The sequence below is a fragment of the Citrobacter sp. wls717 genome (assembly GCF_005280955.1).
Taxonomy (GTDB): Bacteria; Pseudomonadota; Gammaproteobacteria; order Enterobacterales; family Enterobacteriaceae; genus Citrobacter; species Citrobacter werkmanii.
Window position 1 is genome coordinate 461,373 of record NZ_SZWW01000006.1, and the last position, 45,504, is coordinate 506,876.

Annotated in this window: 44 protein-coding genes and 1 pseudogene (1 of these 45 cut by a window edge); 30 read left to right on the top strand and 15 right to left on the bottom strand. The window is 52.6% G+C overall.

What is annotated here, in order from left to right; translation table 11 throughout:
* The 3 genes and pseudogenes from clcA to erpA form a co-directional block, all read left to right on the top strand.
* Window positions 1–388: the 3' portion of a H(+)/Cl(-) exchange transporter ClcA gene (gene clcA / locus FDX09_RS04515; protein WP_038637374.1), read on the top strand. 1,034 nt of this gene lie to the left of the window's left edge; the window shows 388 of its 1,422 coding nt (coding positions 1,035–1,422); its start codon lies beyond the left edge, outside the window; its stop codon occupies window positions 386–388.
* Between the two features lie 23 nt (window positions 389–411).
* Window positions 412–477, top strand: a pseudogene (gene yadW / locus FDX09_RS23760) (small protein YadW).
* On the top strand, window positions 470–814 hold the full coding sequence (gene erpA, locus FDX09_RS04520) for an iron-sulfur cluster insertion protein ErpA (RefSeq protein WP_006686771.1): 345 nt from the start codon (window positions 470–472) through the stop codon (window positions 812–814). Before yadW ends, erpA begins: the two are co-directional and overlap by 8 nt.
* A gap of 119 nt (window positions 815–933) precedes the next feature.
* On the opposite strand, the gene FDX09_RS04525 is transcribed toward erpA, so the two are convergent.
* Genes FDX09_RS04525 through mtnN form a run of 3 tightly spaced genes read right to left on the bottom strand, consistent with a single transcriptional unit; the run spans window position 934 to window position 3,086 of the window.
* The gene (locus tag FDX09_RS04525) at window positions 934–1,557 is read right to left on the bottom strand and encodes a TRIC cation channel family protein (RefSeq protein WP_038637378.1); all 624 of its coding nucleotides are present in this window, start codon (window positions 1,555–1,557) and stop codon (window positions 934–936) included.
* Window positions 1,558–1,594: 37 nt separating this feature from the next.
* Window positions 1,595–2,395: a vitamin B12 ABC transporter substrate-binding protein BtuF gene (btuF, locus tag FDX09_RS04530; RefSeq protein WP_087857686.1), complete on the bottom strand. Its 801-nt coding sequence runs from the start codon at window positions 2,393–2,395 to the stop codon at window positions 1,595–1,597.
* On the bottom strand, window positions 2,388–3,086 hold the full coding sequence (mtnN, locus tag FDX09_RS04535) for a 5'-methylthioadenosine/S-adenosylhomocysteine nucleosidase (RefSeq protein WP_038637386.1): 699 nt from the start codon (window positions 3,084–3,086) through the stop codon (window positions 2,388–2,390). The genes btuF and mtnN overlap by 8 nt, the downstream gene beginning before the upstream one ends.
* 83 nt (window positions 3,087–3,169) lie before the next feature.
* On the opposite strand from mtnN, the gene dgt reads away from it, so the two are divergent.
* The 3 genes from dgt (at window position 3,170) to cdaR (ending at window position 7,555) form a co-directional block, all read left to right on the top strand.
* Window positions 3,170–4,687, top strand: coding sequence for a dGTPase (gene dgt, locus FDX09_RS04540; RefSeq protein ID WP_069324023.1), 1,518 nt, complete (start codon window positions 3,170–3,172; stop codon window positions 4,685–4,687).
* A 129-nt stretch (window positions 4,688–4,816) separates the two neighbouring features.
* Window positions 4,817–6,250, top strand: coding sequence for a serine endoprotease DegP (gene degP / locus FDX09_RS04545; protein WP_005132129.1), 1,434 nt, complete (start codon window positions 4,817–4,819; stop codon window positions 6,248–6,250).
* Window positions 6,251–6,397: 147 nt separating this feature from the next.
* Window positions 6,398–7,555 (top strand): DNA-binding transcriptional regulator CdaR, encoded by a 1,158-nt coding sequence (cdaR, locus tag FDX09_RS04550; protein WP_038637395.1) that lies wholly within the window; start codon window positions 6,398–6,400, stop codon window positions 7,553–7,555.
* 83 nt (window positions 7,556–7,638) lie between these two features.
* On the opposite strand, the gene FDX09_RS04555 is transcribed toward cdaR, so the two are convergent.
* From FDX09_RS04555 to map, 4 genes are all read right to left on the bottom strand, one after another.
* Window positions 7,639–8,025 (bottom strand): DUF3461 family protein, encoded by a 387-nt coding sequence (locus tag FDX09_RS04555; RefSeq protein WP_003018562.1) that lies wholly within the window; start codon window positions 8,023–8,025, stop codon window positions 7,639–7,641.
* 109 nt (window positions 8,026–8,134) lie between these two features.
* Window positions 8,135–8,959, bottom strand: coding sequence for a 2,3,4,5-tetrahydropyridine-2,6-dicarboxylate N-succinyltransferase (dapD, locus tag FDX09_RS04560; protein ID WP_006686779.1), 825 nt, complete (start codon window positions 8,957–8,959; stop codon window positions 8,135–8,137).
* Window positions 8,960–8,990: 31 nt separating this feature from the next.
* Window positions 8,991–11,663: a bifunctional uridylyltransferase/uridylyl-removing protein GlnD gene (gene glnD, locus FDX09_RS04565; RefSeq protein ID WP_085048277.1), complete on the bottom strand. Its 2,673-nt coding sequence runs from the start codon at window positions 11,661–11,663 to the stop codon at window positions 8,991–8,993.
* Between the two features lie 239 nt (window positions 11,664–11,902).
* The gene (gene map / locus FDX09_RS04575; RefSeq protein WP_038637400.1) at window positions 11,903–12,697 is read right to left on the bottom strand and encodes a type I methionyl aminopeptidase; all 795 of its coding nucleotides are present in this window, start codon (window positions 12,695–12,697) and stop codon (window positions 11,903–11,905) included.
* Between the two features lie 450 nt (window positions 12,698–13,147).
* On the opposite strand from map, the gene rpsB reads away from it, so the two are divergent.
* The 20 genes from rpsB (at window position 13,148) to tilS (ending at window position 36,602) form a co-directional block, all read left to right on the top strand.
* Entirely contained in the window at window positions 13,148–13,873 is a 726-nt protein-coding gene (gene rpsB / locus FDX09_RS04580; protein ID WP_003018553.1) for a 30S ribosomal protein S2, read from the top strand.
* A 134-nt stretch (window positions 13,874–14,007) separates the two neighbouring features.
* A complete protein-coding gene (tsf, locus tag FDX09_RS04585) occupies window positions 14,008–14,859 on the top strand; it encodes a translation elongation factor Ts (RefSeq protein ID WP_003018551.1) in 852 nt (283 codons plus the stop codon).
* A 145-nt stretch (window positions 14,860–15,004) separates the two neighbouring features.
* Entirely contained in the window at window positions 15,005–15,730 is a 726-nt protein-coding gene (gene pyrH, locus FDX09_RS04590; RefSeq protein ID WP_003018549.1) for a UMP kinase, read from the top strand.
* Window positions 15,731–15,869: 139 nt separating this feature from the next.
* On the top strand, window positions 15,870–16,427 hold the full coding sequence (frr, locus tag FDX09_RS04595) for a ribosome recycling factor (RefSeq protein WP_006686783.1): 558 nt from the start codon (window positions 15,870–15,872) through the stop codon (window positions 16,425–16,427).
* Window positions 16,428–16,525: 98 nt separating this feature from the next.
* Window positions 16,526–17,722: a 1-deoxy-D-xylulose-5-phosphate reductoisomerase gene (gene ispC / locus FDX09_RS04600; protein WP_038637403.1), complete on the top strand. Its 1,197-nt coding sequence runs from the start codon at window positions 16,526–16,528 to the stop codon at window positions 17,720–17,722.
* A gap of 187 nt (window positions 17,723–17,909) precedes the next feature.
* Window positions 17,910–18,668 (top strand): (2E,6E)-farnesyl-diphosphate-specific ditrans,polycis-undecaprenyl-diphosphate synthase, encoded by a 759-nt coding sequence (gene ispU, locus FDX09_RS04605; protein WP_032940405.1) that lies wholly within the window; start codon window positions 17,910–17,912, stop codon window positions 18,666–18,668.
* 12 nt (window positions 18,669–18,680) lie between these two features.
* A complete protein-coding gene (gene cdsA, locus FDX09_RS04610; RefSeq protein ID WP_038637406.1) occupies window positions 18,681–19,538 on the top strand; it encodes a phosphatidate cytidylyltransferase in 858 nt (285 codons plus the stop codon).
* Window positions 19,539–19,549: 11 nt separating this feature from the next.
* Window positions 19,550–20,902 (top strand): sigma E protease regulator RseP, encoded by a 1,353-nt coding sequence (gene rseP, locus FDX09_RS04615; protein ID WP_038637407.1) that lies wholly within the window; start codon window positions 19,550–19,552, stop codon window positions 20,900–20,902.
* A gap of 29 nt (window positions 20,903–20,931) precedes the next feature.
* Window positions 20,932–23,346, top strand: a complete 2,415-nt coding sequence (gene bamA / locus FDX09_RS04620) for an outer membrane protein assembly factor BamA (protein WP_038637411.1) — start codon at window positions 20,932–20,934, stop codon at window positions 23,344–23,346.
* 122 nt (window positions 23,347–23,468) lie between these two features.
* Window positions 23,469–23,954 (top strand): molecular chaperone Skp, encoded by a 486-nt coding sequence (gene skp, locus FDX09_RS04625; RefSeq protein WP_016151765.1) that lies wholly within the window; start codon window positions 23,469–23,471, stop codon window positions 23,952–23,954.
* A 3-nt stretch (window positions 23,955–23,957) separates the two neighbouring features.
* Complete coding sequence (gene lpxD, locus FDX09_RS04630) at window positions 23,958–24,983, top strand: UDP-3-O-(3-hydroxymyristoyl)glucosamine N-acyltransferase (RefSeq protein WP_038637414.1); 1,026 nt, start codon at window positions 23,958–23,960, stop codon at window positions 24,981–24,983.
* Window positions 24,984–25,086: 103 nt separating this feature from the next.
* A complete protein-coding gene (gene fabZ, locus FDX09_RS04635) occupies window positions 25,087–25,542 on the top strand; it encodes a 3-hydroxyacyl-ACP dehydratase FabZ (protein ID WP_003018528.1) in 456 nt (151 codons plus the stop codon).
* 3 nt (window positions 25,543–25,545) lie between these two features.
* Complete coding sequence (gene lpxA / locus FDX09_RS04640; protein WP_038637417.1) at window positions 25,546–26,334, top strand: acyl-ACP--UDP-N-acetylglucosamine O-acyltransferase; 789 nt, start codon at window positions 25,546–25,548, stop codon at window positions 26,332–26,334.
* Window positions 26,334–27,482, top strand: coding sequence for a lipid-A-disaccharide synthase (lpxB, locus tag FDX09_RS04645; RefSeq protein WP_121528603.1), 1,149 nt, complete (start codon window positions 26,334–26,336; stop codon window positions 27,480–27,482). The genes lpxA and lpxB overlap by 1 nt, the downstream gene beginning before the upstream one ends.
* The gene (gene rnhB, locus FDX09_RS04650; protein ID WP_038637421.1) at window positions 27,479–28,075 is read left to right on the top strand and encodes a ribonuclease HII; all 597 of its coding nucleotides are present in this window, start codon (window positions 27,479–27,481) and stop codon (window positions 28,073–28,075) included. The genes lpxB and rnhB overlap by 4 nt, the downstream gene beginning before the upstream one ends.
* A 24-nt stretch (window positions 28,076–28,099) precedes the next feature.
* On the top strand, window positions 28,100–31,582 hold the full coding sequence (dnaE, locus tag FDX09_RS04655) for a DNA polymerase III subunit alpha (RefSeq protein WP_085048274.1): 3,483 nt from the start codon (window positions 28,100–28,102) through the stop codon (window positions 31,580–31,582).
* A 12-nt stretch (window positions 31,583–31,594) separates the two neighbouring features.
* On the top strand, window positions 31,595–32,554 hold the full coding sequence (gene accA, locus FDX09_RS04660) for an acetyl-CoA carboxylase carboxyl transferase subunit alpha (RefSeq protein WP_038637427.1): 960 nt from the start codon (window positions 31,595–31,597) through the stop codon (window positions 32,552–32,554).
* 99 nt (window positions 32,555–32,653) lie between these two features.
* Window positions 32,654–34,792 (top strand): lysine decarboxylase LdcC, encoded by a 2,139-nt coding sequence (gene ldcC / locus FDX09_RS04665; RefSeq protein WP_038637430.1) that lies wholly within the window; start codon window positions 32,654–32,656, stop codon window positions 34,790–34,792.
* 66 nt (window positions 34,793–34,858) lie between these two features.
* The gene (locus FDX09_RS04670; RefSeq protein ID WP_069324020.1) at window positions 34,859–35,248 is read left to right on the top strand and encodes a VOC family protein; all 390 of its coding nucleotides are present in this window, start codon (window positions 34,859–34,861) and stop codon (window positions 35,246–35,248) included.
* A gap of 61 nt (window positions 35,249–35,309) precedes the next feature.
* A complete protein-coding gene (gene tilS / locus FDX09_RS04675; RefSeq protein ID WP_137346853.1) occupies window positions 35,310–36,602 on the top strand; it encodes a tRNA lysidine(34) synthetase TilS in 1,293 nt (430 codons plus the stop codon).
* A gap of 83 nt (window positions 36,603–36,685) precedes the next feature.
* Here the strand turns inward: tilS and rof are convergent, their stop codons facing one another.
* On the bottom strand, window positions 36,686–36,946 hold the full coding sequence (gene rof, locus FDX09_RS04680) for a Rho-binding antiterminator (RefSeq protein WP_003018503.1): 261 nt from the start codon (window positions 36,944–36,946) through the stop codon (window positions 36,686–36,688).
* Complete coding sequence (locus FDX09_RS04685) at window positions 36,933–37,133, bottom strand: YaeP family protein (RefSeq protein ID WP_024132476.1); 201 nt, start codon at window positions 37,131–37,133, stop codon at window positions 36,933–36,935. Before FDX09_RS04685 ends, rof begins: the two co-directional genes overlap by 14 nt.
* 189 nt (window positions 37,134–37,322) lie before the next feature.
* Between FDX09_RS04685 and FDX09_RS04690 the strand changes: the two genes are divergently transcribed.
* Genes FDX09_RS04690 through nlpE form a run of 3 tightly spaced genes read left to right on the top strand, consistent with a single transcriptional unit; the run spans window position 37,323 to window position 39,016 of the window.
* The gene (locus tag FDX09_RS04690; RefSeq protein WP_038637444.1) at window positions 37,323–37,868 is read left to right on the top strand and encodes a YaeQ family protein; all 546 of its coding nucleotides are present in this window, start codon (window positions 37,323–37,325) and stop codon (window positions 37,866–37,868) included.
* Window positions 37,865–38,287: an alternative ribosome rescue aminoacyl-tRNA hydrolase ArfB gene (gene arfB / locus FDX09_RS04695; protein WP_038637447.1), complete on the top strand. Its 423-nt coding sequence runs from the start codon at window positions 37,865–37,867 to the stop codon at window positions 38,285–38,287. The genes FDX09_RS04690 and arfB overlap by 4 nt, the downstream gene beginning before the upstream one ends.
* A 30-nt stretch (window positions 38,288–38,317) precedes the next feature.
* Complete coding sequence (nlpE, locus tag FDX09_RS04700; protein WP_087857695.1) at window positions 38,318–39,016, top strand: envelope stress response activation lipoprotein NlpE; 699 nt, start codon at window positions 38,318–38,320, stop codon at window positions 39,014–39,016.
* A gap of 43 nt (window positions 39,017–39,059) precedes the next feature.
* Here the strand turns inward: nlpE and proS are convergent, their stop codons facing one another.
* From proS to metN, 6 genes are all read right to left on the bottom strand, one after another.
* A complete protein-coding gene (proS, locus tag FDX09_RS04705) occupies window positions 39,060–40,778 on the bottom strand; it encodes a proline--tRNA ligase (protein WP_038637453.1) in 1,719 nt (572 codons plus the stop codon).
* 113 nt (window positions 40,779–40,891) lie between these two features.
* Window positions 40,892–41,599 carry a tRNA (N6-threonylcarbamoyladenosine(37)-N6)-methyltransferase TrmO gene (gene tsaA / locus FDX09_RS04710; RefSeq protein ID WP_087857691.1) on the bottom strand — a complete coding sequence of 236 codons (708 nt, stop codon included), beginning with the start codon at window positions 41,597–41,599 and terminating at the stop codon, window positions 40,892–40,894.
* A complete protein-coding gene (rcsF, locus tag FDX09_RS04715; protein WP_016151780.1) occupies window positions 41,596–42,000 on the bottom strand; it encodes an Rcs stress response system protein RcsF in 405 nt (134 codons plus the stop codon). The genes tsaA and rcsF overlap by 4 nt, the downstream gene beginning before the upstream one ends.
* Before the next feature lie 116 nt (window positions 42,001–42,116).
* Window positions 42,117–42,932: a methionine ABC transporter substrate-binding lipoprotein MetQ gene (gene metQ, locus FDX09_RS04720; protein WP_006686809.1), complete on the bottom strand. Its 816-nt coding sequence runs from the start codon at window positions 42,930–42,932 to the stop codon at window positions 42,117–42,119.
* Window positions 42,933–42,976: 44 nt separating this feature from the next.
* The gene (locus tag FDX09_RS04725; protein WP_006686810.1) at window positions 42,977–43,630 is read right to left on the bottom strand and encodes a methionine ABC transporter permease MetI; all 654 of its coding nucleotides are present in this window, start codon (window positions 43,628–43,630) and stop codon (window positions 42,977–42,979) included.
* Window positions 43,623–44,654: a methionine ABC transporter ATP-binding protein MetN gene (metN, locus tag FDX09_RS04730; protein ID WP_038637459.1), complete on the bottom strand. Its 1,032-nt coding sequence runs from the start codon at window positions 44,652–44,654 to the stop codon at window positions 43,623–43,625. Before metN ends, FDX09_RS04725 begins: the two co-directional genes overlap by 8 nt.
* A gap of 189 nt (window positions 44,655–44,843) precedes the next feature.
* On the opposite strand from metN, the gene gmhB reads away from it, so the two are divergent.
* Complete coding sequence (gmhB, locus tag FDX09_RS04735) at window positions 44,844–45,410, top strand: D-glycero-beta-D-manno-heptose 1,7-bisphosphate 7-phosphatase (protein WP_137346854.1); 567 nt, start codon at window positions 44,844–44,846, stop codon at window positions 45,408–45,410.
* Window positions 45,411–45,504 lie beyond the last annotated feature (94 nt).

The window sequence follows — 45,504 nt, forward strand, 5'->3', positions numbered from 1 at the left end:
GCTGTGCTTCTCGTCCGGCGCGCCTGGCGGGATTTTTGCCCCGATGCTGGCGTTGGGTACGCTGCTTGGTACCGCGTTCGGTATGGCCGCAGCGGCCTCTTTTCCGCAGTATCATCTGGAGGCCGGAACTTTTGCCATTGCCGGAATGGGGGCTTTGTTGGCGGCTTCGGTAAGGGCGCCGCTCACCGGTATTGTGCTGGTGCTGGAGATGACCGATAACTATCAGCTCATTTTGCCAATGATTATTACCTGTCTTGGCGCAACACTATTAGCCCAATTTATGGGCGGAAAGCCGCTATACTCGACTATCCTTGCCCGCACGCTGGCAAAACAGGAAGCGGAGCAGGCGGCAAAAAGTCAGGGGACTACCGCTGGCGAGAATACTTGAACGAAATACCAGGGTATTAGATAATGGCTTTAACCATTGGGTTATAATTTGCCCAATTGCCAATGTCGTTTGGAGCAAAATATGAGTGATGACGTAGCGCTGCCACTGCAATTTACTGAAGCAGCAGCCAATAAAGTAAAAAGCCTGATCGCTGATGAAGATAACCCGAATCTGAAATTACGCGTGTATATCACCGGCGGTGGTTGCAGCGGTTTCCAGTATGGTTTCACCTTTGATGATCAGGTGAACGATGGTGATATGACCATTGAGAAACAAGGTGTTGGTCTGGTGGTTGATCCGATGAGCCTGCAATATCTGGTGGGTGGTTCGGTTGACTATACCGAAGGTCTGGAAGGTTCCCGCTTCGTTGTGACTAACCCGAATGCAAAAAGCACCTGCGGGTGTGGTTCTTCTTTCAGCATCTGATTGCTGTCTGTAATACTGATGGTCTGATGTTGTAGGCCCGGTAAGCGAAGCGCCACCGGGCAATGTGCCGGATGGCGGCGTAAACGCCTTATCCGGCCTACATGTTCTGTACCGTCATATCAACGCCCGTTATCATCCAGCGCAAACGTCGGCAATTTCAAATGCCAGCGAATGGCGGCCAGTCGAATCAGCAGGGTGACAATCATCCCCATCATACTGGCGTTTTCCAGTGAAACATCAAAGGTATAAAACGCGGTCGCATGTACGATCCCGCCGATAATACAGGCTGTAGCGTAGATTTCGGTGCGCAAAATCATCGGCACTTCACGGGCTAATACGTCACGAATGATCCCACCGCCAACGCCGGTAATCACGCCCATACAAATTGCCACCAGAGGCCCTGTTCCGGCAATAAAAGCTTTGTTGACGCCAATACCCACGAATACCGCCAGACCAACGGCATCCAGCACCGGCAGGATCCACTTCGGCAACCGTCGGGGCTGACGCACCAGCAGGATCGTCAGCATGCTGGTGATCATCGCCACCACCAGATCGGTAGGATCCTTAACCCAAAAAACCGGTCCGTTATCCAGCGCCATATCGCGGATCGTGCCGCCACCGACGGCTGTTACCACGCCTAAGACCAGAACGCCGAAGGGATCCATACGCAGTTTTCCGGCAAGCAATACGCCAGAGATAGCAAATACCGCGGTACCGACAATATCCAGCCAATAGACGAGCATGTTTAAATCCTCACAACAAACCTGGTGGGGGCAGGCGCTAATTTACCTGTGAAAGCGCATTGCAGAGTTGTTTTGCGGCGAGGATAATACGCGGGCTCGCACGTTCGAACCAATCACTATTAAGGGTAATAACCGGGATTTTAAGCTGATTTCCCCAGTATTGCTCAATTTTCAGCGTTTCGCCCGAACCACCGGTGGCAACGATAGCCTGCGGCGCTCTTGCCAGGACCTGTTCACGGCTAACCTGCGGCCATGGAACCCGACTGCCGGCAAAAATGTTTTCTCCGCCGCATACCTCAAGAACCTCATGCTGAATGGAGCCTTTTCCACTGGTAAACAGAGGATTCGCCCCAAACTGCAGAAACACGCGTTTTTTCGGTTTGTTGGCATACTGAGATTTTAGTAAAGCGTATTCATCAAGCAATGTTTTTGCCGCCTGTTTGGCCTGCTCTGGCCTGGGGCTCCATGGCGCCAATTGGCGTAGCGCATCGGCGACCTGCTCAATGGTAACGGCATCCACCCAAATGACTTTAATGCCCAGCGCGGTTAGCTGATTAACCTGCCGCTCAGCATTTCCTCCGCGCCAGGCGACGACCAAATCCGGTTTCAGCGCCACAATGCGTTCCAGATTCATGCCTTGCCAGGTTGAGACCTCTTCAATTTTTTGGGCCTCGGGCGGGTAATTGGAGTAGCTGCTGACGCCAACGGGCGTAATGCCTGCGGCAAAGGCGAGTTCAGTATTGGCAGGAGAAAGCGTAACAACACGCGGTGCGGCGTAAAGGAACGCCGGAAGAGTGAAAAGCAGGGCGACCAGCGCCCTGGAGAGTAATTTAGCCATGCGCCAGTTTCTGTACCAGCGTTTCAACCATCAGGCTTGACTGCTTCGCGGCGACCACCAGGAACTCGTCAAAGCTGAGATGGGACTGCTGATCGGCGACGTCAGAAATGGCGCGAACCACGACGAACGGCACGTTAAAATTGTGGCAAACATGCGCAATCGCGGTTGCTTCCATCTCAACGGCAATCGCCTGCGGGAAGTTATGCTTAATTTTAGCCAGGCCGACAGAGCCATTAATGAAGGCATCTCCGCTGACGATAAGCCCACGGACGGCATTCAGATTCAGTTCAGCAATGCAGGCTTCTGCTGCAGCAATCAGCGCAGGATCGGCTTTGAAACCCGCCGGGCAACCCGGTAGCTGTCCAAATTCATAGCCAAATGCCGTGACGTCGGCATCGTGATAGCGCGCTTCATCAGAAACCACGATATCGCCGACTTTCAGCGTAGAGGCCAGGCCGCCCGCTGAACCGGTATTGATGATGGCGTCCGGCTTGCAGCGTTCAAGCAGCAACGTAGCGCCCAGTGCCGCAGCGACTTTACCGATGCCTGATTTCAGTAGCGCAACCTCAGTACCATTCAGTTGGCCGGTGTAAATTTCACAACCGCCGAGAGCGATGGTCTGACGGTTTTCGATTTTGTCACGCAGTAGCGTAACTTCTTCTTCCATTGCACCAATGATGCCGATTTTCATAGATTTACTCGCGATAAGCCAGATTTGAGGGCATAGTCTATCATGCGCTTACGGGGTAGCGCATTTCTCAGGCGGGAGAGGACATGGCACAGATCGATTTCCGAAAAAAAATAAACTGGCATCGTCGTTACCGTTCGCCGCAGGGCGTGAAGACTGAGCACGAGATCCTGCGTATTTTCGAAAGCGATCGTGGACGCATTATCAATTCTCCGGCAATTCGCCGACTGCAACAAAAGACCCAGGTCTTTCCGTTGGAACGTAATGCGGCGGTACGCACGCGTTTGACGCACTCAATGGAAGTTCAGCAGGTTGGTCGCTATATCGCGAAAGAGATCCTCAGCCGACTCAAAGAGCAAAAGTTGCTGGAGCAGTATGGTCTGGATGAACTGACGGGACCGTTTGAGAGTATTGTTGAAATGTCCTGCCTGATGCATGACATTGGCAATCCGCCGTTTGGTCACTTTGGTGAAGCGGCGATTAATGACTGGTTCCGCCAGCGACTGTACCCCGCAGATGCGGAAAGTCAGCCACTCAGCGATGACCGTTGCCTGGTGGCGGCATTACGTTTGCGCGAGGGCGAAGAGTCGCTGAATGATATTCGCCGTAAAGTGCGACAGGACCTGTGCCATTTTGAGGGTAATGCGCAAGGGATTCGTCTGGTACATACCCTGATGCGTATGAATCTTACCTGGGCGCAGGTTGGCGGTATTTTGAAATATACCCGCCCGGCGTGGTGGCGCGGCAATGCGCCCGCAACACACAACTATTTAATGAAGAAACCGGGCTATTATCTTTCCGAAGAATCGTATATTGAGAGATTACGTAAAGAATTATCATTAGCGCCTTACAGTCGCTTTCCATTAACCTGGATTATGGAAGCTGCTGATGATATCTCTTATTGCGTGGCCGATCTGGAAGATGCCGTTGAGAAAAGAATCTTTAGCGTCGAACAACTTTATCAGCATCTGTATGCGGCGTGGGGACACCACGAAAAAGGTTCCCTGTTCAGTCTGGTGGTAGAGAACGCCTGGGAGAAATCACGTTCAAATACATTAAGCCGGAGTACCGAAGATCAGTTCTTTATGTATTTACGCGTTAATACATTGAATAAACTGGTGCCGTACGCTGCCCAGCGATTTATCGATAACTTGCCGCAGATTTTCGAGGGATGTTTTAATCACGCGCTGTTAGAAGATGCCAGTAGCTTCAGCCAGTTGCTGGGCGTCTATAAAAATGTGGCGATAAAACATGTCTTTAGCCACCCAGACGTAGAGCAACTGGAGTTACAGGGCTATCGGGTGATAAGCGGGTTGCTGGAAATCTATCAACCGTTATTAAAAATGACTCAGTCAGATTTTACGGAACTGGTCGAAAATGAAAGAGTAAAACGTTTTCCTATCGAGTCCCGGTTATTTCAGAAGTTGTCTACTCGCCATCGCCTTGCTTATGTTGAGGCGGTCAGTAAAATATCGGCTAGTTGCGCTGAGTTTCCTGTTCTGGAATATTATTATCGCTGCCGTTTGATTCAGGATTATATCAGCGGGATGACAGATTTATATGCCTGGGATGAATATCGTCGGTTGATGGCAGTAGAACAATAAATAATCATTTGTAAAGATCGACAATAAAATTTTACTTTTTCCTTAAACTTAAATCTGGAACTTAGCGCTATAAAACGACTCTGACGTATACAGCAATTTTGCGTTACCTGTTAATCGAGAACGAAACACATGAAAAAAACCACATTAGCAATGAGTGCACTGGCTCTGAGTTTAGGTTTGGCGTTGTCCCCCTTGTCTGCAACAGCGGCTGAAACGGCGTCTTCAGCAACGACCGCCCAACAGATGCCAAGCCTGGCCCCGATGCTTGAAAAAGTGATGCCATCGGTGGTGAGTATTAACGTCGAGGGGAGCACGACGGTGAATACGCCGCGCATGCCGCGTAATTTCCAGCAGTTCTTCGGTGATAATTCCCCGTTCTGCCAGGACGGTTCTCCGTTCCAGAGTTCACCGTTCTGCCAGGGCGGCGCACCGGGCGCTGACAACGGCGGCGGCCAGCAGCAAAAATTTATGGCGCTGGGCTCCGGCGTAATTATTGATGCTGCGAAAGGGTATGTTGTGACCAACAACCACGTGGTGGATAACGCCACGGTAATTAAGGTTCAACTAAGCGATGGCCGTAAGTTTGACGCGAAGATCGTGGGTAAAGATCCGCGCTCCGATATCGCGTTGATCCAGATTCAGGATCCGAAAAACCTGACGGCAATTAAGCTGGCGGATTCCGACGCGCTGCGCGTGGGTGATTACACCGTGGCAATTGGCAACCCGTTTGGCCTCGGTGAGACCGTGACCTCCGGTATCGTTTCTGCGCTGGGTCGTAGCGGCCTGAATGCGGAAAACTACGAGAACTTTATCCAGACGGATGCTGCGATCAACCGGGGCAACTCCGGTGGCGCACTGGTCAACCTGAACGGTGAGCTGATCGGGATTAACACCGCGATCCTCGCGCCGGACGGCGGTAATATCGGGATCGGTTTTGCAATCCCAAGCAACATGGTGAAAAACCTGACCTCGCAGATGGTTGAGTTCGGCCAGGTTAAACGTGGCGAGCTGGGCATCATGGGTACCGAGCTGAGCTCTGAGCTGGCGAAAGCGATGAAAGTTGACGCCCAGCGTGGCGCATTCGTCAGCCAGGTCATGCCGAACTCTTCCGCAGCGAAAGCGGGTATTAAAGCCGGGGATGTGATTACCTCCCTGAACGGTAAACCTATCAGCAGCTTTGCCGCACTGCGTGCGCAGGTGGGAACTATGCCGGTAGGCAGCAAAATTAACCTTGGCCTGCTGCGCGACGGTAAGCCTGTTACTGTGAATCTGGAACTGCAGCAGAGCAGCCAGACCCAGGTTGATTCCAGCTCTATCTTCAAAGGCATTGAAGGTGCCGATATGAGCAACAAGGGCCAGGACAAAGGGGTCGTGGTAAGCGACGTGAAACCGAATTCTCCGGCTGCACAGATTGGCCTGAAGAAAGGGGATGTGATTATCGGTGCTAACCAGCAACCGGTGAAAAATATCGCCGAACTGCGCAAAATTCTCGACAGCAAACCCGCTGTACTGGCGCTGAACATTCAGCGTGGCGACAGCTCCATCTATCTGTTGATGCAGTAATCTCCCTCAACCCCTTCCTGCACAGGAAGGGGTTTCTTTTTGTGATACCTCCCACAACTCCATACTTCTCTCTTCCGCTTTGTGCATTTGCACAATGTTGTCGCTTGTTATCTTCCTTATGCTTGAGCTCTGCTCACAGGAGGGTTTATGGCTGGCTGGCATCTTGATACCAAAATGGCGCAGGATATCGTGGCGCGTACCATGCGCATCATTGATACCAATATCAACGTAATGGATGCCCGTGGGCGGATAATCGGCAGCGGCGATCGCGAACGAATTGGTGAATTGCACGAAGGCGCGCTGCTGGTGCTTTCTCAGGGGCGGGTGGTCGATATTGACGATGCGGTCGCACGGCATTTACACGGTGTGCGACAGGGGATCAATCTGCCGCTGCGTCTTGACGGCGAAATCGTTGGCGTTATCGGTCTTACCGGCGAACCGGAACATCTGCGCAAATACGGCGAATTGGTATGTATGACCGCCGAAATGATGCTGGAACAGTCGCGTCTGATGCATCTTTTAGCCCAGGACAGCCGTCTGCGCGAAGAATTGGTGATGAACCTGATTCAGGCGGAAGAAAATACCCCAGCGCTAATGGAATGGGCGCAGCGTTTAGGCATCGATTTGAACCAGCCGCGCGTGGTAGCGGTAGTCGAAGTCGACAGCGGTCAGCTTGGTGTTGACAGCGCGATGGCTGAATTACAGCAATTACAGAATGCGTTGACCACGCCAGAGCGTAATAATCTGATTGCGATTGTTTCCCTGACTGAGATGGTGGTGCTGAAACCCGCGCTCAATCAGTTTGGCCGCTGGGATGCCGAAGATCATCGCAAGCGCGTTGAACAGCTCATTGCCCGGATGAAAGAGAACGGACAGCTGCGTTTTCGCGTCTCGCTCGGCAACTATTTTACCGGACCTGGCAGCATTGCCCGTTCGTATCGTACGGCGCGTACCACCATGATGGTCGGTAAGCAGCGGATGCCGGAAAGCCGAAGCTATTTCTATCAGGATCTGATGCTGCCGGTACTGCTGGACAGCCTGCGCGGCGGCTGGCAGGCCAATGAGCTGGCGCGTCCGTTGGTACGGTTAAAAGCAATGGATAACAACGGCTTGCTGCGTCGGACATTAGCGGCATGGTTTCGGCATAACGTTCAGCCGCTGGCGACCTCAAAAGCCTTGTTTATTCATCGCAATACGCTGGAGTATCGCCTGAATCGTATTTCAGAACTGACCGGGCTGGATTTGGGGAATTTTGACGACAGGCTGCTGCTGTATGTGGCATTGCAGTTAGATGAGCAACATTGATTGCCTGATGGTGCGACGCTTATCAGGCAAAATGCCGGGTGGCGGCTTCGCCTTACCCGGCCTACGAATACATCCACTCGCGGTTATTTACGCGTCAGTTTTTCCAGATCGGCTTCAATTTCGCTGATCTTGTTGGTCACGACGCTTTCCAGATGACGTAAATCATCGAGGATCTTACGTTTAAGATCGACTTCGCTGCGATCGCGCTGGCAGATCTGATCCAGTTCATCGATCACATAGCGCAGGTTGGGGCTGATCTCCTGCACTTCTTTATAACCCTGGCCGACGCCATCGGCGACAACCGTTTTACGCTGGCGGGGATATTTGAACTTCACGCTCTTGGCAAAAAACTCGCCTTTATCCTTCTGGAAATAGATTTTCAGGATATCGTTGTTGGCTTCTTGCCGCAGGCTGTAACGATCGATCTCTTCAGGATTAGTAATGCCCAGACTTTTCAGATTGTCATACATAGCGGTACCCTTAAGCTCACTATAACCATTGAATAATTAACGAAAAGCCTTGTTTACGCCACTCGCAGATGTAAAAAAAGCGGGCTAAGCCCGCTTTTTCAAATTGCTGTTAGTCGATGGTGCGTAACAGTTCGTTGATTCCCACTTTGCCACGCGTTTTGGCATCAACCTTCTTCACTATCACCGCGCAGTACAGGCTGTATTTGCCATCTTTCGACGGCAGGTTGCCGGAGACGACAACGGAGCCCGCCGGAACGCGGCCATAATGTACTTCGCCCGTTTCGCGATCGTAAATACGGGTGCTCTGGCCGATGTACACGCCCATGGAGATAACGGATCCTTCTTCGACGATCACGCCTTCTACGACTTCAGAACGCGCGCCGATGAAGCAGTTGTCTTCAATGATGGTCGGGTTAGCCTGTAACGGCTCCAGTACGCCGCCAATGCCAACGCCGCCGGACAAGTGTACGTTTTTACCGATTTGCGCACAGGACCCGACTGTCGCCCAGGTATCAACCATCGTACCTTCATCAACATAAGCGCCGATGTTCACGTAAGACGGCATCAGCACGGTGTTACGGGCGATAAACGCGCCCTGACGTACTGCCGCAGGCGGCACCACGCGGAAACCTTCTTTCTGAAAACGCGCTTCGTCATAGTCGGCGAATTTCATCGGCACTTTATCGAAGTAACGGCTTTCCGCACCATCGATAACCTGATTATCGTTAATACGAAAAGAGAGCAGGACCGCTTTTTTCAGCCACTGATGCGTGACCCACTGACCCTCAATCTTTTCTGCGACGCGCAGAGCACCGGAATCCAGTAAAGAAATAACCTGATTCACCGCTTCGCGGGTTACGGTATCCACATTTGCCGGAGTAATGTCGGCACGGCGCTCGAAAGCGGATTCAATAACGTTCTGTAACTGCTGCATTGTTAAACTCTTTCCATAATAAATAAAAACATCACCCTTTATCGTTTGGATTGAGGGCCTCTGTCAACCGTTGATGCACTTCCTGCTGCAGCTCATTATTAAGGGCGCGCCGGTCGGCGGTGGCGATTATGAATAAATCTTCTACTCGCTCGCCAATTGTTGTAATTCGGGCGCCATGCAGCGAAATTCCCAGATCGGCAAAAATCTGCCCGACCCGCGCCAGCAGTCCTGGCTGGTCGAGAGCGATAAGCTCGAGGAATGATTTTCGATCGGTATGGGTCGGCAGAAAAGTCACTTCGGTATCGACGGTAAAATGGCGTAATTTTGCCGGCTGGCGACGCGGTTGCGGCGGTTGCCAGCTACGCTGAGTGATCGCCTGTTCCAGCCCAAAACGGATCGCTTCGTGTCGGTCTGACGACAGCGGGCTACCGTCCGGCTCCAGCACAATGAATGTATCCATCGCCATTCCATCGCGGGTGGTGAAAATCTGCGCATCGTGGACGCTCAGATTACGCCGGTCCAGCTCGGCGCAAACGGCGGCAAACAGATACGGGCGATCCGGACTCCAGATAAAGATTTCCGTTCCTCCACGCGTTGCCTGCGGGCTAAGCAGAATGAGCGGCTCTTTGAGGTCATGTTGTAAGAGATGACGCGCATGCCAGGCCAGTTGATTTGGACTGTGGCGCACGAAATAGTTTGCCCGACAGCGTGACCAGATATGGTGCAGCGCTTCTTCATCAATGTTATCCATCCGCAATAACGCCAGCGCCTGAAGCTGATGGTGACGCACGCGCTCGCGCATATCCGGCGTGTTTTGCATCCCACGACGTAGCTGTTTTTCCGTGGCAAAGTACAGCTCGCGCAGCAGGCTTTGCTTCCAGCTATTCCACAGCGTTTCGTTGGTGGCGCAAATATCCGCGACGGTCAGGCACACCAAAAAGCGCAGGCGGTGTTCCGTTTGCACTTCTTCGGCGAATTGCTTAATCACTTCGGGATCCTGAATATCGCGACGTTGAGCGGTTACTGACATCAGTAAATGTTGGCGCACCAGCCACACGATCAGCTGTGTTTCGCGGGAGTTCAGGCCGTGCAGTTCGGCGAATTTGAGTACGTCCTGAGCACCGAGAACTGAATGATCGCCACCGCGGCCTTTGGCGATATCATGGAACAAAGCGGCAATCAGAATCAGCTCCGGCTGCCGCAGGCGCGGCCACAGATCTACACACAGCGGATGGCGCTGGCGGGTCTCTTCGTTGGCAAAACTTTCCAGCTTGAGCATCACGCGGATGGTGTGTTCATCTACCGTATAGGCATGAAACAGGTCAAACTGCATTTGGCCGACGATATGCGACCATTGTGGCATATAGGCCCACAATACGCTGTGGCGATGCATCGGCAGCAGGCCGCGGCTCACCGCGCCCGGATGGCGTAACATGCTGAGAAACAGCGAGCGCGCTTCCGGGATGTAGCATAACGGCTGCGTTAAATGACGGCGGGCATGGCGCAGATGGCGCAGCGTGGTGGAGTAAATCCCGCTGATTGCGCTGTTACGCACCATGATGTAAAACATCCGCAATATCGCTTCGGGTTTACGGATAAACAGGTCATCGCTGCGCAGATCAATCAAGGAGCCACGCAGTTGAAAGTCGTCATCAATCGGACGCGGCTTTTCGTCGGCGGGCATAGCGAGGATCGCCTCGTCGAACAGCTGCAACAGCATGTGGTTCAGTTCGCTGACCCGTCGCGTAACGCGGAAATAGTCTTTCATCATCCGCTCGATTGGCTCGTTGCCCTCACCGCCGTAGTTTAGCCGTTGGGCTACGCTGAGCTGACGATCAAACAGCAGGCGGTTATCGTAACGACTCACGATCAGGTGCAGAGCAAAGCGTATGCGCCACAGGATATGCAAGCATTCATTCAGCTCGGCACGCTCCGCCAGCGTCAAAAAACCAAAACCAACCATTTCATCCAGCGACGTGGCGCCAAAATGGCGGCGGGCGACCCATTGTAGAGTGTGGATGTCGCGCAGGCCGCCGGGGCTGCTTTTGATATCGGGTTCCAGATTGTAGCTGGTGCCGTGATAACGCTGGTGGCGTTGATTTTGCTCTTCCACTTTGGCGGCGTAAAACTTATCGGACGGCCAGAAACCTTCGCTAAAAATATGCTTTTGTAGCTCAAGAAACAGCGCCACGTCGCCAATCAGCAGGCGTGTTTCTATCAGATTGGTGGCGACGGTTAAATCTGATAAACCTTCCAGCAGACACTCTTCCAGCGTGCGCACGCTGTGGCCCACTTCCAGCCTCACGTCCCACAACAGCGTTAACAGCTCACCGACTTTTTCGGCCTGCGCGTCAGGGAGCTTTTTACGGCTGAGGATCAACAGGTCGATATCGGAAAGCGGGTGCAGTTCGCCGCGCCCGTAACCCCCAACGGCAACCAGCGCCAGGTCGGCAATTTGGCCAAAACCGGCTTCAATCCACAGGCGCTGTAGCAACTGGTCAATAAATTCGGTACGGGCCTCAATGAGCTGTTCAGCGGAAATTCCGCTGTCGAACGCTTCGCCTAACCAGCGCTGGAACGTGTCGATATGCGCTTTAATGCCGGCGCAGTTGAGATCGTGCTGTGGCCAGGTTCCGGGGTTTTGCGGTTGGCCTGGCAGGGTGGGGAGGGCTGTATTTGCGTGCTGTTCAGGAAGAGTATTCATTATGCGCCACCCATTAAAAAGCCGGATGATGGCGTGAACGCCTTATCCGGCCTACGTATTTACTCTTCATCCTTCAAGTTGCTTCTACGTTGGCTGCGCTCGTTCACTCCAGTCACGTACTGTATGTACGCTCCTGAAGATTCACTCTCTTGCCGCCTTGAGGCAACTCGAATGATTTTGAGTAAAGGGGTAATTTGTAGGCCTGATAAGATGCGAATGCATCGCCATCAGGCAAAACATTATTCGTCGTGAGTGATGATCGCCGGGATGGTGTCATCCTTGCGTAACGTCAGGATCTCACAGCCGTTTTCCGTCACCACAATAGTATGCTCGTACTGAGCAGACAAGCTGCGGTCTTTGGTTTTCACCGTCCAGCCGTCTTTCATGGTGCGGATGCGGTAATCACCGGCATTCAGCATCGGTTCTACGGTGAAAGTCATGCCAGGCTGCAGTACCACGCCGCCGTCGTCCGCATCGTAGTGCAGAACCTGAGGCTCCTCGTGGAAGCCGCGACCGATACCGTGACCGCAGTATTCACGTACTACAGAGAAGCCTTCGCCTTCCGCGTATTTCTGAATCGCAGCGCCCAACGTGCGCAGGCGGATGCCCGGTTTAACCATCCGCAGCGCCAGATACAGGCTTTCCTGCGTTACACGGCACAGACGTTCGCCCAGAATGGTGGGTTTGCCGACGATAAACATTTTGGAGGTATCGCCGTGGAATTCGTCTTTAATCACGGTCACGTCGATGTTCACGATATCACCATCTTTCAGGTGCTTCGCGTCGTCCGGGATCCCGTGGCACACCACTTCGTTAATCGAGATACACACGGATTTAGGGTAACCGTGGTAGCCCAGGCACGCGGAAATGGCCTGCTGCTCATTAACGATATAGTCATTACAGATGCGATCCAGTTCGCCGGTGCTGACGCCCGGTTTGATAAACGGTTCGATCATCTCCAGTACTTCCGCCGCCAGACGGCCAGCGACGCGCATTTTTTCGATTTCTTCAGGGGTCTTGATTGAGATAGCCATGAATTCTGTCCATCAGTGCCGATTATTTTCGGCAATAATTGTGTAAGTGCTGACAATGGTATCAGTCAGGGGTGTACCCTGCCAAATTGAGAATCATTCTGAACTTCGCCTTTCGTGCCACAGGTGCGTTGGCTACATTTTTTACCCCAGTCACTTACTGGTCGTAGGCTCCCGGGGATTCAAAAATTTGCCGCCTGCCTGTAACACGAAATTCATCGTTCAATTCAGCACTGAGTGCCAACAATTATTGGTGTCGGTGGCGTATTTGTGGTATAAAGCGCGCCGGACTTCCGATCCATTCGAAGACTACACACGATGGACGGGAGCGACAAATCTCACTTTGTGTAACAACACACACGTATCGGCACATATTCCGGGGTGCCCTTTGGGGTCGGTAATATGGGATGCGTGGAGGCTTAACCCCAACTTTTATATATAGAGGTTTTTATCATGGCAACTGTTTCCATGCGCGACATGCTCAAGGCTGGTGTTCACTTTGGTCACCAGACCCGTTACTGGAACCCGAAAATGAAGCCGTTCATCTTCGGTGCGCGTAACAAAGTTCACATCATCAACCTTGAGAAAACTGTACCGATGTTCAACGAAGCTCTGGCTGAACTGAACAAGATCTCTGCTCGTAAAGGTAAAATCCTTTTCGTTGGTACTAAACGCGCTGCAAGCGAAGCGGTGAAAGAAGCTGCTAACAGCTGCGACCAGTTCTTCGTGAACCATCGCTGGCTGGGCGGTATGCTGACTAACTGGAAAACCGTTCGTCAGTCCATCAAACGTCTGAAAGATCTGGAAACTCAGTCTCAGGACGGTACTTTCGAAAAGCTGACCAAGAAAGAAGCGCTGATGCGTACTCGTGAGCTTGAGAAACTGGAAAACAGCCTGGGCGGTATCAAAGACATGGGCGGTCTGCCGGACGCTCTGTTCGTAATCGATGCTGACCACGAGCACATTGCTATCAAAGAAGCAAACAACCTGGGTATCCCGGTATTTGCTATCGTTGATACCAACTCTGATCCGGACGGTGTTGACTTCGTTATCCCGGGTAACGACGACGCAATCCGTGCTGTGACCCTGTACCTGGGCGCTGTAGCTACTACCGTTCGTGAAGGCCGTTCTCAGGATCTGGCTTCCCAGGCGGAAGAAAGCTTCGTAGAAGCTGAATAATAAGGCACGCTCGTTCGAGCCCCCTTATAAACCAGGTAGTATCACGTTTGGTTAGGGGCCCTTTAGGCCCCTTTTTCACTTTTAAATCTGTGCGGTTTCATGCCGGGCAGATCAAATCTTCCGAGGATTTTAGAATGGCTGAAATTACCGCATCCCTGGTAAAAGAGCTGCGTGAGCGTACTGGCGCAGGCATGATGGATTGCAAAAAAGCACTGACTGAAGCTAATGGCGACATCGAGCTGGCAATCGAAAACATGCGTAAGTCCGGCGCAATCAAAGCGGCGAAAAAAGCAGGCAACGTTGCTGCTGACGGCGTAATCAAAACCAAAATCGACGGCAACATCGCTTTCATTCTGGAAGTTAACTGCCAGACTGACTTCGTTGCTAAAGATGCTGGTTTCCAGGCATTTGCTGACAAAGTACTGGACGCTGCCGTTGCTGGCAAAATCACTGACGTTGAAGTTCTGAAAGCACAGTTCGAAGAAGAACGTGTTGCGCTGGTTGCTAAAATCGGTGAGAACATCAATATTCGTCGCGTGGCTTCCCTGGAAGGCGAAGTTCTGGGTAACTACCAGCACGGTGCGCGTATCGGTGTTCTGGTCGCTGCTACTGGCGCTGACGAAGAACTGGTTAAACAGCTGGCAATGCACGTTGCTGCAAGCAAACCAGAATTCGTTAAGCCGGAAGACGTTTCTGCTGAAGTGGTAGAGAAAGAATACCAGGTTCAGCTGGACATCGCCATGCAGTCTGGCAAGCCGAAAGAAATCGCAGAGAAAATGGTTGAAGGCCGTATGAAGAAATTCACCGGCGAAGTTTCTCTGACTGGCCAGCCTTTCGTTATGGAACCGAGCAAATCTGTTGGTCAGCTGCTGAAAGAGCACAACGCTGACGTAACTGGTTTCATCCGCTTCGAAGTGGGTGAAGGCATCGAGAAAGTTGAGACTGACTTTGCAGCAGAAGTTGCTGCGATGTCCAAGCAGTCTTAATTTTTAAAGGAGCCGCCTGAGGGCGGCTTCTTTTTGTGTCTGGCTTGTAAATTCAGCGAACCGCTATAGTGGTCATGCTGAAAAGCGACATACAATGTCGCCGGAATTAACTCATCTCATTCGTTGACAGTCTCAGGAAAGAAACATGGCTACCAATGCAAAACCCGTCTACAAACGTATTCTGCTTAAGTTAAGTGGCGAAGCTCTGCAAGGTTCAGAAGGCTTCGGTATTGATGCAAGCATACTTGACCGTATGGCTCAGGAAATCAAAGAGCTGGTTGAGCTGGGTATTCAGGTTGGCGTAGTGATTGGTGGCGGTAACCTGTTCCGTGGTGCTGGTCTGGCGAAAGCAGGGATGAACCGCGTTGTGGGCGACCACATGGGCATGTTAGCCACCGTAATGAACGGTCTGGCGATGCGCGATGCGCTTCACCGCGCCTATGTGAACGCTCGCTTGATGTCCGCCATTCCTCTGAACGGCGTGTGTGATAACTACAGCTGGGCGGAAGCTATCAGCCTGCTGCGTAACAACCGCGTTGTTATTTTGTCTGCGGGTACCGGCAATCCGTTCTTCACTACTGATTCAGCAGCCTGTCTGCGCGGTATTGAAATTGAAGCGGATGTGGTACTGAAAGCTACCAAAGTGGACGGCGTATTTACTGCCGACCCGGCTAAAGATCCTACGGCGACCATGTACGAACAGTTGACCTACACTGAAGTACTGGATAAAGAGCTGAAAGTGATGGATCTGGCGGCGTTCACGCTGGCTCGTGACCACAAATTACCGATTCGTGTCTTTAACATGAACAAACCGGGTGCGTTGCGCCGTGTTGTTATGGGTGAAAAAGAAGGCACGTTAATCACGGAATAATTCCCGTTGCGGCTAAATGCAGGTAATATTCCGCTTTAATGTCGCGGGATACGTCCCTCAAAATTAATCAAGACTATACTTGTCACAGTTTGCGTGGTGGGTGTGGTCTGACTGAAACGAGCTTTCAAGGATTCGTAACGTGATCAACGATATCAGAAAAGATGCTGAAGTACGCATGGACAAATGCGTCGAAGCGTTCAAAAATCAAATCAGCAAAATTCGTACGGGCCGTGCTTCTCCTAGCCTGCTGGATGGTATTGTCGTGGAATATTACGGCACGCCGACTCCGCTGCGCCAGCTGGCAAGCGTAACGGTTGAAGATTCCCGTACCCTGAAAATCAACGTGTTTGACCGTTCCATGGGGCCAGCCGTTGAAAAAGCAATTATGGCTTCCGACCTTGGTCTGAATCCAAGTTCAGCGGGTTCCGACATCCGCGTTCCGCTGCCGCCGCTGACCGAAGAGCGTCGTAAAGATCTGACCAAGATCGTGCGTGGCGAAGCTGAAGGCGCGCGTGTTGCCGTACGTAACGTACGCCGCGATGCAAACGACAAAGTGAAAGCGCTGTTGAAAGATAAAGAGATCAGCGAAGACGACGATCGCCGCTCTCAGGACGAAGTACAGAAACTGACTGACGCAGCGATCAAGAAAGTTGATGCGGCGCTGGCAGAGAAAGAAACGGAACTGATGCAGTTCTGATTCATCTGTACGCTAAAAACGCCGCTTAGAAGGCCTGCAAAGGCTGGATGGCGGCGTTTTGCTTTTTTCTGCCTATACCCTATTTTTCTGGATGTCTCATGAAGCAATTAACCATCCTGGGATCAACCGGTTCCATTGGTTGCAGTACGCTGGATGTAGTACGCCATAACCCGGAAAAATTTCGTGTTGCTGCGTTGGTTGCGGGTAAGAATGTTGCCCGTATGGTGGAGCAATGCCTGGAATTTTCTCCTCGCTATGCGGTAATGGACGATGAAAAAAGCGCGGCATTGCTAAAATCGGCTCTGCTGGAGCAGGGTAGCCGCACTGAAGTTATGAGTGGACAGCAGGCTGCCTGTGATATGGCCGCGCTGGATGATGTTGATCAGGTTATGGCGGCGATTGTCGGCGCAGCGGGCTTGCTGCCGACGCTTTCGGCAATCCGCGCGGGCAAAAGCATTTTGCTGGCGAACAAAGAGTCTCTGGTCACCTGCGGACGTCTGTTTATGGACGACGTGAAACGCCACAAAGCGCAGCTTTTGCCGGTTGATAGCGAGCATAACGCGATTTTTCAGAGTTTACCGCAACCGATCCAACTCAATCTGGGATACGCTGACCTTGAGCAAAACGGCGTCGTGTCCGTGCTGCTTACCGGGTCTGGTGGCCCTTTCCGTGAAACGCCATTGCGCGATCTGGTTGCTATGACCCCCGATCAGGCATGTCGTCATCCGAATTGGTCGATGGGACGAAAAATCTCTGTCGATTCAGCCACCATGATGAATAAAGGTCTGGAATACATTGAAGCGCGTTGGTTATTCAATGCCAGCGCAAGCCAGATGGAAGTGCTGATTCATCCGCAGTCGGTTATTCATTCGATGGTACGTTATCAGGATGGCAGCGTTCTGGCGCAGTTGGGGGAACCTGACATGCGTACACCTATTGCCCATACGATGGCATGGCCGGAACGTGTGACGTCTGGCGTTAAGCCTGTCGACTTTTGCCAACTCAGTGCGTTGACGTTTTCCGCACCTGATTATCAGCGCTATCCGTGCCTGAAACTGGCGATGGACGCGTTTGAGCAAGGGCAGGCGGCAACGACCGCACTGAACGCCGCAAATGAAATTACCGTTGCCGCATTTCTGGCGCAGCAGATTCGATTTACCGATATTGCCGATCTTAATTTATCCGTACTGGATAAGATGGATTTGCAGGAGCCGCAGAGCGTTGATGACGTGCTGAAGGTTGATACCATCGCGCGGGAAGTCGCCAGAAAAGAAGTGATGCGACTCTCAAGCTGATGATAATCCCTCTACGGAAGATCGTGCTATTTGTTAGCGTTGGGCTTCAGTGATATAGTCTGCGCCACTCGATCGCGGGTAGTTGCTTTTTTTCGGTCGGGTAAGCCGTGGTTTGACACGGCTTTTTTGTGGATGGGCTTCAGTATTCCTGAGTACCGTAAATCCTTTCAGGGACTAAAAACGCGTTATGTTGTCTGCAACTAAACCATTAAGCGAAAATTTGCCAGCACATGGTTGCCGCCATGTTGCAATCATCATGGATGGCAATGGCCGCTGGGCGAAAAAGCAAGGGAAGATTCGCGCCTTTGGGCATAAGGCCGGAGCAAAATCCGTCCGCCGGGCTGTCTCTTTTGCTGCCAATAACGGTATTGATGCGTTAACGCTGTATGCCTTTAGCAGTGAGAACTGGAACCGACCTGCGCAGGAAGTGAGCGCGTTAATGGAACTGTTTGTGTGGGCGCTTGATAGCGAAGTGAAAAACCTGCACCGCCATAACGTACGTCTGCGTATTATCGGGGATATCAGTCGATTTAACTCACGTTTGCAAGAACGGATTCGCAAATCAGAAGCGCTTACCGCCCAGAATACCGGGTTGACGCTGAATATTGCAGCCAATTACGGTGGACGGTGGGATATTGTCCAGGGAGTCAGGCAACTGGCACAACAGGTGCAGGAAGGTCTGCTGCGCCCAGAGCAAATCGATGAAGAGATGCTTGGGCAGCAAATTTGTATGCATGAACTGGCCCCTGTGGATTTAGTGATAAGGACTGGGGGAGAACATCGAATTAGTAATTTTTTGTTGTGGCAAATTGCCTATGCCGAACTTTACTTTACGGATGTTCTCTGGCCCGATTTCGATGAACAAGACTTTGAAGGTGCGCTGCATGCCTTTGCTAATCGTGAGCGTCGTTTCGGCGGCACCGAGCCCGGTGATGAAAAAGCCTGATGGGGGTCGCTTTTGCTGAAGTATCGCCTGATTTCTGCTTTTGTTTTAATACCCGTTGTCATCGCGGCGTTGTTTTTGCTGCCGCCGGTGGGGTTCGCCATTGTTACGCTGGTTGTCTGTATGTTGGCCGCCTGGGAATGGGGACAGTTAAGCGGTTTTACCACGCGTACACAGCGAGTCTGGCTGGCGGTTTTGTGCGGGCTCTTGCTGGCGCTAATGCTATTTTTACTGCCAGAATACCATCGCAATATTCATCAGCCGCTGGTTGAAGTATCGCTATGGGCGTCGCTGGGTTGGTGGATCGTCGCGCTGTTACTGGTACTGTTTTACCCAGGTTCTGCGTCGGTCTGGCGTAATTCCAAAACATTACGCATAATTTTCGGCGTGCTAACCATTGTTCCTTTCTTTTGGGGAATGCTGGCGCTACGGGCATGGCACTATGATGAAAATCATTATAGTGGCGCGCTATGGCTGCTGTATGTCATGATCCTCGTCTGGGGAGCGGACTCTGGCGCGTATATGTTTGGTAAGCTGTTTGGCAAACACAAACTGGCACCGAAGGTTTCTCCTGGTAAAACCTGGCAGGGTTTTATTGGCGGACTCGCCACTGCGGCCGTAATCTCATGGGGTTATGGCATGTGGGCGAATCTTGAAGTTGCGCCTGTCACCTTGCTCATTTGCTCCATCGTTGCAGCCCTGGCCTCCGTGCTGGGTGACCTGACTGAGAGTATGTTTAAGCGTGAAGCAGGTATTAAGGACAGTGGTCACTTAATTCCAGGACACGGCGGTATTCTGGATCGTATTGATAGCCTGACGGCTGCGGTACCGGTCTTTGCCTGCCTGTTGTTACTGGTATTCAGGACGCTCTAACGGATGGTCTTATGCTGAGTATTCTCTGGAATCTGGCTGCATTCATCGTCGCACTCGGTGTGCTTATCACCGTGCATGAATTTGGTCATTTCTGGGTTGCACGGCGCTGCGGAGTCCGCGTTGAGCGCTTTTCCATTGGCTTTGGAAAAGCGCTTTGGCGTCGTACCGATAAACTGGGTACAGAATACGTCATCGCTCTAATCCCCCTCGGCGGTTACGTCAAAATGCTGGATGAGCGCGCTGAACCGGTGGTACCGGAGCTGCGCCATTACGCTTTCAACAATAAAACGGTTGGGCAGCGCGCGGCTATTATCGCCGCAGGTCCGATCGCAAACTTCCTTTTTGCTATTTTCGCTTATTGGCTGGTGTTTATCATTGGCGTTCCTGGCGTTCGTCCGGTTGTTGGTGAAATAACACCCAACTCGATTGCTGCGCAGGCGCAAATTCAGCCTGGTACGGAACTAAAAGCGGTTGATGGTATCGAAACCCCTGATTGGGATGCCGTGAGACTGCAGTTGGTTTCCAAAATTGGCGATGAGCATACAACGCTCAGCGTGGCGCAGTTTGGCAGTAACCAGCGGCAGGACAAAACGCTGGATTTGCGCCATTGGGCATTTGAGCCAGACAAACAGGATCCCGTCGCCAGTTTAGGGATTCGCCCACGCGGTCCGCAGATTGAATCGGTGCTGTCAGAAGTGCAGGCTAACTCGGCTGCAAGTAAGGCGGGTTTGCAAGCTGGCGACAGGATCGTTAAAGTCAATGGTCAGCCGCTGACGCAATGGATGATGTTCGTGACGCTGGTGCGCGATAATCCGGATAAGCCGTTAGCGCTAGATATTGAAAGACAAGGCAGTTCCTTGTCTTTAACGTTAACCCCGGATTCAAAACAGGTTAACGGGAAGGCAGAAGGTTTTGCGGGCGTGGTGCCTAAAATTATTCCTCTGCCTGATGAGTATAAGACTGTACGCCAGTATGGACCCTTCAGCGCCATCGTCGAAGCCTCGGATAAAACGTGGCAGTTGATGAAGCTGACGGTCAGTATGCTGGGAAAATTGATTACCGGTGATGTAAAACTGAACAACCTCAGTGGGCCGATTTCTATCGCCCAGGGGGCTGGGATGTCAGCGGAGTTCGGGGTGATTTATTACCTGATGTTCCTTGCGCTTATCAGCGTGAACTTAGGGATAATTAACCTGTTTCCGTTGCCCGTTCTTGACGGGGGGCATCTGCTGTTCCTGGCGATTGAAAAGCTGAAGGGCGGTCCGGTATCCGAGCGGGTTCAAGACTTTAGTTATCGCATTGGCTCTATCTTGCTGGTGTTGTTAATGGGGCTTGCACTTTTCAATGATTTCTCTCGGTTGTAAGAGAGTGTTAGGAAGAACGCATAATAACGATGGCGATGAAAAAGTTGCTCATAGCGTCGCTGCTGTTTAGCAGCGCCACCGTATACGGTGCTGAAGGGTTCGTAGTGAAGGACATTCATTTCGAAGGCCTACAGCGAGTCGCCGTTGGTGCGGCTCTCCTCAGTATGCCGGTGCGCACAGGCGACACGGTTAATGATGAAGACATCAGTAATACCATTCGTGCTCTGTTCGCCACCGGTAACTTTGAGGATGTCCGCGTCCTGCGCGATGGTGATACCCTTCTGGTTCAGGTAAAAGAACGTCCGACGATTGCCAGCATTACTTTCTCCGGTAACAAATCGGTGAAAGACGACATGCTGAAGCAAAACCTCGAGGCGTCTGGCGTACGTGTTGGCGAGTCTCTGGATCGCACCACGCTTGCCGATATCGAAAAAGGCCTGGAAGATTTCTACTATAGCGTCGGTAAGTACAGCGCCAGTGTGAAAGCGGTGGTAACGCCGTTGCCGCGTAACCGCGTTGACCTCAAACTGGTCTTCCAGGAAGGTGTTTCGGCGAAGATCCAACAGATCAATATCGTCGGCAACCATGCCTTCTCGACTGACGAACTTATCTCTCACTTCCAACTGCGTGATGAAGTGCCGTGGTGGAACGTAGTGGGCGATCGTAAATACCAGAAACAGAAACTCGCGGGCGATCTCGAAACCCTGCGCAGCTACTATCTGGATCGCGGTTATGCTCGCTTTAATATCGATTCTACCCAGGTGAGCCTGACGCCGGATAAAAAAGGTATCTACATCACCGTTAACATCACTGAAGGCGATCAGTACAAGCTTTCTGGGGTAGAGGTGAGCGGTAACCTGGCCGGACACTCCGCCGAAATTGAGAGCCTGACCAAAATCGAGCCAGGCGAACTCTATAACGGCACCAAAGTGACCAAAATGGAAGATGATATCAAGAAGCTTCTGGGGCGCTATGGCTATGCCTATCCGCGCGTACAGTCGCAGCCTGAAATCAACGATGCCGACAAAACCGTTAAATTACGCGTAAATGTGGATGCGGGTAACCGTTTCTATGTGCGTAAGATTCGCTTTGAAGGTAACGACACGTCTAAAGACTCCGTTCTGCGTCGCGAAATGCGTCAGATGGAAGGTGCATGGTTGGGCAGCGATCTGGTCGACCAGGGTAAAGAACGTCTGAACCGTCTGGGTTACTTTGAAACCGTCGATACCGATACTCAGCGTGTTCCGGGCCGTCCGGATCAGGTTGATGTGGTCTATAAGGTGAAAGAGCGTAACACCGGTAGCTTTAACTTCGGCGTCGGTTACGGTACCGAGAGCGGCGTGAGCTTCCAGGCGGGCGTTCAGCAGGATAACTGGTTAGGTACCGGTTATTCCGTCGGGATTAACGGCACCAAAAACGACTACCAGACCTATACTGAGTTGTCTGTCACCAACCCGTACTTCACCGTTGACGGTGTGAGCCTTGGCGGTCGCGTCTTCTATAACGACTTTGAAGCGGATGATGCAGACCTGTCCGACTATACCAACAAAAGTTATGGTACTGACGTAACGCTCGGCTTCCCGGTTAACGAATACAATACGCTGCGTGCTGGCCTGGGTTATGTACATAACAAACTGTCCAACATGCAGCCGCAGATCGCGATGGATCGTTATCTTGAGTCGATGGGACAACCTGCTGATACCAGCAGTTTTGCCGCTGATGACTTCACCTTCAACTACGGTTGGACGTACAACAAGTTAGACCGTGGTTATTTCCCGACAGACGGTTCGCGTGTCAACCTGAATGGTAAAGTGACCATTCCGGGTTCTGATAACGAATACTACAAATTGTCGATGGATACCGCGACCTACGTGCCGATTGATGACGATCACAAATGGGTTGTCCTGGGCCGTACCAAGTGGGGTTATGGTGATGGCATCGGTAGCAAAGAGATGCCGTTCTACGAGAACTTCTATGCTGGTGGTTCCAGTACCGTGCGTGGTTTCCAGTCGAATACTATCGGCCCGAAAGCTGTTTATAAAAATGGCGCCCACACGAGCTGGGACGATAATAATGATTACGAAGACTGTACTCAGGAAGCTGGTTGTAAATCTGATGATGCGGTAGGTGGTAACGCCATGGCTGTCGCCAGCCTGGAGTTTATTACCCCGACGCCGTTCATCAGCGACAAGTATGCCAACTCGGTCCGTACCTCGTTCTTCTGGGATATGGGTACCGTTTGGGATACGAACTGGGATCCGTCATCTGCGCCGTCGGATGTACCGGACTATAGCGATCCGAGCAATATCCGTATGTCAGCAGGTATCGCTTTACAATGGATGTCCCCATTGGGGCCGTTGGTTTTCTCCTACGCCCAACCGTTCAAGAAGTACGATGGAGACAAAGCGGAACAGTTCCAGTTTAACATTGGTAAAACCTGGTAATTGTTCTTCGCAAAGGAATGTAGTGGTAGTGTAGCGCTGACTTTAGGCGATCTTGCATGGGATCGCCTGGCCACGCAAAGAACTGTACCTTCGGGTGCAAATGGGATGGTAAGGAGTTAATTGTGAAAAAGTGGTTATTAGCTGCAGGTCTCGGTTTAGCGATGGCAACGTCCGCACAGGCCGCTGACAAAATTGCAATCGTCAACATGGGTAGCCTGTTCCAACAGGTTGCACAGAAGACAGGTGTTTCCGCTACGCTGGAAAACGAGTTCAAAGGCCGTGCCAGCGAACTGCAGCGTATGGAATCCGATCTGCAATCTAAAATGCAGCGTCTGCAATCAATGAAAGCGGGTAGCGATCGTACCAAGCTGGAAAAAGACGTTATGGCTCAGCGTCAGACTTTCTCACAGAAAGCTCAGGCTTTTGAGCAGGATCGTGCGCGTCGTTCCAACGAAGAACGTGGCAAACTGGTTACTCGTATCCAGACAGCTGTGAAATCTGTTGCTAACAGCCAGAGCATCGATCTGGTCGTTGACGCAAACACCGTTGCATACAATAGCAGCGATGTAAAAGACATCACCGCTGACGTACTGAAACAGGTTAAATAAGTAATGCCTTCAATTCGACTGGCTGATTTAGCAGAGCAGTTGGATGCAGAATTACACGGTGATGGCGATATCGTCATCACCGGCGTAGCGTCCATGCAATCTGCGCAAACTGGCAATATCACGTTTATGGTGAATCCTAAGTACCGTGAACACTTAGGCGTATGCCAGGCTTCTGCCGTTGTCATGACGCAGGACGATCTTCCTTTTGCTAAGAGTGCAGCGCTGGTAGTGAAGAATCCCTACCTGACCTATGCTCGTATGGCGCAAATTTTAGATACCACGCCGCAGCCCGCACAAAACGTTGCACCGAGTGCAGCGATCGATGCGACGGCGAAGCTGGGTAAAAATGTCTCTGTGGGCGCAAATGCGGTCATTGAGTCTGGCGTAGAACTGGGCGATAACGTGGTTATTGGCGCAGGCTGCTTCGTCGGGAAAAATACAAAAATCGGCGCAGGTTCTCGCTTGTGGGCGAACGTGACGATTTACCACGACATTCAGATCGGTGAGAATTGCCTGATCCAATCCAGCACTGTCGTCGGTTCGGATGGATTTGGTTACGCGAACGATCGCGGTAACTGGGTGAAGATCCCGCAGCTTGGTCGCGTGATTATCGGCGATCGCGTCGAGATCGGCGCTTGTACTACCATTGACCGTGGTGCCCTGGACGATACTGTGATCGGTAATGGTGTTATCATTGATAATCAGTGCCAGATTGCACATAACGTTGTGATTGGCGACAATACGGCGGTAGCCGGTGGCGTCATTATGGCGGGTAGCCTGAAGATTGGCCGTTACTGCATGATTGGCGGCGCCAGCGTGATCAATGGGCATATGGAAATATGCGACAAAGTCACGGTAACTGGCATGGGTATGGTGATGCGTCCTATCACGGAACCTGGCGTCTACTCCTCAGGCATTCCGCTACAACCCAATAAGGTATGGCGTAAAACAGCTGCACTGGTGATGAATATTGATGATATGAGCAAGCGCCTCAAAGCGATTGAGCGCAAGGTTAATCAACAAGACTAAAGCACCTTTTTTGCATGTCTGACTTTTCGGCCTGTCCCATTCATACGATTGCGACAGGCCGTGTTATTATTGCCTTTTAGTATATTTTGACAGGAAGAGTATTTTGACTACTAACACTCATACTCTGCATATTGAAGAGATTTTAGAACTTCTGCCGCACCGTTTTCCGTTTCTGCTGGTTGACCGCGTGCTGGATTTTGAAGAAGGTCGTTTTCTGCGCGCAGTGAAAAATGTATCCGTTAATGAGCCTTTCTTCCAGGGCCACTTCCCGGGCAAACCTATTTTCCCTGGCGTACTGATTCTGGAAGCGATGGCGCAGGCCACCGGTATCCTCGCATTTAAAAGCGTAGGAAAACTGGAACCAGGCGAACTGTACTATTTCGCGGGTATTGACGAAGCACGCTTTAAGCGTCCTGTCGTGCCGGGCGATCAGATGATCATGGAAGTGACTTTCGAGAAAACGCGCCGTGGCCTGACCCGTTTTAAAGGGGTTGCGCTGGTCGACGGTAAAGTTGTGTGCGAAGCAACGATGATGTGTGCCCGTAGCCGGGAGGCCTGATACGTGATTGATAAATCCGCCTTTATTCACCCTACCGCCATTGTGGAAGAGGGCGCCAGTATTGGCGCTAACGCTCACATTGGCCCATTTTGTATTGTTGGACCCCATGTTGAAATTGGTGAGGGTACCGTACTGAAGTCTCACGTTGTCGTGAATGGCCATACAAAAATTGGTCGCGATAACGAGATCTATCAGTTTGCCTCCATCGGCGAAGTTAACCAGGATCTTAAATATGCTGGCGAACCGACCCGCGTGGAAATTGGCGATCGCAACCGCATCCGCGAAAGCGTCACCATTCATCGTGGCACAGTGCAGGGCGGTGGAGTGACGAAGGTGGGCAGCGATAACTTACTGATGATTAATGCGCACGTCGCGCATGATTGTACGGTAGGCAACCGCTGTATTCTGGCGAATAACGCCACGCTTGCCGGACATGTTTCGCTGGATGATTTTGTTATCATCGGCGGCATGACTGCGGTGCATCAATTCTGCATCATCGGCGCGCATGTGATGGTTGGCGGCTGTTCTGGCGTTGCTCAGGACGTGCCACCGTACGTTATCGCCCAGGGCAACCACGCGACGCCGTTTGGCGTCAATATCGAAGGTCTGAAGCGTCGTGGGTTCACCCGCGAAGCGATTACCGCGATTCGTAATGCCTACAAAGCGTTGTACCGTAGCGGTAAAACGTTGGAAGAAGCGAAACCGGAAATCGCCGAACTGGCGAAACAGCACCCTGAAGTCCAGGCTTTCAGCGACTTCTTTGAGCGCTCAACGCGTGGTCTGATTCGTTAATGACTGAGCAGCGTCCTTTAACGATTGCCCTCGTCGCCGGAGAAACCTCCGGCGATATTCTTGGTGCAGGGCTAATCCGCGCACTCAAAGCTCGTGTTCCCAATGCGCGTTTTGTTGGCGTGGCGGGGCCGCTAATGCAGGCCGAAGGCTGTGAAGCCTGGTACGAAATGGAAGAACTGGCGGTGATGGGCATTGTTGAAGTGCTCGGACGTCTGCGCCGTTTACTGCATATTCGTGCCGATCTCACTCGTCGATTCACCGATCTCAAGCCGGATGTTTTCGTTGGCATTGATGCGCCTGATTTCAATATTACCCTTGAAGGGAACTTGAAAAAGCAGGGCATAAAAACCATTCATTATGTCAGTCCGTCCGTCTGGGCGTGGAGACAGAAACGCGTTTTCAAAATAGGCAGATCCACTAATATGGTGCTGGCTTTTCTGCCTTTCGAAAAAGCGTTTTATGACAAATTTAACGTCCCGTGCCGCTTTATCGGCCACACCATGGCGGATGCCATGCCGTTGGATCCGGATAAACACGCGGCCCGTGATATTTTGGGTATTCCCCACGACGCGCATTGCCTTGCGCTGCTGCCAGGAAGCCGTGGCGCAGAAGTGGAGATGCTCAGCGCCGATTTTCTGAAAACGGCGCAACTGTTACGTCAGCATTATCCGGATCTCGAAGTTGTGGTGCCGTTGGTGAATGCCAAACGCCGGGAGCAGTTTGAGCGTATCAAGGCAGAGGTTGCGCCGGAGCTTTCCGTGCATCTGCTTAATGGCATGGGACGTGAAGCGATGGTGGCCAGCGACGCCGCACTGTTGGCATCAGGCACCGCCGCGCTGGAATGTATGCTGGCAAAGTGTCCGATGGTGGTCGGCTATCGCATGAAACCCTTTACCTTCTGGCTGGCGAAGCGTCTGGTGAAAACGGATTACGTTTCGCTTCCTAACCTGTTAGCGGGAAGAGAACTGGTTAAAGAGCTGTTGCAGGAAGAGTGTGAGCCGCATGCGCTGGCGCAAGCGCTGTTGCCGTTACTGGCGAATGGTAAAACCAGCCATGCGATGCATGACACTTTCCGCGAACTGCATCAGCAGATCCGTTGCAATGCTGATGAGCAGGCGGCGGATGCAGTCCTGGAGTTAGCGCAATGATTGAATTTGTTTATCCGCATACGCATTTAGTGGCGGGTGTGGATGAAGTCGGACGTGGTCCTTTGGTTGGGGCGGTTGTTACTGCTGCCGTCATTCTGGATCCGGCGCGTCCGATTATCGGTCTTAACGACTCAAAAAAACTGTCGGAAAAACGTCGCCTGGCGCTGTTTGATGAAATTAAAGAAAAAGCGTTAAGCTGGAGCGTGGGCCGTGCGGAACCGCATGAAATCGACGATCTGAATATTTTGCATGCCACCATGCTGGCGATGCAGCGTGCGGTCGCGGGGCTGCATATTGCGCCGGAATACGTACTGATTGACGGCAATCGTTGTCCGGCATTACCGGTACCGTCGATGGCGGTAGTCAAAGGTGATAGCCGCGTAGCGGAGATTAGCGCAGCGTCAATACTGGCAAAAGTGACCCGCGATGCTGAAATGGCAGCGCTGGATACGGTTTTTCCGCAGTATGGCTTTGCGCAGCACAAAGGCTATCCAACCGCTTTTCATCTGGAAAAATTGGCACTGTATGGCGCGACAGAGCACCATCGCCGCAGTTTTGGCCCCGTCAAACGCGCACTGGGACTCACGTCCTGATTCTTGTGTCGAAGGAATCTGAAGATGTCTGAACCACGTTTCGTCCACCTCCGGGTGCACAGCGACTACTCCATGATCGATGGGCTGGCGAAAACCGGGCCGCTGGTGAAGAAGGCGGCCGCGTTAGGCATGCCTGCGCTGGCGATCACCGATTTTACCAACCTGTGTGGTCTGGTGAAGTTTTACGGAGCGGGTCACGGCGCCGGTATTAAGCCTATTGTAGGCGCAGATTTTCATGTCCGCAGTGAACTATTGGGTGATGAACTCACGCAACTCACCGTACTGGCCGCTAACAATACCGGCTATCAGAACCTGACGTTATTGATATCAAAAGCCTATCAGCGCGGTTATGGCGCAGAAGGGCCGGTTATCGACCGCGACTGGCTGGTCGAGCTAAAAGAAGGTTTGATTTTGCTCTCCGGCGGCCGCATGGGCGACGTCGGACGTAGCTTGTTGCGCGGTAATAGCGCCCTGGTTGACGAATGCGTGGCGTTTTACGAAGCGCATTTTCCCAATAGCTACTTCCTTGAGCTGATCCGTACCGGCAGACAAGATGAAGAAAACTATCTGCATGCCGCGGTAGAACTGGCCGAAAGGCGTGGTTTGCCGGTGGTGGCGACCAACGATGTTCGCTTCCTGGAAACCGGCGATTTCGACGCGCATGAAATCCGTGTGGCGATCCACGACGGGTTCACCCTTGACGACCCTAAACGCCCGCGTAACTACTCCGCGCAGCAGTATATGCGTAGCGAAGACGAGATGTGCGAGCTGTTCTCCGATATCCCGGAGGCGCTGCAAAACACCGTCGAAATTGCCAAACGCTGTAACGTCACGGTGCGTTTGGGTGAGTATTTCTTGCCACAGTTCCCGACCGGCGATATGACCACCGAGGATTTCCTCGTGGCGAAGTCGAAAGAGGGGCTGGAACAGCGACTGGAGTTCCTGTTCCCGGATCCGGAAGAGCGCGCCAGGCGCCGTCCGGAATATGATGAACGTCTGGATGTTGAGCTACAGGTTATCAACCAGATGGGGTTCCCGGGCTACTTCCTGATCGTTATGGAATTTATCCAGTGGTCGAAGGATAACGGCGTACCAGTAGGTCCGGGACGTGGTTCCGGCGCAGGCTCGCTGGTGGCCTATGCGCTAAAAATTACCGACCTGGATCCGCTGGAATTTGACCTGCTGTTCGAACGTTTCCTGAACCCGGAACGTGTCTCAATGCCCGACTTCGACGTTGACTTCTGTATGGAGAAACGCGACCAGGTTATTGAACACGTGGCGGATATGTACGGTCGTGATGCGGTTTCGCAGATTATTACTTTCGGTACGATGGCGGCAAAAGCGGTTATCCGAGACGTGGGCCGCGTGCTGGGGCACCCGTACGGCTTCGTGGATCGTATTTCGAAACTGGTGCCGCCCGATCCGGGCATGACGCTGGCGAAAGCCTTCGAAGCTGAACCGCAACTGCCGGAAATCTATGAGGCAGATGAAGAGGTTAAAGCGCTGATCGATATGGCGCGTAAGCTGGAAGGCGTCACACGTAACGCCGGTAAGCACGCCGGTGGCGTGGTTATCGCTCCGACCAAAATTACCGATTTTGCGCCGCTATACTGCGATGAACAGGGGCTGCACCCGGTTACTCAGTTTGATAAGAACGACGTGGAATACGCCGGCCTGGTGAAGTTCGACTTCCTGGGGCTGCGTACGCTGACCATCATCAACTGGGCGCTGGAGATGATCAACGCCCGCCGTGAAAAGAACGGCGAGCCGCCGCTGGATATCGCGGCCATTCCGCTTGACGATAAGAAAAGCTTCGACATGCTGCAACGCTCGGAAACCACCGCGGTATTCCAGCTTGAATCCCGCGGCATGAAGGATCTGATCAAACGTCTGCAGCCTGACTGCTTCGAAGATATGATCGCACTGGTGGCCCTGTTCCGCCCGGGCCCGCTACAGTCGGGGATGGTAGATAACTTTATCGACCGTAAGCATGGTCGCGAAGAGATTTCCTATCCGGACGTACAATGGCAGCATGAGTGTCTGAAGCCGGTACTGGAGCCAACCTACGGCATTATCCTGTATCAGGAACAGGTTATGCAGATTGCCCAGGAGCTGTCTGGTTACACGCTTGGCGGCGCGGATATGCTGCGTCGTGCGATGGGTAAGAAAAAGCCGGAAGAAATGGCCAAACAGCGCGGCACCTTTGAAGAAGGGGCGAAAAAGCGCGGCGTCGACGGCGAACTGGCGATGAAAATCTTTGACCTGGTGGAGAAATTCGCCGGTTACGGATTTAACAAATCACACTCCGCCGCCTATGCGCTGGTCTCTTACCAGACGCTATGGTTGAAGGCGCATTACCCGGCCGAGTTTATGGCGGCGGTAATGACGGCCGATATGGATAACACCGAGAAAGTGGTCGGGCTGGTGGATGAATGCTGGCGCATGGGGTTAAAAATCCTGCCGCCAGACATTAACTCCGGGCTTTACCATTTCCACGTTAACGATGATGGCGAGATTGTTTATGGCATCGGCGCGATAAAAGGCGTGGGTGAAGGGCCAATTGAAGCTATTATTGAGGCGCGCAACGAAGGCGGTTACTTCCGCGAGCTGTTTGATCTCTGTGCGCGTACGGATATCAAAAAACTCAATCGCCGGGTGCTGGAAAAACTGATTATGTCCGGGGCGTTTGACCGCCTTGGCCCACACCGCGCGGCGTTGATGAATTCGTTGAATGATGCGCTAAAAGCCGCCGATCAGCATGCGAAAGCCGAGGCTATTGGCCAGGCTGATATGTTTGGCGTGCTGGCGGAAGAACCCGAACAAATTGAACAGTCTTATGCCAACTGTACACCGTGGCCTGAGCAGGTAGTATTAGACGGTGAGCGTGAAACGTTAGGGCTTTACCTGACGGGACACCCTATCAACCAGTATTTGAAAGAAATTGAGCGCTATGTTGGAGGCCACAGGCTGAAAGACATGCATCCGACAGAACGTGGTAAAGTCACCACGGCTGCGGGGCTCGTCATTGCCGCGCGGGTAATGGTCACCAAGCGCGGCAATCGTATCGGCATCTGTACACTGGATGACCGTTCCGGGCGTCTGGAAGTTATGTTGTTTACCGATGCCCTGGATAAATACCAGCAATTGCTGGAAAAAGACCGCATACTTATCGTCAGCGGACAGGTCAGCTTTGATGACTTCAGCGGCGGGCTTAAAATGATGGCCCGTGAAGTCATGGATATTGACGAAGCCCGGGAAAAATATGCTCGCGGGCTTGCTATCTCGCTGACGGACAGGCAAATTGATGACCAGCTTTTAAACCGACTCCGTCAGTCTCTGGAACCCCACCGCTCGGGGACAATTCCAGTACATCTCTACTATCAGAGGGCGGATGCACGTGCGCGGTTGCGTTTTGGCGCGACGTGGCGTGTCTCTCCGAGCGATCGTTTGCTAAACGATCTCCGCGGCCTTATTGGTTCGGAGCAGGTGGAACTGGAGTTTGACTAATACAGGAATACTATGAGTCTGAATTTCCTTGATTTTGAACAGCCGATTGCAGAGCTGGAAGCAAAAATCGATTCTCTGACTGCGGTTAGCCGTCAGGATGAGAAACTGGATATTAACATCGATGAAGAAGTGCATCGTCTGCGTGAAAAAAGCGTAGAACTGACGCGTAAAATCTTCGCCGATCTTGGCGCATGGCAGGTAGCCCAACTGGCGCGCCATCCACAGCGTCCGTACACCCTGGATTATGTCCGCCTGGCGTTTGATGAATTTGATGAGCTGGCGGGCGATCGTGCCTATGCGGATGACAAAGCTATCGTCGGCGGTATCGCGCGTCTGGATGGCCGTCCGGTGATGATCATTGGTCATCAGAAAGGCCGTGAGACCAAAGAAAAAATTCGTCGTAATTTCGGCATGCCAGCGCCGGAAGGCTATCGCAAAGCGCTGCGTCTGATGGAAATGGCAGAACGTTTCAACATGCCGATCATTACCTTCATCGACACCCCAGGGGCTTACCCGGGTGTGGGCGCGGAAGAACGTGGTCAGTCTGAAGCGATCGCGCGCAACCTGCGTGAAATGTCGCGTCTGAGCGTACCGGTCATCTGCACCGTTATCGGTGAAGGTGGTTCCGGCGGCGCGCTGGCGATCGGCGTAGGCGATAAAGTGAATATGCTGCAATACAGCACCTATTCCGTTATCTCCCCAGAAGGTTGTGCCTCCATTCTGTGGAAAAGCGCTGATAAAGCGCCGCTGGCCGCTGAAGCGATGGGCATTATCGCGCCGCGTCTGAAAGAGCTGAAGCTTATCGACTCTATCATTCCTGAACCGTTGGGTGGCGCGCACCGTAACCCGGAAGCCATGGCGGCGTCACTGAAAGCGCAACTGCTGGCCGATCTCGCCGATCTTGATGTGTTAGGTAAAGAAGATCTGAAAAACCGTCGCTACCAGCGTCTGATGAGCTACGGCTACGCATAAGCTACATTAATTCTGAAAAGGGCCACAATGCTGTGGCCCTTTTTTTTACCTGCAGTTTGACCAGGCTATGCTTAACTGAGGTTTTTCCAGGAGGAACGCATGAATATCATTGCCATCATGGGACCGCATGGCGTCTTTTATAAAGATGAGCCCATCAAGGAACTTGAGCGTGCGCTACAACAGCAGGGGTTTCAGATTATCTGGCCGCAGAATAGCGTTGACCTGCTGAAGTTTATCGAACATAACCCGCGAATTTGCGGCGTCATTTTTGACTGGGATGAATACAGTCTGGATCTGTGCAGTGACATCAACCAGCTCAACGAATATCTTCCGCTTTACGCCTTTATTAATACCCATTCAACGATGGATGTCAGCGCTCACGACCTGCGCATGGCGCTGTGGTTTTTTGAGTATGCGCTGGGCCAGTCTGAAGACATTGCCACCCGCATCCGCCAGTACACCAGCGAATATCTGGATAACATTACGCCCCCTTTCACCAAAGCGCTGTTTACCTATGTGAAGGAAGGAAAGTATACCTTTTGCACGCCCGGTCATATGGCGGGAACGGCGTACCAGAAAAGCCCGGTCGGCTGCCTGTTCTATGATTTCTTTGGCGGTAATACGCTGAAAGCCGATGTCTCCATTTCAGTGACCGAGCTGGGCTCGCTGCTGGATCATACCGGCCCGCACCTGGAAGCGGAGGAGTATATCGCGCGCACTTTTGGCGCCGAGCAGAGCTATATGGTGACCAACGGCACGTCCACCTCCAATAAAATTGTTGGTATGTACGCCGCACCCACGGGCAGTACGCTGTTGATTGACCGCAACTGTCATAAGTCGTTGGCACATTTGCTGATGATGAGCGATGTGGTGCCAATCTGGTTGAAGCCGACGCGTAATGCGTTGGGTATTCTGGGCGGTATCCCCCGAAGGGAATTTAGCCGGGCAAGCATCGAAAGCAAGGTAGAGGAGACCCCCCAGGCGCAATGGCCGGTGCATGCGGTGATCACCAACTCCACCTATGACGGCCTGCTGTATAACACCAACTGGATCAAACAAACGCTGGATGTGCCCTCTATCCATTTTGATTCAGCCTGGGTGCCATATACCCATTTTCATCCGATCTATCAGGGGAAAAGCGGGATGAGCGGTGAGCGCGTGCCGGGGAAGGTGATTTTTGAAACCCAGTCCACCCACAAGATGCTGGCGGCGTTGTCACAGGCTTCTTTGATCCACATTAAGGGCGATTACGACGAAGACACCTTTAACGAAGCCTTTATGATGCACACATCCACTTCGCCGAGTTACCCGATTGTTGCCTCGATAGAAACCGCAGCGGCAATGCTGCGTGGCAATTCCGGTAAGCGGTTAATCAATCGTTCGGTGGAGCGGGCGCTGCATTTTCGTAAAGAAGTGCAGCGGTTGCGTGAAGAGTCGGATGGCTGGTTTTTTGATATCTGGCAACCAGAAAGGGTGGATGAAGCAGAATGCTGGCCGGTAGCGCCCGGTGAAGACTGGCACGGATTTATCGATGCTGACGCCGACCACATGTTTCTTGACCCGGTAAAAGTCACTATTCTGACGCCGGGGATGGATGAACAGGGAAATATGAGTGAAGAGGGGATTCCTGCCGCGCTGGTGGCGAAATTCCTTGATGAACGCGGCGTGGTTGTCGAGAAAACGGGACCGTATAATCTGTTGTTCCTGTTCAGCATCGGCATTGATAAAACCCGGGCGATGGGCCTGCTGCGCGGGCTGACGGAATTTAAGCGTTCGTACGATCTGAATTTACGCGTGAAAAACATGCTGCCGGATCTGTATGCTGAAGATCCTGATTTTTATCGCAATATGCGCATTCAGGATCTGGCGCAGGGGATCCATAGGCTTATTCGCCAGCACGATCTTTCCGGGCTGATGCTGCGGGCATTTGATACCTTACCGGAAATGAAAATGACGCCGCATCAGGCCTGGCAACGGCAGATCAAAGGTGAGGTTGAAACGGTAGCGCTCGATCAACTGGTGGGGCGCGTTTCCGCCAATATGATCCTGCCTTACCCTCCCGGCGTACCGCTCTTGATGCCTGGTGAAATGATCACGGAAAAAAGCCGGGCTGTACTCGATTTCCTGCTGATGCTGTGCTCCGTGGGCCATCATTATCCTGGATTTGAAACCGATATCCATGGCGCTAAACTGGGTGAGGATGGCGTGTATCGTGTGAGAGTCTTAAAAATGGCATAACGACTTGCCTGAACCCATTGAGCGCGAGTAACGTGCTGAAAGAACAAACGAAAGAGGCAAAACGCTATGCTGGGATTAAAACAGGTTCACCATATTGCCATTATTGCGACGGACTACGCGGCGAGTAAGGCATTTTACTGCGATGTGTTGGGCTTCACCCTGATGAGCGAAGCCTACCGGGAAGAGCGAGACTCCTGGAAAGGCGATCTGGCATTGAACGGTCAGTATGTGATTGAGCTCTTTTCTTTCCCATTTCCACCTTGCCGCCCCAGCCGACCGGAAGCCTGTGGTTTACGTCATCTGGCGTTCAGTGTGGATGACGTAGAGAAAGCGATCGCGCATCTGGAAGCGCGCGATGTGAAGTGCGAGCCGATACGCATTGATCCGTTTACCGGCAAACGCTTCACGTTTTTTAACGATCCCGACGGATTACCGCTCGAACTGTATGAGCTGTAAGGCTTGTCATTATGGCGTTAGCCCGGTAACGTGCCGGGCAATGCCATTGTAAGTAACCATCATGACAACACTCACGCTGAACACTTCACTGCTGAATTCTCAATCGATTCTGGTCGCTTTTAGCGGCGGGCTGGACTCCACCGTGCTGCTGCATCAGTTAGTGCTGTGGCGAGCACAGCACCCTGAGGTTACGTTGCGCGCAATCCATATTCATCATGGATTAAGTCCCCACGCGGACAACTGGGTGCAGCACTGTGAATCGATATGCGCGCAGTGGCAGGTGCCGCTGGTGGTTGAACGGGTCCGTCTGGAGGATGATGGTCTGGGGATAGAAGCTCAGGCGCGGCGGGCGCGCTATCACGCATTTGCACAGACGTTGCTGCCGGGCGAGGTACTGATGACCGCCCAGCATCTGGACGACCAGTGCGAAACTTTTCTGCTGGCCCTTAAACGTGGCAGTGGTCCTGCCGGGCTGTCCGCCATGGGAGAAAGCTCGCCGTTCGCCGGGACCCGGCTGATCCGACCGCTGCTGGCGCAAACGCGAGAGGCGCTGGAAGGGTGGGCGCGACAGCACCAATTATGTTGGATTGAGGATGAAAGTAATCAGGATGATACCTACGATCGCAATTTCCTCAGATTGCGCGTTACTCCCTTGCTGCAACAGCGTTGGCCGCACTTCGCGCAAGCCACGGCCCGCAGCGCCGCGCTGTGCGCCGAGCAGGAGAGCTTACTGGATGAACTGCTTGCCAGCGATTTAGCCGACTGCGTCACGGCCCAGGGCACACTTTTACTGGCGCCGCTAATGACGATGAGCGGTGTACGGCGTGCCGCCCTGCTTCGCCGCTGGCTGGCAGGATTAACTGCGCCAATGCCTTCCCGTGACGCTCTGGAACGTATCTGGCAGGAAGTCGCGCTGGCGCGGGAAGATGCTTCCCCCTGTTTTCGCCTTGGAGAGTTCGACATTCGTCGTTATCAGTCACAGCTGTGGTGGGTGAAATCGGTCGATGGGCAAAGCGAAACCGTCATCCCGTGGACATGCCGGGAAACGCCGTTGACGCTGCCTGCCGGGTTAGGCTCGGTGCAGCTCATCCCTGCTGGCGAATTGCGTATGCCGCAGGCAGATGAAGCCGTCAGCATTCGGTTTAGAGCGCCAGGCGTATTACATATTGTCGGGCGTAACGGTGGACGTAAATTAAAGAAAATCTGGCAGGAGCAGGGGATCCCGCCCTGGCGACGAGATACCACGCCGCTGTTGTTTTACGGCGAAACGCTGATTGCGGCTGCGGGTGTTTTTGTGACGCGTGAGGGAGCAGCAGAAGATAAAGAAGGGGTGAGTCTGGTTTGGCATGCCTGATGGCGATGCGCTTATCCGACCTACATATCGCATGGAAAGTAGGCCGGATAAGGTGCTTGCACCGCCATCCGGCAACAAAAGAATCAGGATTCGCTGACGACCACGGTACCGATTTGCGGGTGGCTGAAGCTGGCAATTTTATCGAGGCGAAGCTCCCGGGTTTCACCTGCGACATCTGCGACCAGATATTCCACGTTTTTGCGTGAAACCAGATCGTTTGCTTTCGCTTGTAAAACTTCGCCATCTTTTAACGCCAACGTCAGTAACAAATGGTGCTGGCAGGCGAGTTCAAGATTGTCGTAATCATCACAGTTGATGGGTTGATACGTTTCATTCATTGACATAATCGCTCACCAGTAAGTTCGCGGCAGCATAGGCCGCTTTTTCCCTGACCGACTCTGAAAGGGCGCTGTCTGCCGCCATTTCATTAAGCACCTTCAATACGCAACCCAGCGCATCCGGGACATACCCTAAGTCTCCGCTGGCGATTTCCGCGTACCGCTTGCGTATTAACTCACAATATTTTTCCACATGCCCTCCTGTCAGCACTCTGACTTAACCGTGGATGCAAGTCTAAGCCTACGAAGATAAACTCTGTTTAGCAAGGTGACTATACCATACTCATTCAGGCAATATCAGCGGCCTTGATAGAGGTGCTGTTAGCAGCCTTTTGCCGCAGTTTTCGCTACAATGAGCGCCTGATTCGAAAGGAGTTCTCAAATGGCGCTTAAAGCGACAATCTATAAAGCTGTAGTCAATGTGGCGGATCTCGACCGCAACCAGTTCCTTGACGCAGCCTTGACGCTGGCGCGTCACCCTTCAGAAACCCAGGAGCGCATGATGCTGCGACTGCTGGCGTGGATTAAATATGCCGATGAACGCCTGCAGTTCACACGTGGCCTGAGCGCGGAAGATGAACCGGAAGCCTGGCTGCGAAACGACCATCTGGGCATTGATTTATGGATTGAACTCGGCCTGCCGGATGAGCGTCGTATTAAGAAAGCCTGCACTCAGTCTGCTGAGGTGGCCCTGTTTACCTACAACAGCCGTGCGGCCCAGATCTGGTGGCAACAAAACCAGAGTAAGTGCGCGCAGTTTAAAAATCTTACCGTGTGGTATCTGGATGACGAACAGCTGGCGCAACTGAGTGAATTTGCTGGTCGCACCATGGCGCTGCAGGCGACGATTCAGGATGGCGCTATCTGGTTGTCCGATTCTCAGAACAATCTGGAAATTCATCTGACCGCGTGGCAGCAGGGTTCATGATAGTCATCTCCCGAAACGTCTCTATCCCTGATAATGAGCTGGAAATCACGGCGATTCGGGCGCAGGGCGCGGGTGGTCAGCACGTTAACAAGACCTCGACAGCCATCCATTTGCGCTTTGACATTCGGGCCTCTGGCCTGCCAGAGTATTATAAGGAACGCCTGCTGGCCGCCAGCCATCATCTGATTAGCGGCGATGGCGTTATTATCATTAAGGCGCAGGAATACCGTAGCCAGGAGCTAAACCGGGAAGCGGCAATATCCCGGCTGGTGGCGGTGATCAAAGAATTAACCGCAGTGCAAAAAAGCCGACAGGCAACGCGTCCTACGCGCGCTTCGAAAGAGCGTAGGTTGTCATCGAAGGCGCAAAAATCCACAGTGAAGTCACTGCGCGGGAGAGTTCGTCGAACGCAAGACTGACGAGCAGGAATAAAAATCTATAAGGAATTGATAGTGAAAACAGCAATATTGTCCGTCGTCGCTGCATGCACGCTTTTTTCCTTGATCGGCTGTAACAACCGTACTGAAGTCGAAGTACTACAGCCGACACGGGCGGCAGAATTAAAACCGATGCAGCAAAGCTGGCGAGGCATCCTGCCTTGCGCGGACTGCGAAGGGATTGAAACTTCTCTGTTCCTCGAAAAAGACGGAACATGGGTGATGAACGAACGTTATCAGGGGGTGAGGGATGAACCGTCGTCCTTTGCCTCTTATGGAACATGGGCGCGCACTGCGGATAAGCTGGTGCTGACCGACAGTAAAGGTGAAAAGTCGTACTATCGTGCTAAAGGCGAAGCGCTGGAAATGCTCGATCGTGAAGGTAATCCGATTGAGTCGCAGTTCAACTACACCCTTCAGCCCGTTTCCGCCAGCTTACCGGTGACGCCAATGCCGATGCGGGGCATGTACTTCTATATGGCTGACGCAGCTATCTTTACCGACTGCGCAACGGGTAAACGGATGCCGGTGGCGAATAACGCCCAGCTTGAGCGTGACTATTTAGCCGCGCGCGCGGAAAACGGGCAATCCGTATTGCTGACGCTGGAAGCGCATTTTACACTGGAGGCGAACCCGGACACTGGCGAGAAAGTGAAAACGCTGATGGCGGATAAAGATGCGAAATTTATCCCCGGTAAAGGGTGTAATTAATTGATGAAAAAAAGGCCCTGATTATCAGGGCCTTTTGCTGATATTAGCCTTTAATGGCTTTTACCAGGTAGTCGACGATGTCGCCCGTTTTAATCAACTGCTTCTCGCCGTTACGACGGTATTTGTATTCGATATCGTCGTTGTCGAGGTTACGGTCGCCCAGCACGATAGTGTGCGGAATACCGATCAGTTCCATATCGGCAAACATCACGCCCGGACGCTCTTTACGGTCGTCCATCAGCACTTCAATGCCCTGCGCGCGCAGCTCTGCGTACAGCTTTTCAGCCAGTTCCTGCACGCGGTAGGACTTATGCATGTTCATCGGCAGAATCGCGACCTGGAACGGGGCAATGGCGTCTGGCCATACGATACCGCGATCGTCATAGTTCTGTTCGATAGCTGCAGCAACCACGCGAGTGACCCCGATACCGTAGCAACCCATGGTCAGGATCTGGTTACGGCCATCTTCGCCCTGAACGGCGGCTTTCATCGCTTCAGAGTACTTGGTGCCCAGCTGGAAGATGTGACCCACTTCGATGCCGCGTTTAATCAGCAGCGTACCCTGGCCATCCGGACTCGGGTCGCCAGCGACCACATTACGAATGTCCGCAACTTCCGGGGTGGCAACATCACGATCCCAGTTGATACCGAAATAGTGCTTACCGTCGATGTTCGCGCCCGCAGCGAAATCGCTCATCACGGCAACGGTACGGTCGATAACGACCGGAATTGGCATGTTCACCGGACCCAGAGAACCCGGACCCGCTTTCACCAATGCGCGAATCTCTTCTTCGGTGGCGAAGGTCAGCGGGCTGGCAACCTGCGGCAGTTTTTCCGCTTTGACTTCGTTCAGCTCGTGATCGCCGCGAACCAGCAGGGCAATCAGCGGAGACTTGCTGCCTTCAACCGCTTTCACCAGCAGGGTTTTTACGGTTTTCTCGATCGGCAGGTTGAACTGCTCAACCAGCTCGGCGATGGTTTTGGCGTTTGGCGTATCGACCAGCGTCATCTCCTGCGTTGCTGCCGCACGCGGCTCTTTTGGCGCAACGGCTTCGGCAAACTCGATATTCGCTGCATAATCGGAGGTGTCGGAGAAGATCACATCGTCTTCGCCGCTCTGCGCCAGCACCTGGAATTCGTGAGAGGCGCTACCGCCGATAGAACCGGTATCCGCTTGTACCGCACGGAAATCGAGACCCATACGGCTGAAGATCTTGCTGTACGCCGCGTACATCGCGTCGTAGGTCTCCTGCAGGGATTCCTGAGAGGTATGGAAAGAGTAGGCATCTTTCATCAGGAATTCGCGGGAACGCATCACGCCGAAGCGCGGACGAACTTCGTCACGGAATTTAGTCTGGATCTGGTAGAAGTTCAGCGGCAGCTGTTTGTAAGAGCTCAGCTCGTTACGAATCAGGTCGGTGATCACTTCTTCATGCGTTGGGCCAAGGACGAACGGGCGATCGCCACGGTCAGCAATACGCAGCAGTTCCGGGCCGTATTGTTCCCAACGGCCACTCTCTTGCCACAGCTCAGAGGGCTGAACGACCGGCATCAACACCTCGATCGCACCGGCGTTGTTCATCTCTTCACGCACGATGTTTTCGACTTTTTTCAGGACGCGCACGCCGGTCGGCAGCCAGGTGTATAACCCGGAGGCCAGCTTGCGGATCATCCCGGCGCGCAGCATCAGCTGATGGCTGATGACTTCGGCGTCGGCAGGTGTCTCCTTCAGAGTGGAGAGCAGATATTGGCTAGTACGCATGTTGTTACGGTTCCAGTTGAACGATCGAACAGGCTCAAGACGAGCCTGGCACAAAACAAAAGTGGTTTAGTTTACCAGCGAGAAAGGGATGTCAAAAGAGTACGCGACGCAAATTAGCGGGCTTCCAGAGCAAAGACCTCAAATCCTGACGGCGTAACGCGCCAGCGGACGTTAAAGTCCAGCAGCCAAACGGCGTAGGTTTTGCCTTCTTCCTCGTCTTTACGGTAGGCAGGACGGGGATCCTGCGCCAGCACTTCGGCAATAAACTGGCGAAGATGCGGACAACGTTTTTCCAGCCCAGCCAGTTGCCCGGCGATCTCTTCACTGAACGACACATCTACGCTGGCCTGCGGTGCATCCTGAGCATAGCTGGCGCGAGCATCGGGCAGCGATTCGGCAAATGGCAGATACGGTTTAATATCCACAACCGGCGTACCATCGACAAGATCCAGCCCGCCGAGCTCAAGGATGACGTGCTCTTTGTGGCAGCGGATACCTCGAAGCTCAACCAAAGACATGCCAACAGGGTTAGGACGAAACGTTGAACGCGTGGCGAAGACACCCATTCTGGCGTTGCCGCCAAGACGGGGAGGGCGCACGGTTGGACGCCATCCTCCTTCCATTGTCTGATGAAAAACAAAAATCACCCACAAATGGCTGAAGGCTTCCAGGCCGCGAACAGCTTCGGCCTGGTTATAGGGAGCGAGCAAATGCAGTTCGCCGCTGGCACTTTTCACCAGACCTGGCTGGCGTGGAACGGCGAACTTTTCTTTATAAGGTGAGCGGATAACGCCTATTTGCTCGAACTGAAAATGACTCATTTCGCCGAAATGTTCAGTGCAGAACCAATGCAAACCGCCTGACGATAGCAACCTGGCGTCCCGCTGGTGACTTCGCAACTGTGCAGCAATACCGCATTCGCTTTCATTTTAGAGGCGTTAATCTGCATGCGTTTACGTGCGGTTGGGATGCTCGGAGGGGAATCCTGGTTAGATGCCTGGCAGGATTCGCCGCTGACTTCGCCGAGATCGCGGAACGGTTTACCCACTAAATCTTCGGCGTTAGTAATGATTCTTACCGGCGCCGCGCGCGGTGCTTTTGGTTTTTCCGGCTCCGCTTTTGGCGGGGTAGCGGTGCTTTGAACGGGTTCAACAGGGGATCTGCTTAACATAGAACAGCCGCTCAGCATGAGTGCTACTAAACAGATCGGTAAAGCACGCATAATATTTCCTCAATGAATGATCTAAACGTCAGATATTGAATCAGGTGCTTGCATAAATGACAAGACGGGCAAGCGCCCGTCCTGATGATATTACAGATTCTGGAAACAGCCTAAAATTACCAGCCCTTAACCGCACCGCCGTTGAAGACTTTGTTCGCTGCTTCGTACACTTCGTCAGACTGGTAGGCCTGCACGAATTTCTTCACGTTCTCAGCATCTTTGTTGTCTTCACGGGTCACGATCAGGTTTACGTACGGAGAATCTTTATCTTCAACAAAGATACCGTCTTTTGCCGGAGTCAGGCCAATCTGGCTGGCGTAGGTGGTGTTGATGACCGCCAGGGCGATTTGCGCATCGTCCAGTGAACGCGGCAGCTGCGGCGCTTCCAGTTCAACCAGCTTCAGGTTTTTCGGGTTTTCAATCACGTCCAGCGCGGTCGGCAGCAGGCCAACACCGTCTTTCAGTTTGATTAAGCCCACTTTTTGCAGCAGCAGCAGCGAGCGGCCAAGGTTAGTCGGGTCGTTTGGAATCGCGACCTGAGAACCTTCCTGCAGCTCATCCAGTGATTTGATTTTTTTGGAATAGCCCGCAATCGGGTAAACAAAAGTATTGCCCGCGGCAACCAGCTTGTAACCACGATCTTTAATCTGCTGATCCAGGTACGGTTTGTGCTGGAAGGCGTTAGCATCAATGTCGCCTTTGCTCAGCGCTTCGTTAGGCAGGACGTAATCGTTAAACGTGACCAGCTCAACGTCCAGACCGTATTTTTCTTTTGCCACTTTCTGCGCGACTTCTGCAACCTGTTGCTCTGCGCCAACAATAACGCCCACTTTGATGTGGTTAGGATCTTTTTCATCCTGACCGCAACCCACAAGTGCCAGAGAACCGATCAGGGCTCCAACTGCCGCAAAGGTTTTGAATTTGAACGCCATGCTTATTTCCTTTTCTTAATGAGTTTTTAGTGTTGTGTGCAACGTTATTTGTGCGTGACAACCCGGACGATGCGATCGCCGGATAACTGAATTAAATAAACCAGAACGACGAGCAATACCAGTACTGTATTCATCACGGTAGCGTTGTAGCCGATATAACCGTACTGGTAGCCAATCTGTCCCAGACCACCTGCGCCGACGGCACCGCCCATCGCGGAATAGCCAACCAACGTGATGAGCGTGATGGTGGCGGCATTGACCAGACCCGGCAGCGCTTCTGGCAGTAATACCTTACGTACAATCTGCAACGGCGTGGCGCCCATCGCACGGGAGGCTTCAATCAGCCCGGTCGGGATTTCCAGCAGCGCGTTTTCCACCATACGGGCGATAAACGGCGCGGCGCCGACGGTCAGCGGGACGATAGCGGCCTGCAGCCCAATAGAGGTACCCACAATCATGCGGGTGAAAGGAATCATCCACACCAGCAAAATAATGAATGGGATGGAACGGAAAATATTTACCAGCGCAGAGAGCGTACGGTAAAGCTTAGCGTTCTCAATGATTTGCCCTGGACGCGTAACGTACAGCAATACGCCAACCGGCAAGCCAATGACAAAACCAAAAAAACCGGACACAAAGGTCATTGCCAGCGTTTCCCATACGCCGCGAACCAGCAGCCACATCATCGGCTCAGACATAACCCAGTACCTCTACTTTTACATGGTGTTCCTGCAGCCAGTTAATGGCTGCTTGTGTATCTTCCTGTGTGCCGTGCATTTCCGTCAGCATAATGCCGAACTTCACGCCGCCGGCATAATCCATCTGCGCGCTAATAATGTTGTTATTCACATTAAAGCGACGGGCCGTCTCAGAGAGTAATGGCGCATCGACCGAATGACCGGTGAACTCCATGCGCAGCATTGGCACGCTGTCGGCTTGCGGCTCTGCTTTTAAACGTTCCAGATAATCTTCCGGGATATCCAGATGTAGAGTGGACTGGATAAACTTCTGTGCCAGCGGCGTTTTCGGGTGAGAGAAGACTTCGCTGACGGTGTCCTGTTCAATCAGTTCACCATTGCTGATGACCGCCACGCAGTCACAAATGCGTTTTACAACGTCCATCTCATGGGTAATTAGCAGAATGGTGAGACCCAGACGACGGTTAATGTCTTTCAGCAGTTCCAGAATCGAACGCGTGGTTGCCGGGTCGAGTGCGCTGGTGGCTTCATCGCAGAGCAACACTTTGGGATTACTTGCCAGCGCACGGGCGATCGCCACTCGCTGTTTTTGTCCACCGGAAAGGTTGGCCGGATAGCTATCGTGCTTGTCGCCAAGGCCAACTAAATCCAGCAGTTCTGTTACACGGCGTTTGATCTCTTCCTTTGGCGTGTTATCCAGTTCCAGCGGCAGCGCAACGTTGCCAAACACGGTACGGGAAGAGAGCAGGTTAAAGTGTTGGAAAATCATGCCGATTTGACGGCGAGCTTTGGTCAACTCGGACTCTGAAAGCGTTGTCAGCTCCTGACCGCCGACCTGAACGCTGCCTTCGGTTGGGCGTTCAAGTAAGTTAACGCAGCGGATAAGCGTACTTTTACCGGCACCGGAGGCGCCAATGACGCCGTAAATCTGCCCGGCGGGAACATGCAGGCTGACATTATTTAGCGCCTGAATGGTGCGAGTCCCCTGCTGGAATACTTTGGTGATATTCGAAAGTTTAATCATTGGTTATTTATTATCGTAATTAAGTTAGCCGTGGCATTTTCGTCTGTCTGGGACGGTCAAGGCCGTCAACAAGATGGATGTTAAGGCATCCAGACGTCTAAATCAATCTAGCTTTGCACGATGAGCACTTTCTTGCCCGCCGAAACATGCGATACTAGAGCCACATGCCTTATTCAGGAGCTATAAAAGGTGGCAAAGTCTGTACCCGCAATTTTTCTCGACCGTGACGGCACCATTAATGTGGACCACGGTTACGTACATGAGATTGATGAGTTCGAGTTTATCGACGGCGTTATTGATGCCATGCGTGAACTTAAAAATATGGGTTACGCGCTAATTGTGGTGACGAACCAGTCTGGTATCGCGCGCGGTAAATTTACCGAGGCACAGTTTGAAACGTTGACCGAATGGATGGACTGGTCGCTGGCCGATCGCGACGTTGATCTGGATGGTATCTACTATTGCCCGCACCATCCGCAGGGTACCGTAGAAGAGTATCGTCAGGTCTGCGATTGCCGTAAGCCGCATCCCGGGATGTTGATCTCTGCTCGCGACTTCCTGCACATCGATATGGCTGCTTCTTATATGGTAGGCGACAAAATAGAAGATATGCAGGCGGCAGCAGCGGCGAATGTTGGAACCAAGGTACTGGTGCGCACGGGCAAACCCGTCACGCCGGAAGCAGAAAATGCGGCAGATTTCGTTATAAATAGTCTGGCAGACTTGCCAAAGGCGATAAAAAAGCAGCAAAAGTAAGCGTTGTGGATAAAAGGTGAGCGGTTGGAACAAAAATGCATTTTTCCGCTTGTCTTCCTGAGTCGACTCCCTATAATGCGCCTCCATCGACACG

Excerpts from the sequence above, each read along its gene's own strand:
- erpA (WP_006686771.1), top strand. The coding sequence starts at position 470 with ATGAGTGATGACGTAGCGCTGCCACTGCAATTTACTGAAGCAGCAGCC.
- FDX09_RS04525 (WP_038637378.1), bottom strand. The coding sequence starts at position 1,557 with ATGCTCGTCTATTGGCTGGATATTGTCGGTACCGCGGTATTTGCTATC.
- btuF (WP_087857686.1), bottom strand. The coding sequence starts at position 2,395 with ATGGCTAAATTACTCTCCAGGGCGCTGGTCGCCCTGCTTTTCACTCTT.
- mtnN (WP_038637386.1), bottom strand. The coding sequence starts at position 3,086 with ATGAAAATCGGCATCATTGGTGCAATGGAAGAAGAAGTTACGCTACTG.
- dgt (WP_069324023.1), top strand. The coding sequence starts at position 3,170 with ATGGCACAGATCGATTTCCGAAAAAAAATAAACTGGCATCGTCGTTAC.
- degP (WP_005132129.1), top strand. The coding sequence starts at position 4,817 with ATGAAAAAAACCACATTAGCAATGAGTGCACTGGCTCTGAGTTTAGGT.
- cdaR (WP_038637395.1), top strand. The coding sequence starts at position 6,398 with ATGGCTGGCTGGCATCTTGATACCAAAATGGCGCAGGATATCGTGGCG.
- FDX09_RS04555 (WP_003018562.1), bottom strand. The coding sequence starts at position 8,025 with ATGTATGACAATCTGAAAAGTCTGGGCATTACTAATCCTGAAGAGATC.
- dapD (WP_006686779.1), bottom strand. The coding sequence starts at position 8,959 with ATGCAGCAGTTACAGAACGTTATTGAATCCGCTTTCGAGCGCCGTGCC.
- glnD (WP_085048277.1), bottom strand. The coding sequence starts at position 11,663 with ATGAATACTCTTCCTGAACAGCACGCAAATACAGCCCTCCCCACCCTG.
- map (WP_038637400.1), bottom strand. The coding sequence starts at position 12,697 with ATGGCTATCTCAATCAAGACCCCTGAAGAAATCGAAAAAATGCGCGTC.
- rpsB (WP_003018553.1), top strand. The coding sequence starts at position 13,148 with ATGGCAACTGTTTCCATGCGCGACATGCTCAAGGCTGGTGTTCACTTT.
- tsf (WP_003018551.1), top strand. The coding sequence starts at position 14,008 with ATGGCTGAAATTACCGCATCCCTGGTAAAAGAGCTGCGTGAGCGTACT.
- pyrH (WP_003018549.1), top strand. The coding sequence starts at position 15,005 with ATGGCTACCAATGCAAAACCCGTCTACAAACGTATTCTGCTTAAGTTA.
- ispC (WP_038637403.1), top strand. The coding sequence starts at position 16,526 with ATGAAGCAATTAACCATCCTGGGATCAACCGGTTCCATTGGTTGCAGT.
- ispU (WP_032940405.1), top strand. The coding sequence starts at position 17,910 with ATGTTGTCTGCAACTAAACCATTAAGCGAAAATTTGCCAGCACATGGT.
- rseP (WP_038637407.1), top strand. The coding sequence starts at position 19,550 with ATGCTGAGTATTCTCTGGAATCTGGCTGCATTCATCGTCGCACTCGGT.
- bamA (WP_038637411.1), top strand. The coding sequence starts at position 20,932 with ATGGCGATGAAAAAGTTGCTCATAGCGTCGCTGCTGTTTAGCAGCGCC.
- lpxD (WP_038637414.1), top strand. The coding sequence starts at position 23,958 with ATGCCTTCAATTCGACTGGCTGATTTAGCAGAGCAGTTGGATGCAGAA.
- lpxB (WP_121528603.1), top strand. The coding sequence starts at position 26,334 with ATGACTGAGCAGCGTCCTTTAACGATTGCCCTCGTCGCCGGAGAAACC.
- rnhB (WP_038637421.1), top strand. The coding sequence starts at position 27,479 with ATGATTGAATTTGTTTATCCGCATACGCATTTAGTGGCGGGTGTGGAT.
- dnaE (WP_085048274.1), top strand. The coding sequence starts at position 28,100 with ATGTCTGAACCACGTTTCGTCCACCTCCGGGTGCACAGCGACTACTCC.
- accA (WP_038637427.1), top strand. The coding sequence starts at position 31,595 with ATGAGTCTGAATTTCCTTGATTTTGAACAGCCGATTGCAGAGCTGGAA.
- ldcC (WP_038637430.1), top strand. The coding sequence starts at position 32,654 with ATGAATATCATTGCCATCATGGGACCGCATGGCGTCTTTTATAAAGAT.
- FDX09_RS04670 (WP_069324020.1), top strand. The coding sequence starts at position 34,859 with ATGCTGGGATTAAAACAGGTTCACCATATTGCCATTATTGCGACGGAC.
- tilS (WP_137346853.1), top strand. The coding sequence starts at position 35,310 with ATGACAACACTCACGCTGAACACTTCACTGCTGAATTCTCAATCGATT.
- rof (WP_003018503.1), bottom strand. The coding sequence starts at position 36,946 with ATGTCAATGAATGAAACGTATCAACCCATCAACTGTGATGATTACGAC.
- FDX09_RS04690 (WP_038637444.1), top strand. The coding sequence starts at position 37,323 with ATGGCGCTTAAAGCGACAATCTATAAAGCTGTAGTCAATGTGGCGGAT.
- arfB (WP_038637447.1), top strand. The coding sequence starts at position 37,865 with ATGATAGTCATCTCCCGAAACGTCTCTATCCCTGATAATGAGCTGGAA.
- proS (WP_038637453.1), bottom strand. The coding sequence starts at position 40,778 with ATGCGTACTAGCCAATATCTGCTCTCCACTCTGAAGGAGACACCTGCC.
- tsaA (WP_087857691.1), bottom strand. The coding sequence starts at position 41,599 with ATGAGTCATTTTCAGTTCGAGCAAATAGGCGTTATCCGCTCACCTTAT.
- rcsF (WP_016151780.1), bottom strand. The coding sequence starts at position 42,000 with ATGCGTGCTTTACCGATCTGTTTAGTAGCACTCATGCTGAGCGGCTGT.
- metQ (WP_006686809.1), bottom strand. The coding sequence starts at position 42,932 with ATGGCGTTCAAATTCAAAACCTTTGCGGCAGTTGGAGCCCTGATCGGT.
- FDX09_RS04725 (WP_006686810.1), bottom strand. The coding sequence starts at position 43,630 with ATGTCTGAGCCGATGATGTGGCTGCTGGTTCGCGGCGTATGGGAAACG.
- metN (WP_038637459.1), bottom strand. The coding sequence starts at position 44,654 with ATGATTAAACTTTCGAATATCACCAAAGTATTCCAGCAGGGGACTCGC.